At 59.4% G+C, this 56584-nt stretch carries 53 protein-coding genes (2 of these 53 cut by a window edge); 33 read left to right on the top strand and 20 right to left on the bottom strand.

The genetic code is table 11. The features are described from left to right. From AB4N91_RS21210 to AB4N91_RS21195, 4 genes are all read left to right on the top strand, one after another. Positions 1-146, top strand: partial view of a hypothetical protein gene (locus AB4N91_RS21210; protein ID WP_010462911.1) — the 3' end only. Its footprint begins 415 nt before the window's first position; only the last 146 of its 561 coding nucleotides appear in the window; the start codon falls outside the window, past its left edge; the stop codon is at positions 144-146. Between the two features lie 36 nt (positions 147-182). Then, entirely contained in the window at positions 183-1460 is a 1278-nt protein-coding gene (locus AB4N91_RS21205) for a flavohemoglobin expression-modulating QEGLA motif protein (protein ID WP_460111758.1), read from the top strand. A gap of 146 nt (positions 1461-1606) precedes the next feature. Beyond that, on the top strand, positions 1607-2521 hold the full coding sequence (locus AB4N91_RS21200; protein WP_154911823.1) for an alpha/beta hydrolase: 915 nt from the start codon (positions 1607-1609) through the stop codon (positions 2519-2521). Continuing rightward, positions 2518-2847: a hypothetical protein gene (locus tag AB4N91_RS21195; RefSeq protein ID WP_010462905.1), complete on the top strand. Its 330-nt coding sequence runs from the start codon at positions 2518-2520 to the stop codon at positions 2845-2847. The genes AB4N91_RS21200 and AB4N91_RS21195 overlap by 4 nt, the downstream gene beginning before the upstream one ends. 195 nt (positions 2848-3042) lie before the next feature. Here the strand turns inward: AB4N91_RS21195 and AB4N91_RS21190 are convergent, their stop codons facing one another. From AB4N91_RS21190 to AB4N91_RS21180, 3 genes are all read right to left on the bottom strand, one after another. Beyond that, positions 3043-3831: an OmpA family protein gene (locus AB4N91_RS21190; protein ID WP_083374928.1), complete on the bottom strand. Its 789-nt coding sequence runs from the start codon at positions 3829-3831 to the stop codon at positions 3043-3045. Between the two features lie 55 nt (positions 3832-3886). Then, on the bottom strand, positions 3887-4300 hold the full coding sequence (locus tag AB4N91_RS21185) for a DUF4398 domain-containing protein (RefSeq protein ID WP_010462902.1): 414 nt from the start codon (positions 4298-4300) through the stop codon (positions 3887-3889). Positions 4301-4676: 376 nt separating this feature from the next. Beyond that, positions 4677-5021, bottom strand: a complete 345-nt coding sequence (locus AB4N91_RS21180; RefSeq protein ID WP_010462899.1) for a hypothetical protein — start codon at positions 5019-5021, stop codon at positions 4677-4679. Between the two features lie 214 nt (positions 5022-5235). Here AB4N91_RS21180 and ppc point away from each other — a divergent pair, with 214 nt between their 5' ends. From ppc to AB4N91_RS21145, 7 genes are all read left to right on the top strand, one after another. Continuing rightward, complete coding sequence (ppc, locus tag AB4N91_RS21175; RefSeq protein ID WP_077748312.1) at positions 5236-7866, top strand: phosphoenolpyruvate carboxylase; 2631 nt, start codon at positions 5236-5238, stop codon at positions 7864-7866. A gap of 287 nt (positions 7867-8153) precedes the next feature. Continuing rightward, entirely contained in the window at positions 8154-8801 is a 648-nt protein-coding gene (gene adk / locus AB4N91_RS21170) for an adenylate kinase (RefSeq protein ID WP_010462894.1), read from the top strand. 93 nt (positions 8802-8894) lie between these two features. Beyond that, positions 8895-9569 (top strand): tRNA (adenosine(37)-N6)-threonylcarbamoyltransferase complex dimerization subunit type 1 TsaB, encoded by a 675-nt coding sequence (tsaB, locus tag AB4N91_RS21165; RefSeq protein ID WP_154911822.1) that lies wholly within the window; start codon positions 8895-8897, stop codon positions 9567-9569. 278 nt (positions 9570-9847) lie between these two features. Next, a complete protein-coding gene (locus tag AB4N91_RS21160; protein ID WP_010462890.1) occupies positions 9848-10153 on the top strand; it encodes a hypothetical protein in 306 nt (101 codons plus the stop codon). Next, positions 10153-11013 carry a DUF72 domain-containing protein gene (locus tag AB4N91_RS21155; protein ID WP_154911821.1) on the top strand — a complete coding sequence of 287 codons (861 nt, stop codon included), beginning with the start codon at positions 10153-10155 and terminating at the stop codon, positions 11011-11013. The genes AB4N91_RS21160 and AB4N91_RS21155 overlap by 1 nt, the downstream gene beginning before the upstream one ends. Positions 11014-11046: 33 nt before the next feature. After that, a complete protein-coding gene (locus AB4N91_RS21150) occupies positions 11047-11868 on the top strand; it encodes an isocitrate lyase/PEP mutase family protein (protein ID WP_154911820.1) in 822 nt (273 codons plus the stop codon). Between the two features lie 2 nt (positions 11869-11870). Next, complete coding sequence (locus AB4N91_RS21145) at positions 11871-12566, top strand: extensin-like domain-containing protein (RefSeq protein WP_077748314.1); 696 nt, start codon at positions 11871-11873, stop codon at positions 12564-12566. Positions 12567-12582: 16 nt separating this feature from the next. Here AB4N91_RS21145 and AB4N91_RS21140 read toward each other — a convergent pair whose 3' ends face one another. Further along, the gene (locus AB4N91_RS21140) at positions 12583-13203 is read right to left on the bottom strand and encodes an energy transducer TonB (RefSeq protein WP_077748315.1); all 621 of its coding nucleotides are present in this window, start codon (positions 13201-13203) and stop codon (positions 12583-12585) included. Between the two features lie 93 nt (positions 13204-13296). Here AB4N91_RS21140 and AB4N91_RS21135 point away from each other — a divergent pair, with 93 nt between their 5' ends. Beyond that, positions 13297-14079: a class I SAM-dependent methyltransferase gene (locus AB4N91_RS21135; RefSeq protein WP_010462878.1), complete on the top strand. Its 783-nt coding sequence runs from the start codon at positions 13297-13299 to the stop codon at positions 14077-14079. Between the two features lie 108 nt (positions 14080-14187). On the opposite strand, the gene AB4N91_RS21130 is transcribed toward AB4N91_RS21135, so the two are convergent. Continuing rightward, entirely contained in the window at positions 14188-14832 is a 645-nt protein-coding gene (locus AB4N91_RS21130; protein ID WP_083374923.1) for a TetR/AcrR family transcriptional regulator, read from the bottom strand. Between the two features lie 93 nt (positions 14833-14925). Between AB4N91_RS21130 and AB4N91_RS21125 the strand changes: the two genes are divergently transcribed. The 3 genes from AB4N91_RS21125 (at position 14926) to AB4N91_RS21115 (ending at position 20034) form a co-directional block, all read left to right on the top strand. Continuing rightward, positions 14926-16026 carry an efflux RND transporter periplasmic adaptor subunit gene (locus AB4N91_RS21125; RefSeq protein ID WP_010462874.1) on the top strand — a complete coding sequence of 367 codons (1101 nt, stop codon included), beginning with the start codon at positions 14926-14928 and terminating at the stop codon, positions 16024-16026. 6 nt (positions 16027-16032) lie between these two features. Beyond that, a complete protein-coding gene (locus AB4N91_RS21120) occupies positions 16033-19098 on the top strand; it encodes an efflux RND transporter permease subunit (RefSeq protein WP_010462873.1) in 3066 nt (1021 codons plus the stop codon). Positions 19099-19644: 546 nt separating this feature from the next. Then, a complete protein-coding gene (locus AB4N91_RS21115; RefSeq protein ID WP_077748318.1) occupies positions 19645-20034 on the top strand; it encodes a DUF6124 family protein in 390 nt (129 codons plus the stop codon). A gap of 69 nt (positions 20035-20103) precedes the next feature. Here the strand turns inward: AB4N91_RS21115 and AB4N91_RS21110 are convergent, their stop codons facing one another. From AB4N91_RS21110 to plsB, 3 genes are read right to left on the bottom strand one after another with little or no spacing between them, the layout of a single operon-like run. Further along, positions 20104-20793: a DUF4197 domain-containing protein gene (locus AB4N91_RS21110; protein ID WP_010462869.1), complete on the bottom strand. Its 690-nt coding sequence runs from the start codon at positions 20791-20793 to the stop codon at positions 20104-20106. Between the two features lie 28 nt (positions 20794-20821). Next, the gene (locus AB4N91_RS21105; protein ID WP_154911819.1) at positions 20822-21220 is read right to left on the bottom strand and encodes a YbaY family lipoprotein; all 399 of its coding nucleotides are present in this window, start codon (positions 21218-21220) and stop codon (positions 20822-20824) included. 54 nt (positions 21221-21274) lie between these two features. Then, positions 21275-23776: a glycerol-3-phosphate 1-O-acyltransferase PlsB gene (gene plsB, locus AB4N91_RS21100; RefSeq protein WP_154911818.1), complete on the bottom strand. Its 2502-nt coding sequence runs from the start codon at positions 23774-23776 to the stop codon at positions 21275-21277. Positions 23777-23943: 167 nt separating this feature from the next. Between plsB and AB4N91_RS21095 the strand changes: the two genes are divergently transcribed. Further along, positions 23944-24153, top strand: a complete 210-nt coding sequence (locus AB4N91_RS21095) for a cold-shock protein (RefSeq protein ID WP_010462862.1) — start codon at positions 23944-23946, stop codon at positions 24151-24153. Between the two features lie 121 nt (positions 24154-24274). Here the strand turns inward: AB4N91_RS21095 and AB4N91_RS21090 are convergent, their stop codons facing one another. The 4 genes from AB4N91_RS21090 to AB4N91_RS21075 form a co-directional block, all read right to left on the bottom strand. Then, a complete protein-coding gene (locus AB4N91_RS21090; RefSeq protein WP_010462860.1) occupies positions 24275-24652 on the bottom strand; it encodes a hypothetical protein in 378 nt (125 codons plus the stop codon). A gap of 75 nt (positions 24653-24727) precedes the next feature. Further along, positions 24728-25537 (bottom strand): putative RNA methyltransferase, encoded by an 810-nt coding sequence (locus AB4N91_RS21085; RefSeq protein ID WP_010462859.1) that lies wholly within the window; start codon positions 25535-25537, stop codon positions 24728-24730. Further along, positions 25537-26688: a succinyl-diaminopimelate desuccinylase gene (gene dapE, locus AB4N91_RS21080; protein WP_154911817.1), complete on the bottom strand. Its 1152-nt coding sequence runs from the start codon at positions 26686-26688 to the stop codon at positions 25537-25539. The genes AB4N91_RS21085 and dapE overlap by 1 nt, the downstream gene beginning before the upstream one ends. A 196-nt stretch (positions 26689-26884) precedes the next feature. After that, positions 26885-29476, bottom strand: a complete 2592-nt coding sequence (locus tag AB4N91_RS21075) for a glycosyltransferase (protein ID WP_010462855.1) — start codon at positions 29474-29476, stop codon at positions 26885-26887. Positions 29477-29693: 217 nt separating this feature from the next. Between AB4N91_RS21075 and tcdA the strand changes: the two genes are divergently transcribed. Beyond that, positions 29694-30506 carry a tRNA cyclic N6-threonylcarbamoyladenosine(37) synthase TcdA gene (tcdA, locus tag AB4N91_RS21070; protein ID WP_010462854.1) on the top strand — a complete coding sequence of 271 codons (813 nt, stop codon included), beginning with the start codon at positions 29694-29696 and terminating at the stop codon, positions 30504-30506. 88 nt (positions 30507-30594) lie between these two features. Here tcdA and AB4N91_RS21065 read toward each other — a convergent pair whose 3' ends face one another. The 4 genes from AB4N91_RS21065 to AB4N91_RS21050 form a co-directional block, all read right to left on the bottom strand. Then, positions 30595-30999, bottom strand: a complete 405-nt coding sequence (locus tag AB4N91_RS21065) for a SufE family protein (RefSeq protein ID WP_154911816.1) — start codon at positions 30997-30999, stop codon at positions 30595-30597. Beyond that, entirely contained in the window at positions 30996-32201 is a 1206-nt protein-coding gene (locus tag AB4N91_RS21060; protein ID WP_010462849.1) for an aminotransferase class V-fold PLP-dependent enzyme, read from the bottom strand. Before AB4N91_RS21060 ends, AB4N91_RS21065 begins: the two co-directional genes overlap by 4 nt. Before the next feature lie 161 nt (positions 32202-32362). Continuing rightward, positions 32363-33397, bottom strand: coding sequence for a 2,3,4,5-tetrahydropyridine-2,6-dicarboxylate N-succinyltransferase (gene dapD, locus AB4N91_RS21055; protein WP_200667793.1), 1035 nt, complete (start codon positions 33395-33397; stop codon positions 32363-32365). A gap of 33 nt (positions 33398-33430) precedes the next feature. Then, positions 33431-33739 carry an arsenate reductase gene (locus tag AB4N91_RS21050; RefSeq protein ID WP_460112676.1) on the bottom strand — a complete coding sequence of 103 codons (309 nt, stop codon included), beginning with the start codon at positions 33737-33739 and terminating at the stop codon, positions 33431-33433. A 265-nt stretch (positions 33740-34004) separates the two neighbouring features. Between AB4N91_RS21050 and AB4N91_RS21045 the strand changes: the two genes are divergently transcribed. Continuing rightward, positions 34005-35639, top strand: a complete 1635-nt coding sequence (locus tag AB4N91_RS21045) for a Na+/H+ antiporter (protein ID WP_010462844.1) — start codon at positions 34005-34007, stop codon at positions 35637-35639. Positions 35640-35662: 23 nt separating this feature from the next. Here AB4N91_RS21045 and AB4N91_RS21040 read toward each other — a convergent pair whose 3' ends face one another. From AB4N91_RS21040 to map, 4 genes are all read right to left on the bottom strand, one after another. Beyond that, positions 35663-36406 (bottom strand): M12 family metallopeptidase, encoded by a 744-nt coding sequence (locus AB4N91_RS21040; protein WP_154912971.1) that lies wholly within the window; start codon positions 36404-36406, stop codon positions 35663-35665. Between the two features lie 373 nt (positions 36407-36779). Beyond that, a complete protein-coding gene (gene dapC, locus AB4N91_RS21035) occupies positions 36780-37979 on the bottom strand; it encodes a succinyldiaminopimelate transaminase (RefSeq protein ID WP_102595804.1) in 1200 nt (399 codons plus the stop codon). A gap of 122 nt (positions 37980-38101) precedes the next feature. Further along, positions 38102-40804: a [protein-PII] uridylyltransferase gene (locus AB4N91_RS21030; protein WP_010462838.1), complete on the bottom strand. Its 2703-nt coding sequence runs from the start codon at positions 40802-40804 to the stop codon at positions 38102-38104. Between the two features lie 50 nt (positions 40805-40854). Further along, positions 40855-41637 carry a type I methionyl aminopeptidase gene (gene map / locus AB4N91_RS21025; protein WP_010462836.1) on the bottom strand — a complete coding sequence of 261 codons (783 nt, stop codon included), beginning with the start codon at positions 41635-41637 and terminating at the stop codon, positions 40855-40857. 373 nt (positions 41638-42010) lie between these two features. On the opposite strand from map, the gene rpsB reads away from it, so the two are divergent. From rpsB to rnhB, 15 genes are all read left to right on the top strand, one after another. After that, positions 42011-42748 carry a 30S ribosomal protein S2 gene (rpsB, locus tag AB4N91_RS21020; protein WP_007907989.1) on the top strand — a complete coding sequence of 246 codons (738 nt, stop codon included), beginning with the start codon at positions 42011-42013 and terminating at the stop codon, positions 42746-42748. A gap of 190 nt (positions 42749-42938) precedes the next feature. Next, entirely contained in the window at positions 42939-43802 is an 864-nt protein-coding gene (gene tsf, locus AB4N91_RS21015) for a translation elongation factor Ts (RefSeq protein ID WP_010462832.1), read from the top strand. 209 nt (positions 43803-44011) lie between these two features. Then, positions 44012-44755, top strand: a complete 744-nt coding sequence (gene pyrH, locus AB4N91_RS21010) for a UMP kinase (RefSeq protein WP_003172271.1) — start codon at positions 44012-44014, stop codon at positions 44753-44755. Continuing rightward, the gene (frr, locus tag AB4N91_RS21005; RefSeq protein WP_010462824.1) at positions 44752-45309 is read left to right on the top strand and encodes a ribosome recycling factor; all 558 of its coding nucleotides are present in this window, start codon (positions 44752-44754) and stop codon (positions 45307-45309) included. The genes pyrH and frr overlap by 4 nt, the downstream gene beginning before the upstream one ends. Before the next feature lie 13 nt (positions 45310-45322). Then, positions 45323-46078, top strand: a complete 756-nt coding sequence (uppS, locus tag AB4N91_RS21000) for a polyprenyl diphosphate synthase (protein WP_010462822.1) — start codon at positions 45323-45325, stop codon at positions 46076-46078. Continuing rightward, a complete protein-coding gene (locus AB4N91_RS20995) occupies positions 46078-46884 on the top strand; it encodes a phosphatidate cytidylyltransferase (RefSeq protein WP_010462821.1) in 807 nt (268 codons plus the stop codon). The genes uppS and AB4N91_RS20995 overlap by 1 nt, the downstream gene beginning before the upstream one ends. Further along, a complete protein-coding gene (ispC, locus tag AB4N91_RS20990) occupies positions 46881-48071 on the top strand; it encodes a 1-deoxy-D-xylulose-5-phosphate reductoisomerase (protein WP_154912970.1) in 1191 nt (396 codons plus the stop codon). Before AB4N91_RS20995 ends, ispC begins: the two co-directional genes overlap by 4 nt. Before the next feature lie 53 nt (positions 48072-48124). After that, positions 48125-49477, top strand: a complete 1353-nt coding sequence (gene rseP / locus AB4N91_RS20985) for a sigma E protease regulator RseP (RefSeq protein ID WP_010462816.1) — start codon at positions 48125-48127, stop codon at positions 49475-49477. 74 nt (positions 49478-49551) lie between these two features. Then, positions 49552-51927 carry an outer membrane protein assembly factor BamA gene (gene bamA / locus AB4N91_RS20980; protein ID WP_077748329.1) on the top strand — a complete coding sequence of 792 codons (2376 nt, stop codon included), beginning with the start codon at positions 49552-49554 and terminating at the stop codon, positions 51925-51927. 45 nt (positions 51928-51972) lie between these two features. After that, on the top strand, positions 51973-52476 hold the full coding sequence (locus AB4N91_RS20975; protein WP_010462812.1) for an OmpH/Skp family outer membrane protein: 504 nt from the start codon (positions 51973-51975) through the stop codon (positions 52474-52476). A 3-nt stretch (positions 52477-52479) separates the two neighbouring features. Next, positions 52480-53535: a UDP-3-O-(3-hydroxymyristoyl)glucosamine N-acyltransferase gene (lpxD, locus tag AB4N91_RS20970; protein ID WP_077748330.1), complete on the top strand. Its 1056-nt coding sequence runs from the start codon at positions 52480-52482 to the stop codon at positions 53533-53535. A gap of 108 nt (positions 53536-53643) precedes the next feature. Beyond that, positions 53644-54084: a 3-hydroxyacyl-ACP dehydratase FabZ gene (gene fabZ, locus AB4N91_RS20965; RefSeq protein WP_008154051.1), complete on the top strand. Its 441-nt coding sequence runs from the start codon at positions 53644-53646 to the stop codon at positions 54082-54084. Next, a complete protein-coding gene (lpxA, locus tag AB4N91_RS20960) occupies positions 54081-54857 on the top strand; it encodes an acyl-ACP--UDP-N-acetylglucosamine O-acyltransferase (protein WP_010462807.1) in 777 nt (258 codons plus the stop codon). The genes fabZ and lpxA overlap by 4 nt, the downstream gene beginning before the upstream one ends. A 2-nt stretch (positions 54858-54859) precedes the next feature. Further along, the gene (lpxB, locus tag AB4N91_RS20955) at positions 54860-55990 is read left to right on the top strand and encodes a lipid-A-disaccharide synthase (RefSeq protein ID WP_154912969.1); all 1131 of its coding nucleotides are present in this window, start codon (positions 54860-54862) and stop codon (positions 55988-55990) included. Between the two features lie 11 nt (positions 55991-56001). Continuing rightward, positions 56002-56584: the 5' portion of a ribonuclease HII gene (gene rnhB, locus AB4N91_RS20950; RefSeq protein ID WP_010462803.1), read on the top strand. The gene runs 44 nt beyond the window's last position; the window shows 583 of its 627 coding nt (coding positions 1-583); it begins with the start codon at positions 56002-56004; its stop codon lies off the right edge, out of view.

Here is a 56584-nt window from a genome sequence, read left to right as displayed (position 1 = left end):
AAGGTTTCCAGACCGATGATGGCGACGGCGTATTGATCAACAGCAGCATGGATCAGGTCTTTGCCTACCTGGATGACCCGGCCAATTCCGATGTCTTCGTCGAGGCCGTGCGCTATCAGCGCCTGGCCAAAGCCAACGTTAAATAAAGCCAGCACCTAACGGTTTTTCTACAGGAGTTTCGGGTGGACGATTACCAGCAGACGATACGCATTTTGTCCGATCGCATTGTGCTGGCGCAGACGCCGATTCGCGTCCTCGATGCGGTCAAGTGGGACGACAGCATCCGCAAGGGGTTCCTCAAGGCCAAGGGCAAGGAAATGCCCGCTGTAGATCGCGATTATTACCTCAATCGGCCGCTGTCGTTCGATTCCAGCAAAGTGAAGCTGGAGTTCCAGAACATCGAGCGTGACATCACCCGTCAGCTCGGCCAGTTCAACCCGGTCGGCCAAATCATGCGGCGCATGTGCAAGGAATACCGGATGGTGGTGCGCATGCTCGAAGCGCGCGGCACCGAAGATTTCGGCCTGATTTCCCAGGAGTTGTACGGCGCTGCGTCCGACGCGTTCCATGCCGGTGACCCGACCCTGTCCGACCTCGGCCTGATGCTCTCCGATTACCTGAACAACATCGATGGCCGGGGTGACCTGAAGGACGAGCCGAAAATCCTCACCGCCAAGGATGCCGTGCATTTGTTGCAAACCCGGCTGAGCAAAGTGTTTGGCGAGGCCGAAGAGACCATTCGGGTGTTCGAGTCCGACGGCATTGTCGCCGATGCGGCGGCCGGCGCCGACTACATCAAGATTCGCACCGACGCGATGTTCAACGAACGTGACGTGCGCGCCCTGGAAGTTCATGAAGGGCTGGTCCACGTCGGCACCACGCTCAACGGACTGAACCAGCCGATCTGCACCTTCCTGTCCAAAGGCCCGCCGTCGTCGACGGTGACCCAGGAAGGGCTGGCGATCCTGATGGAAATCATCACCTTCGCGTCCTACCCGAGCCGCCTGCGCAAACTGACCAACCGCACCCTGGCCATTCACATGGTAGAGGAGGGCGCGGACTTCTTGCAGGTCTTCGAATTCTTCCGCGAGCAAGGCTTCGAAATGGCCGAAAGCTACGGCAATGCCAGCCGGGTGTTCCGTGGTTCGATACCGACCGGCCTGCCCTTTACCAAAGACTTGTCCTACCTCAAGGGCTTTATCATGGTTTACAACTACATTCAGTTGGCCGTGCGTAAGGGCAAGCTTGAACAGATTCCACTGCTGTTTTGCGGCAAGACCACGCTGGAAGACATGCGTACCTTGCGTCAGTTGGTGGACGAAGGGCTGGTGGTGCCGCCGAAGTATTTGCCGGATCAGTTCCGCGACCTGAACGCACTGTCGGCGTGGATGTGCTTCTCCAACTTCCTCAACCACCTGAGCCTGGACCGGATAGAAGCGGATTACTCCAACATTCTCTAACGATCACGAAATCCCCTGTGGGAGTGAGCCTGCTCGCGATAGCGGCCGAACATTCAACATTGATGTTCTGACACACCGCCTTCGCGAGCAGGCTCACTCCTACAGGGGAATGTGTTTCAACTCCAATTCTTGCGAGGTTTCAACGGATGAGAATCCTCGGCATCCTTTGCCTTCTCCTGACCTTGAGCGGTTGCAGCTCCCTGCTGTTCTACCCTGAGCCGGGCCAACTGTTCACCCCGGAAAAAGCCAAGCTCGACTACCGCGAAGTGACCCTGACCACTGCCGATGGCCTCAGGTTGAACGCCTGGTGGCTGCCGGCGAAAAACGGTGTCGAGGTCAAGGGCACGGTGCTGCATCTGCACGGCAATGGCGGCAATCTGCCGATGCATCTGGGCGGCAGTTGGTGGTTGCCGGAGGAAGGCTATCAAGTGCTGTTGATCGATTATCGCGGTTACGGGTTGTCCGAAGGCGAACCGAGTCTGCCGGCGATATATCAGGACATCGACGCCGCGTTCAAGTGGCTCGACCAGGCACCGGAAGTCAAAGGCAAGCCGTTGATCCTGCTGGGCCAGAGCCTCGGCGGTTCCATGGCGGTTCACTACCTGGTCCAACATCCCGAACGGCAGAAACAACTCAAGGCTTTCGTCCTCGACGGCGTGCCCGCCAGTTATCGCAGCATCGGCCGGTTCGCCCTGAGCAATTCCTGGCTGACCTGGGCGCTCCAGGTGCCGCTCTCGTGGCTGGTGCCGGACGGTGACAGCGCGATTAACTCCATGGCGCAGCTCAACGACGTACCGAAACTGATCTACCACAGCATCGACGATCCGATCGTGCCCCTTTCCAACGGCATCCGTCTGTATCAAGCTGCGCCGCCGCCACGCGTGCTGCAATTGACCCGCGGTGGCCATGTGCAGACATTTGCCGACCCGGTCTGGCGCAAGGTCATGCTGCGGTATCTCGACGACCCGCAGCATTTCAACGGCCTGCGCCGCTTGGGTGAAATCCCCAACTACCCGGCACCCCCGAATTCAGAAGATGAACCATCAGAGAGTCCGCAATGAGTGAAGAACGTAACGCCATCCCGCTGATCATCACCGGTATCTGCAGCATCCTCGGCACGGTGGGTGCCCTGTGGTTCTACGGCTACCTGCACTTCGCCAAACCGGAAGATGCGCTGCTGCTCAGCGACTTCACCATGATCAAGACCGTGCCGGGAGAGGACTACAAAGTCTCCCTGGAGCCTGCCTCGCAAGTGGCCCAGTGCATCGATGGCGTGCTGGTGATGTTTGACACTGAACAGAAAGGCCTGACGGGCGTCTTGGTCAACAACAAGAAAAAAGCCGTGCGCTGCATGGGCGAAGAAACTCCGCAGAAGCTGGAGCAGTAACCCGGTCCTGCATTCACTGAAGATCCTTGTAGGCGTGAGCCTGCTCGCGATAGCGGTTTAGCATTCAACACTTCTGTTGTCTGACACACCGCTATCGCGAGCAGGCTCACTCCTACAAGGGGTGTGTGAACTGCAGACATAAAAAGCCCCGCCTGATCGACTCAGGCGGGGCTTTTGTGTTTCAGCGGGTGAAGCTTAGTTCGAGCTGATCGCCGAACGCGGCATCACGGGCTGGTTGTCGTTGGAAATGGTCACTTCCACACGACGGTTCATCGCACGACCCGAGGTGCTGGTGTTTTCCGCAACCGGGTATTCCTTGCCATAACCCTGCGCAACGACGCGCGCTGGATCAACGCCCATCTTCACCAGCGCCATGCGCACGGAATTGGCACGACGCTCGGACAGCGACTGGTTATGCGAAGCCGTACCGGTGCTGTCGGTGTAGCCTTCGACGATCACTTTGCGATCAGGGTTTTCCTGAAGGAACTGCGCCAGTTTGTTGATGTTCACCAGACCGCTGGATTTCAGGTCAGCTTTGTCGGTGGCGAACAGCACGTCACCGAAAGTCACCAGCGTACCGCGATCGGTCTGCTTGGCGTTGAGGCTGTCCTGCAGCTGCTTGATCTGCTGATCGCGAGCGTCGAGACGCGCCTGGGCACGTTGCGCCGAAGCATTTTTCAGGTTGGCTTCAGCGGTGCGCAGGGCGATGGTTTGCTTCGCCACTTCAACACGCTGGTTGGTCAGATAAGCCAGTTGGTCGACCTCGTTCGGGTCTTTCTTGTCCATATAGGCCTTGTCGGCCTTGTCCAGGTAATCGCTGGCGTCTTTGGTTTCCAGTGCCGCCACTTTGCTGGCTTGCGGGTTGGCTTGCAGGCCGCTGTAGTTGGTGCGGGCCTGTTCCAGGTTCGCGTTAGGCGGTGTGGAGCAGGCAGCCAGTGCAACGCTTGCGGCCAGGAGAGCGGGGATCATCAATTGTGTACGCATAATAATTCGTCCTTTCTATCGATAAGAGCTTCAAGTCTGGTGTCGGGATGCGCGCTTACTGCACGGTGCGCTGGCTTTCCTGACGCAGTTCCTGAACCCCTTTCTGAGAGTCCTTCACAGCTTGTTCGGCTTTCATCGCCTGAGCTTTGCGTTCGGCTACGCGAGCGTCCCACTCAGCCTGCTCGGCCAGCACTTTGGCCTCGGCATACTTTTTGTCGTGCATGGCGATTTCGGCTTGCTTGAGCTTGTCCTGCGCGGACTTCATTTCCACGGCGGCGAACTCGGTGCCGCCGGCGCTGACGGCGCCATTCACAGCCGATTGGGTCACGGCGAATTGCTCGGTCGGCGGATTGCCAGCACAACCGGCCAGTACGAAGCTGCTGCCGATTGCCAGGGCAGCCAGTTTCAGACTGCGCAGGTGGGTGAACGAGGATTTGGCAGTTCGGGTCTTCATGGTCTTCAACTCCATTGGTGTAACTCCTGAAAAACTTAAAATCCATGCTGGGCAAGGAGCCGTAACCGTCAATTTCCGGGGGTGTTTTGAAACGGCCGTCCCAGGCGTGGTTAATGGCTGTGACCCGAGGGGTTTTTCAAAAGTTCAGAGAAGATGGCCTATCGCCCGAAAATACTTTGACCGAACGGACAAGGCTCTAAATCGGGAACTTTGGCGATGTGCAGCGGTATGCCCGACCTTTTCAAGGCTCGGGAACACGCAATTATCGAAGGGATACGCAGGCTAAATGTAGGAGCGAGCCTGCTCGCTAGCGGTGTATCAGCCAACAGAAATGTTGAATGTTCAACCGCATTCGCGAGCAGGCTCGCTCCCACAGGGTTCGGCGGGGGGATCAGTGTTTCTGCTTGTCATCGCTCGATGACAAATCGTGCAAGTGACGACGGGACAACGCGAGAAAACGCGGGGTCGGGCCGATGTCTTCGTACAGCGGATCACCTTCTTCATCGGTGGCCACCACGGTCGATCCCTTCACGTATGGAAAGCTCTTTTCGAGCTCTTCCAGCGCGGCGCCGATCAGTTCGCCAAGCAGTTCTTCGGGTTGGCGTTTGGGATACATCTCGGTAATCGCCGCCAGCCGTGCGGCCGCTTCCATGTCCAGATGAATCCTGTAACCGGTGTCGGTCAGGCGACCCTTGGCGTTTTCTTCCCAATGCTGGGCAAGTTCGCGGATTTTCATAAAAACCTCATTTCGCTCCTGCTCGTGGCAGGCGTGTGAGTGTCCGCCAGTGGCCGGCGGCAAGCCGTTGTACGGCTTACTCTTCAGACTAGCTCGAACCCATAAGGTTTACCGCCCCTTCGTCGTCTGCTTGTAAGAAGCGCTTTAGAGCGGCACTCTCTGTTAACAGAGCATGGCATTCATAGACACCCGGATTTTCGCTGGAGAACTGCTGATGACCGATATTGATGCACGCTTGCGCGAGGACGTTCACCTGTTGGGTGAGCTGTTGGGCAACACCATTCGTGAACAGTACGGGGACGGCTTTCTCGACAAGATCGAGCAGATCCGCAAGGGCGCCAAAGCCGACCGTCGCGGTTCGATGGACGCCGAGCTGAGCGCCAGCCTCAACCAATTGAGCGAAGACGAGTTGTTGCCGGTGGCGCGGGCGTTCAACCAGTTTCTCAACCTGGCCAATATCGCCGAGCAGTATCAGCTGATTCACCGCCGGGAAGAGTCGCAACCGGCGCCGTTTGAAGCACGGGTGTTGCCGGAACTGCTCGCGCGCCTGCGTGCCGAGGGGCATAGCGCCGAATCCCTGGCCCGGCAACTGGGACGGCTGGAAATCGAGCTGGTCCTCACCGCGCACCCGACCGAAGTGGCGCGCCGCACGCTGATCCAGAAATACGACGCCATCGCCGCGCAACTGGCCGCCCAGGATCATCGCGACCTGACGACAGCCGAACGCGAGCAAATCCAGGCGAAGTTGCAGCGCCTGATCGCCGAAGCCTGGCACACCGAAGAAATCCGCCGCACCCGCCCGACGCCAGTCGACGAAGCCAAATGGGGTTTCGCGGTGATCGAGCATTCGTTGTGGCAGGCGATCCCCAACTACATGCGCAAGGCCGATAAAGCCCTGCACGCCGCCACCGGCCTGCATCTGCCGCTGGAAAGCGCGCCGATTCGCTTTGCCTCGTGGATGGGCGGCGACCGTGACGGCAACCCGAACGTGACGGCCGCCGTGACCCGTGAGGTGTTGCTGCTGGCGCGCTGGATGGCTGCGGATTTGTACGTGCGCGACATCGATCACCTCGCCGCTGAACTGTCGATGCAACAGGCCAGCGATGCACTGAAAGCCAAGGCAGGGGACAGCGCCGAACCTTATCGCGCGGTGCTTAAGCAGTTGCGTGAACGTCTGCGGGCGACGCGTAATTGGGCGCATGCCTCTTTGACGGCCACCACCCCGGCACCGGCCGATGTGCTGCAAAACAACCGCGACCTGCTGGATCCGCTGGAGTTGTGTTACCACTCCTTGCACGAGTGCGGCATGGGCGTGATCGCTGACGGTCCATTGCTCGATTGCCTGCGTCGGGCGGTGACCTTCGGGCTGTTCCTGGTGCGGCTCGATGTGCGCCAGGATTCGTCCCGTCACACGGCGGCGATGACTGAAATTACCGACTACCTCGGCCTCGGTCGCTACGAAGACTGGAGCGAGGAAGAGCGCATCGCCTTCCTGGTGCGTGAGCAGAACAATCGGCGGCCGTTGCTGCCAGCGTACTTCAAGCCATCGGCCGACACCGCCGAAGTGCTGGCGACGTGCAGGGAAATTGCTGCCGCCCCGGGGGCCTCGCTCGGCTCTTATGTGATCTCCATGGCCGGTGCCGCTTCCGACGTGCTCGCCGTGCAACTGTTGCTCAAAGAGTCCGGCGTATTGCGGCCGATGCGCGTGGTGCCGTTGTTCGAAACCCTCGCCGACCTCGACAACGCCGGCCCTGTGATTGAAAAGCTGTTGCTGCTGCCGGGCTATCGCTCGCGCCTGCAAGGGCCGCAGGAAGTGATGATCGGCTATTCCGACTCGGCCAAGGACGCAGGCACCACCGCCGCGGCCTGGGCGCAGTATCGGGCGCAGGAGCGTTTGGTCGACATCTGCCGCGAGCAGCAAGTCGAGCTGCTGTTGTTCCACGGTCGCGGCGGCACCGTGGGGCGCGGTGGTGGTCCGGCGCACGCGGCGATTCTGTCGCAGCCGCCCGGTTCAGTGGCGGGACGTTTCCGCACCACCGAGCAGGGGGAAATGATTCGTTTCAAATTCGGCCTGCCGGACATCGCAGAGCAGAACCTCAATCTGTACTTGGCGGCGGTGCTGGAAGCGACACTGTTGCCACCGCCGCCACCGGAACCGGCGTGGCGCCATTTGATGGACGAATTGGCCGCCGACGGCGTCAAGGCTTACCGCGCCGTGGTGCGGGAAAATCCGCAGTTCGTCGAGTACTTCCGCCAATCCACACCGGAGCAGGAGTTGGGTCGCTTGCCGTTGGGCAGCCGCCCGGCCAAGCGCCGCGCCGGCGGGATTGAAAGCCTGCGCGCCATTCCATGGATCTTCGGCTGGACCCAGACGCGCCTGATGTTGCCGGCCTGGCTCGGCTGGGAAGCGGCGCTGAGCAAGGCGCTGGAACGTGGCGAGGGCGAGCTGCTGGGGCAGATGCGCGAACAGTGGCCGTTTTTCCGCACGCGCATCGACATGCTGGAAATGGTCCTGGCTAAAGCGGACGCTGACATCGCCCGATCCTACGATGAGCGTCTGGTCGAGCCTGATTTGCTCCCTTTGGGTGCGCACTTACGCGACCTATTGTCGCAGGCGTGCGCTGTGGTCCTCGGGTTGACCGGTCAGTCTCAGCTACTGGCACATAGCCCAGACACCCTCGAATTCATCCGCTTGCGCAACACCTATCTCGACCCGCTTCATCTATTGCAGGCCGAACTGTTGGCGCGTTCGCGGCAACAGGAAGTGGCGCAGGGCAGCCCGGTAGAACAGGCGCTGCTGGTGTCTGTGGCGGGGATTGCTGCCGGTTTGCGAAATACCGGCTAAGGTTTTCGTCGTGGGGGAAGGCACCCGGCGCGGCTTCGGGTGCCGGTGGACAAGGGGCTGAAAAGGTCTGACAAGCGACAGTTAATGACGGGGTTGCGACTAGGAGTACCCCGTCCCAAGGTCACGCAAGGCGCGGGTTTCTCCGACTTTCGGCGGCTTGTGTGGTCCGGGCCTGCTGTGTATCTTGATCAGCCTTTGGCCGTTTGGGCGGTCACGACCCTGTTTTTGAGATTGGCCCCACGAGGCGAATCCGTTGTTATCTATATAAAAAATTGAGGAGCACATCGATGCGCGTCATTCTGCTGGGAGCTCCCGGGGCCGGTAAAGGTACTCAGGCTAAGTTCATCACCGAAAAGTTCGGCATCCCGCAAATCTCCACCGGCGACATGCTGCGTGCCGCAGTCAAGGCTGGCACCGAGCTGGGCCTGATCGCCAAGAGCGTCATGGACAGCGGTGGCCTTGTGTCCGATGACCTGATCATCAATCTGGTCAAGGAACGCATCAGCCAGGCCGATTGCGCCAACGGTTTCCTGTTTGACGGTTTCCCGCGCACCATTCCCCAGGCTGAAGCCCTGGTGAAAGCCGGCGTCGAGCTGGATCACGTGGTCGAGATCGACGTCAAGGACGAGGACATCGTCCAGCGTATCGCCGGTCGTCGCGTGCATGAGGCTTCAGGTCGCGTGTACCACATCGTCTACAACCCGCCGAAAATTGCCGGTAAGGACGACATCACTGGCGAAGAGCTGGTACAGCGCAAAGACGATACCGAAGAAACCGTGCGTCATCGTCTCTCCGTCTACCACGCTCAGACCGAGCCTTTGGTGAAGTTTTACCAGGAGCTGTCCACCGCTCAAGGCAAACCGAAGTACAGCCACATCGAAGGTGTTGGCTCGGTTGAAGCGATCACCGGCAAGGTGCTTGAAGCGCTGAACTGAAAAGTCTGAATCGCTTCATCTTCTACGGCCCGCTTGCGGGCCGTAGTTGTTTATACTGGCGCACTTTTTCTGACCTCTCTTACGGAAACATCGATGAGCACCTTGCTGGCCCTGGACACCGCGACTGAAGCTTGCTCCGTTGCCTTGCTGCATGACGGCAAGGTCACGAGCCATTACGAGGTGATTCCGCGCCTGCATGCGCAAAAGCTGTTGCCGATGATCCAGCAGTTGCTCGCCGACGCCGGGACCACCCTGCAAGCGGTTGATGCCATTGCCTTCGGTCGTGGGCCGGGCGCATTCACCGGCGTGCGGATCGCCATTGGTGTGGTGCAGGGCCTGGCGTTTGCGCTGGATCGCCCGGTGTTGCCGGTCTCCAACCTGGCGGTACTGGCACAACGGGCTTATCGCGAACACGGCGTCAGCCAGGTCGCAGCCGCCATCGATGCGCGCATGGATGAGGTGTATTGGGGGTGCTACCGCGAAACGGCAGGGGAGATGCGCCTGGTCGGCAAAGAAGCGGTGTTGGCGCCGGAAGTGGCCGCATTGCCGGCTGATGCCAGCGGTGAATGGTTCGGCGCCGGCACGGGGTGGGGGTATGCCGAGCGCATCGCTGTCAATCTGAGTGGGCAGGATGCAGGCATGCTACCGCATGCCGAAGACCTGCTGACGCTGGCGCGGTTTGCCTGGGCGCGTGGAGAGGCAATCGTGGCGGACGAGGCTCAGCCGGTTTATCTGCGCGACAAAGTGGCGACGCCGAAAGCGCGTTAATCCCAATGCTGTTGTGGCGAGGGAGCTTGCTCCCGTTGGGTTGCGAAGCGACCCCAGGATTCCATCAGCAACACCGAGCCGGCAGGTTTTGCGACGGCTGCACAGCCGAACGGGAGCAAGCTCCCTCGCCACAATGAACATTCCAACTGCGGCCAATCGTCGATTTATCCCCCGGCTTTTAAACCTTTTCGTATTTCTGTGTTCTAGTTATCACTCGGTGGTTTGCGAAGTGGGTTATGTGCCACTAAACTGCCATTACTGATACCGGACATGTACTTATGCGTATAGACGGCCTTTCCTCCCAGTCCTACCCCCTCAAGCGCAAGCCTCGCAAAGGCCCTGTGGCGGATGACGACTACGTCGATATCGACGGCGAGCTGGAAATCCCATCCGAAGAGCAAATGGCCGCCCGTGCCGCCAAGGCTTCCGCGCAACGCCTGAGCAATCTCCCGGCCCGTCAGCAAGACATGATCTACCACCGCGCCATGAGCAAAAGCGTCGCCACGGCACTCGCCAGCTACCTGAGCACCGCCGGTTTTGTCGATTGGGATACCGATGTAATGGGCCTCGACCTGTACATCTGATGCGGCTGCCTTATTACCTCGGCTGCCCGTCCTGGAGTGAAAACGCCTGGCGCGATTATCTTTATCCGCCAGATGCCAAGCCCGCTGACTTCCTGAATCTCTATTCCCAAGTATTCAACGCCGTAGAAGGCAATACGACCTTCTACGCGAGCCCGGCTGCCAGCACCGTGCAGCGCTGGGCCGAAATCATGCCCGAGCACTTTCGCTTCACCGCCAAGTTTCCCGGCGACATCAGCCACGGCGGTGACCTGCGCGAGCAACTGACCGCCGCCGACACCTTCCTGCAATTGCTCAGCCCGCTCGGTGAACGGGTTTCGCCCCTGTGGCTGCAACTGTCGAAAAGCTTCACGCCACACCGATTGCCCGAACTGGCCGGCTTCATCGATGCACTTGAGCGACCGCTGGCCGTTGAAGTGCGGCATGACGAGTTCTTTGCCAAAGGCGATAGCGAGCGCCGGCTCAATCGTCTGCTGCTGGATCGGGGCGTAGAACGCATCTGCCTTGATCCGCGAGCCCTGTTCAGCTGCACGTCGACCGATCCTTCGGTCCTCCACGCCCAGTCGAAAAAGCCCAGGGTGCCGCCACGTCCGGCAGCGTTTACCCTGTTTCCGCAGGTGCGTTTCATCGGCCATCCGCAGCTTGAGGCGAACGATCCGTTTCTGGAGCCATGGGTCGAGAAAATCGCTTTGTGGATCGAAGAGGGCCGCACGCCCTACATCTTCCTGCACACTGCCGATAACTTGCTGGCGGCCAAACTGGCGCAACGTTTTCACGCAAAACTGATGCTGCGTTTGCCTGGCTTGCCGCCGTTGCCTGAGCTATACAGAGAACCCGCCGCCGAGCAACTTGGCTTGCTCTGAGGCGGATTTGTTCCCCTTTTCAGGAGCCTGCCAATGGATGCGCAAACCCTTCGAGCCCAGGTGTTCAAAGCACTGCACGAACGCGAGGGCGCTTTTGTCATTCCCAATCCGTGGGACGCCGGCTCGGCGAAGATGCTCGCCAGCCTGGGTTTCGAGGCGCTGGCGACCACCAGTGCCGGTTATGCCTTTTCCAACGCACGCCCTGATGGAGGGTTGACGCTCGACGATACGCTGGCGAACGTGCGAGCGATTGTCGCGGCCACCGATCTGCCGGTGGCAGTGGATCTGGAAAACGGTTTTGCGGACGACCCGGCTGAGTGCGCACAAAGCATTTTGGCGGCCGCGGCGGCCGGTGCGGTCGGGGGCTCGATCGAAGATGCCACCGGTCGTGAAGACGCGCCGATCTACTGTTTCGAACATGCCGTGGCGCGCATTGAAGCCGCCGTCGCAGCGGCTCGCAGCCTGCCTTTCCCTTTTATGCTGACCGCCCGTGCCGAGAATTTTCTGCACGGCAATCCTGACCTGGCCGATACCATTCGCCGTTTGCAGGCGTTCGCCGAAGCGGGCGCGGACGTGTTGTACGCGCCGGGGCTGCGCAGCGCTGAAGACGTGTTGGCGGTGGTCCGCGCCGTGGCGCCGAAACCGGTCAACGTGTTGATGTCCGGGGGGCTCAAATTGACGGTGGAGCAATTGAGCGAGATGGGCGTCAAACGCATCAGCGTCGGCTCGGCCCTGGCCTTGGCGGCCTACGGCGAGTTTTACCGCGCGGCCGAAGAGATCAAGACGTCGGGCACCTTTGGGTTCACGTCACGGTCGATGCCATATGCCAAGGCCAATCAATTGTTCAAAGGCTGACGATGCGGTTTCGGTGGTGGCTGTTGTTGATGCTGTTAATGATCGGTGCGGCGGGCGTGAGCGTCTGGCGCGGCTGGATCTCGCTGCCACCCCAGTGGAACCCTTGGGCGCCGCTGGACGTGAAGGCCGCCCCGAACTTTCTGACACGCTACAAACTGATGCGCCTGCGCGATGATCCGCAATTGTGTGATCAGGCCTTGAGCAGCTCCGGTTTACGCGTTGCGCATCAGGCCGACAGCCCCGGCGCGACGTGCCCATTGATCAACACCTTGCGTGTCCAGGGCGGCGATGTGGCGTTGAGCAGCAGTTTTCTCGCCAGTTGCCGTTTGGCGGTGTCGTTTGCCCTGTTCGAGCACCACGCCCTGCAACCCGCCGCGCAAGCGGTGTATGGGCAGCCTGTCAGCCGGGTCGATCATCTTGGCAGCTTCGCCTGTCGCAACGTCTATGGCCGCGAAAACGGCAGGCGAAGCCAGCACGCCAGCGCCGATGCGCTGGACATCGCCGGTTTCCGCCTGGCGGATGGTCGCTCCATCAGCGTGCTCAAGGATTGGCCCAAGGATAATCAGGACGCCCAGTTTCTGCGCCAGGTCCGCGATGGCGCCTGTGGCGTGTTCAGTGTGGTGTTGAGCCCGGACTACAACGCCGCCCATCGCAATCACTTTCATGTCGATGTCGGGCCGTGGTGGGTGTGTCGCTGAGGGCTTTTGTTGAAGGTCAGGCGGCGATGCGCAGATTTTGCAGGACGATCGGGCGAGCCCAGCCAGTATCGAAATCGAAGTGTTTTTGTTGCTCGACCAATTCTTCGGGGGAGAACGGCGGGAACGGTTTGTCCAGCAGGTCGAGTTCGAATTCGGCGATCGGCAAGTGCAGAGGACGCGGTTGTGGTGCCGGGCCGGCTTCTGGCGCAGGCTGACCGGCGGTGAGCACGATCGGCCGCACCCAGCCACTTTCAAAGTCTTGTTGCTTCTGCTGGGCGACGATTTCTTCAGCCGGGAACGGCGGGAAAGGCTTGTCGGCCAGGTCCATTTCGAACTCGGCAATCGGCAAGAACAGCGGCTCGGGTGGTTTGACTTCGGTTTCTTTCACATCGCATTCGCGTTGGCTGACGATGTGCGCCAGCAGTTCGCTGCCGACGGTCGGCTCCACCGGGCTTTCGAGATCAACCGGAGGAAACGTGCCACACGCCGGCACCACATCCGTCGACTGTTCGGCCAGGGCCTGGGCAAAAAAATCCTGCCACAGGTGACTGACGCCGCTCAGTGCCTGGGAATTTCGCAGGCCATAATCGCCATGACGCGATATGTAGCCTACGGATGTGGATTGAATGCCTGACATTTTTCTCGGTCGACGCTCAGCTCTGGCAAAATGCTCGTTAGTTTTGTTATCGGCCGTTTTTGCCGATCATTAATTTTTTGAGCGTGTTTTCCCATGATTGAGCAACCTGCGGCCTGCCGCATCCATGTCGAGGCCTCCGCCCCGGCGTTTCAGCCACAAGCCGAGCAGTGGGCCGAACGCCTGGGCTTGCCTTTGCACGTGGATGACGGCGAGTTTGCGTTGCAGGTGGGCGAACAAGGTTTGCAGCTGCAACAACTGGGGCCGGACGCACCAGGGCCGGTGCGGGTGGACTTCGTCGAGGGTGGCGCGGCGCATCGACGGTTGTTCGGCGGTGGCACTGGGCAAATGATCGCCAAGGCGGTGGGCATCGCCCAGGGCGTGCGTCCGCGTGTGCTGGATGCCACGGCGGGGCTGGGCAAGGATGCGTTCGTGCTGGCGAGCCTTGGCTGCGAGATGAGCCTGATCGAGCGTCAGCCGCTGATTGGCGCGTTACTTGAGGATGGACTGGCCCGTGGCGCGGAGGATTTCGACGTGGCGCCAATCGTGGCGCGGATGAAGTTGCTCAAGGGCAACTCAATCGAGGTCATGCGCAACTGGGAAGGCGAGCCGCCGCAAGTGATCTACCTCGACCCGATGTTTCCGCACCGTGAGAAAACGGCGTTGGTGAAGAAGGAAATGCGTCTGTTCCGGCCGTTGGTCGGTGATGATCCCGATGCGCCGGCACTGCTCGAGGCCGCATTGGCACTGGCCAGCCATCGGGTGGTGGTCAAGCGTCCGCGCAAGGCGCCGTGTATTGCCGGACCCAAGCCCAGTCATGCGCTGGACGGCAAATCCAGTCGGTATGACATTTATCCGAAGAAAGCGCTCAAGCCGTAAGACCGCGTTGCACCATTCGCGGGCAAGCCTCGCTCCTACAGGGTCTGTGTTAAACCTGTCGGAGCGAGGCTTGCCCGCGAAGGCGCCAGACCAGACAACCAAGCCTTATCAGGCTGTCTCTGGTCGATAAGCCCGCATAAACAACCCCACCACCTCCCGTACATGTTCCTCGGCCGCATCGCCCGTCACCGGCTCTCCGCAGCCATACAGCAAGCGGAAATTGCCCGCGCCCTTGAGCAGGCAGAAGAAATGCTCGGCCGCATTGCGCGGTTTATCGATGCTCAACGCGCCGCTCTGATCAACCTTGGTCAGCAACCGTTCCATGCCATGCAACATGCGTTGCGGCCCGGCCTCGAAGAAGATCAGTGAGAGTTTCGGGTCCTGGCTGCCCAAGGCCATTATCAGCCGATGCAGGTTCACCGATTCATCGCTGTTGATCAGCTGGTGAAAGCCGCGTGCGATGTTCAGCAGCACCGTTTCTACCGAAATGCCATCCGGCAACTCGAAAAACAGCGTGGGCAACTGCTCTTCGCACTTGGCCATCACGGCGGCGGAGAACAGCGTCTCCTTGTCGTTGAAGTGGCTGTAGACCGTCAGCTTCGACACGCCGGCTTCAGCCGCCACGGCATCCATGCTGGTGCTGGCGTAACCATTACTCAGAAACAAAATTTTCGCCGCATCGAGGATGGCCTGGCGCTTGGCCAGATCCTTGGGGCGGCCCGGGCCGTTGGGTGCTGAAAGATTGTTCGACATTCTTCGCTTTAATACTGGACTGGTGAGTTTGCTATTAATAACATACTCGCCAGTATAATTATTCCAAGCACCATTAGCGAAAGGTCCTTCACCATGTTCCGCTATGCCTTGCCCCTCGCGTTGCCAGTGTGTCTGGCGTTTCTATTGTCTGCGTGTGGCCACGAAGAGGCGCCGAAAACAACTGTCCGCCCGGCCATGGTGGTACAGCCAGAGCCTTCGGCCCAGGCAATGGAAAGCTATCCGGGTGAAGTGCGGGCTCGTTATGAGCCGGACCTGGCGTTTCGCATCGGCGGCAAGGTAAGTCGACGACTGGTAGAAGAAGGGCAACGGGTCAAGGCCGATCAGCCTTTGGCCGAACTCGATCCCCAGGACGTGCGCCTGCAACTGGAAGCCACCCGTGCCCAAGTGGCCGCCGCCGAGGCCAATCTGAGCCTGGTGCGCGCCGAACGTGACCGCTACAAGACGCTGATGGACCGTCAGATGGTCAGCCGTTCGCAGTACGACAACGCCGAAAACCTTTACCGATCCGGTGAAGCACGCCTCAAGCAAATCAAAGCCGAATTCAACGTCTCGACCAATCAGGCCAGCTACGCGGTGCTGCGAGCGCCCCAGGATGGCGTGGTGGCCAAGCGTGCGGTGGAAGTCGGGCAAGTGGTGGCGGCCGGGCAAACCGTGTTCACCCTCGCCACCGATGGCGAGCGTGAAGTGTTGATCAGCTTGCCGGAGCAGAGCTTCGGCCGCTTCAAGGTCGGCCAGCCCGTCTCGGTAGAACTCTGGACCCAGCCCGATCAGCGTTTTGCCGGGCGCATCCGTGAGCTGTCGCCGGCTGCCGATCCAAAGTCCCGCACCTTCGCTGCCCGGATTTCATTCACCGGCGGCAAGGTCCCGGCCGAACTCGGCCAGAGCGCCCGGGTGTTCGTCCAGACAACTGACGTGATACCGCTGTCCGTACCGCTATCGGCACTGACGGCGGAAAACGGCGCGACCTATGTCTGGGTCGTCAGTGCCAACAATACCTTGAAGAAAACCCCGGTCCGGGTCGGTGCCTTCGGCGAAAAAACCGTCCCGGTGCTCGAAGGCCTGAATGCCGGCGACTGGGTGGTGGCCGCTGGCGTCCATGTTTTGCTTGAAGGGCAGCAAGTGCGCCCGGTGGATCGCTCCAACCGCGTGGTCAATCTGGCGGACAAGGAGTAATCCCCGATGGGTTTCAATCTTTCCGAATGGGCGCTGCGCAATCGCCAGATCGTACTGTTCCTGATGCTCTTGCTGGCTGTCGTCGGCGCGCTTTCCTACACCAAACTCGGCCAGAGCGAAGACCCGCCGTTCACCTTCAAGGCCATGGTGATCCGCACCAACTGGCCGGGCGCCACGGCGCAGGAAGTCTCGCGCCAGGTCACCGAGCGCATTGAAAAGAAACTGATGGAAACCGGGGAATACGAACGCATCGTGTCGTTCTCCCGTCCGGGCGAATCCCAGGTGACGTTCATTGCCCGTGACTCCCTGCATTCGGTGCAAATACCGGACCTTTGGTATCAGGTTCGCAAAAAGGTCAGTGACATTCGGCATACGTTACCGCCGGGCATCCAAGGGCCGTTTTTCAACGATGAATTCGGCACCACCTTCGGCAATATCTATGCGCTGACCGGCGAGGGATTTGATTACGCGGTGCTCAAGGATTACGCCGACCGCATTCAGATCCAGCTGCAACGGGTGAAGGATGTGGGCAAGGTCGATCTGCTCGGGCTGCAAGACGAGAAGATCTGGATCGAACTCTCCAACGTCAAGCTTGCCACGCTCGGTCTGCCATTGGCCGCCGTGCAGCAAGCCCTTGAAGAGCAGAACGCGGTGTCCACGGCCGGGTTCTTTGAAACCACCAGCGAGCGATTGCAGCTACGGGTCTCGGGGAATTTTCAGACAGTCGATGAGATCAAGAACTTCCCGATTCGCGTCGGTGATCGCACTTTCCGTATTTCCGATGTGGCGGACGTGCGTCGCGGCTTCAACGATCCACCGGCGCCGCGAATGCGCTTCATGGCGGAAAACGCCATCGGTCTGGCCGTCGCGATGAAGGACGGCGGCGACATTCTGGTGTTGGGCAAGGCGCTGGAGATCGAGTTTGACCGCATCCAGAAAAACCTTCCGGCCGGCATGCAGCTGCGCAAGGTCTCCGATCAGCCCGCAGCGGTGAAAACCGGTGTCGGCGAGTTCGTTCAGGTGTTGGTGGAGGCCCTGGCGATTGTGTTGCTGGTGAGTTTTTTCTCCCTAGGTGTGCGCACCGGCATGGTGGTGGCGCTGGCGATTCCGCTGGTGTTGGCGATGACCTTCGCCTGCATGTATTACCTAGGCATCGGCTTGCACAAGATTTCCCTCGGCGCGTTGGTGCTGGCCTTGGGCTTGTTGGTCGACGACGCAATCATCGCCGTGGAAATGATGGCGATCAAAATGGAGCAGGGCTTCGACCGCATCAAGGCCGCCAGTTACGCCTGGACCAGCACCGCGTTCCCGATGCTTACCGGCACCCTGATTACCGCCGCCGGATTCTTGCCCATAGCCACGGCGCAATCGGGCACTGGGGAATACACGCGCTCAATCTTCCAGGTGGTGACCATCGCGTTGCTGGCTTCGTGGATTGTGGCGGTGGTGTTTGTGCCGTACCTGGGGGAAAAACTCCTGCCGGACCTGGCGAAGATTCATGCCGCCAAACATGGCACGGGTCAGCCCGACCCTTATGGCACGCCGTTCTATCAACGGGTCAGGCGCTTGGTGGAGTGGTGCGTGCGCTGGCGTAAAACTGTCATCGTGCTGACCGTGGTGTTGTTCATCGGCTCGATCGTGCTGTTCCGCTTTGTGCCGCAGCAATTCTTCCCGGCCTCGGGTCGGCTCGAATTGATGGTCGATCTGAAACTCGCCGAAGGCGCGTCCCTGAGCAACACCGCCGACGAGGTTAAACGCCTTGAAGCCTTGCTGAAGGATCACGCCGGTATCGACAACTACGTGGCCTACGTCGGCACCGGTTCGCCGCGTTTCTATCTGCCGCTGGATCAGCAACTGCCGGCGGCCAGCTTTGCTCAGTTTGTCGTCCTGGCCAAGACCATCGAGGAGCGTGAAACCCTGCGCACCTGGCTGATCGAAACCCTCAACGAACAATTCCCCGCCTTGCGCTCTCGGGTCACACGCCTTGAAAACGGTCCGCCGGTTGGCTATCCGGTGCAGTTCCGGGTGACCGGTGAGCACATCGAGGAAGTCCGCGCATTGGCCCGCAAAGTGGCGGCCAAGGTTCGCGAGAACCCGCACGTGGCGAACGTCCATCTGGACTGGGAAGAACCGAGCAAAGTCGTCTACCTGAACGTCGATCAGGACCGCGCCCGGGCCTTGGGCGTGAGCACGGCGAACCTGTCGAAGTTCCTGCAAAGCTCCCTGACGGGGTCCAGTGTCAGCCAGTACCGCGAAGACAACGAGTTGATCGAGATCCTGCTGCGCGGCACCCTGCATGAGCGCACCGAACTGTCGTTGTTGCCGAGCCTGGCGGTGCCGACCGACAACGGCCGCAGCGTCGCGCTGTCTCAGGTCGCGACGCTGGAATATGGCTTTGAGGAAGGCATCATCTGGCACCGTAATCGCCTGCCGAACGTGACGATCCGCGCCGACATCTACGGCAAGGAACAGCCGGCGACGCTGGTGCAGCAGATCTTGCCGACCCTCGACCCGATTCGCGCCGAATTGCCGGACGGTTACTTGCTGGACGTCGGCGGCACGGTGGAAGACTCGGCCCGTGGCCAGAACTCGGTGAAGGCCGGCGTGCCGCTGTTCATTGTGGTGGTGCTGACCTTGCTGATGCTGCAACTGCGCAGTTTCTCGCGCACGGTGATGGTGTTCCTGACTGCACCGCTGGGTCTGATTGGCGTGACGCTGTTCCTGATGGTGTTTCGTCAGCCGTTCGGTTTTGTCGCGATGCTCGGGACCATCGCACTGTCCGGGATGATCATGCGTAACTCGGTCATTCTGGTGGACCAGATCGAGCAGGACATTGCCGCCGGGCTCAAACCGTGGCAAGCAATCATCGAAGCCACGGTGCGACGCTTCCGACCAATTGTGCTGACCGCGCTCGCGGCGGTGCTGGCGATGATTCCGCTGTCCCGCAGCGTATTCTTTGGGCCAATGGCGGTAGCGATCATGGGCGGGTTGATCGTGGCGACTGCGCTGACGTTGCTGTTTTTGCCAGCGTTGTATGCGGCGTGGTTCAGGATCAAGAAAGAGTCGGTGTAATCTCGGCGGCCTTCGGGCCGCCCGCTCTCTTGCTGACGTTCACCGCTCTAAATTGTGGGAGCGAGCCTGCTCGCGATGGCGTCGTGTCAGGCAATACATTTCGCAAATGGACGACCGCTTTCGCGAGCAGGCTCGCTCCCACAGTTAATCTTCTGAATACAAATACCGTGTACGACACAAAACCCTGTGGGAGCGGGCTTGCCCGCGATGGCGATCTGGCAGGCGACTATGTTTAAAGATCTGCCAAAACATCAGAACCTTCCCACGAAATTTTCAGGTTGTCTGTCGGAAGCGCGATCTCTAGGCTTTTGGGTGTCGCTGCAAAAAGCAGCGACCGGGTTTCGCAGCCCGGTTAAACTTCAGACGCACAGCGTCCACCATCCGAAAGCGGGCGTTTTTTTATGCCTGTGTTATGGCGGCTGTGCGCGGGAGATCTTCGGGTCTGCCGGGTTCCTGAAGTCCCGGTCTGCGAACCTGCGTACAGCTGCCACCTTATGTTCGTTTCGCAGCGAACGGTGACAGCTCCACTACTTCAGGAGTTACACGATGATTAAAGACAGCCCAAATCCTCCAGACACGGAAGCAGAACTGGAAAAAGAAACCGACCCGGTTTCCCCTTACGCCTTTCTCGATTCCAAAAAACTCCACGACGCGGCAATTCGCGCTCTTGATCACTATTTGGCGCCACCACCCGAAAAAAAGGCTAAAGCTGACCGTCGTCCCAGCTCGGTTTTCGTCATCGCCCCCAACGTTGATTCCGAAACCCTTTTGGCTCACGCCTGCGAAACCCTCGCTTCGGCAAATGTGATGGCCAGTGAGTTAGCCTTCGGTCTGAACGGACCGACATGCAATCTTATGTTGGCGGTTCAACAGATGATTTCGCTGGCGGAGTTATCGGTAAATCGCGTTCTGGATCAGGTTGATCCGCACCAGTAGCGCAAACGGAAAAAGCCCACTGACCTGTAAAGACCAGTGGGCTTTTTTGCGAGTTTCAATTGCCTGGAATTAAAGCGTACCAAAGACTTTCTTCGCCAGACTCGTCGCCGCCGCCGCAGGGTTCTTGCGAATGGCTTCTTCCTGTTTGCCGATCATCTCGAACAAGCCGTTCAGTGCCTGCTCGGTCACGTAGCTTTCGATGTTGGCGTTCTTGGTATCCAGCACGCCCATGGTCGCTGCCTGGCCTGCGAAGGTGTTGTATTGCTTGGCCAGGCCGACCTGGTCGGTGGCTTGTTTCACGATCGGCAGGAACTTGACCCGAATCTGTTCGCGGCTGGTTTTGCTCAGGTACTGGGTGGCCGAGTCGTTGCCGCCGCTGAGAATCCCTTTGGCGTCATCGACGCTCATCTTCTTCACGGCATCCACCAGTATTGGCTGGGCCTGGGTCACGGCGGTTTCGGCCGCTTTGTTCATGCTGGTTTCCAGCTCAGTGACCTGATCGCCCATGCCGAACTGTTTCATTTTGCTGGCGACTTTGCCCAGTTTGCCCGGCAGTTCGATTTTCACGTCCGGGTTGTTGCTGAAGCCGCCTGGCGTGCCGAGTTGTTTGACGGCCAGTTGCGCGCCTTGGGTCAGGGCATCCTTGAGGCCACCGGTGGCGTCTTTTTGCGACAGGTCATTGAGCGACAGCGCCAGTGCGCTGGCGGAGATCATCAAGCCTGCACACAGGCCGGCAAAGCGAAGGGTAGGGCGGAGCATGGCGGCTTCCTTGTTCAAAAAAGAGACATTAGCGAATGGCGTCGACGCGGATTTTCAGTGGCTGCGGATCGCTGCCATCCAGCTGTACGGCGTGGTGTTCGGTGGTGATGAACATCAGTTTGCCGCCGACTTCGATGCGCGCGCTGACGGAGTAGCGATGGCCGGGTTTGACCTGGGCCGGATCGTAACTCAGATGAAACGGCAGCGGCACCTGGCCTTTGACCGGGCCTTTCTGTTCGTCGAGGATAACGGCGGGCGCATCCGCGAGGGACACGTCCTGCAAGCTGACGCTTAAGGTGGCGCTCGGTGGCAGGGCAATGCGTTGCAGGTAGAAGACTTCACCATCGAGGGCGGTTTTAGCGGCGGGTTGCATCGTCTGACAGGCGCCCAATAAAGTGGTCATTGCCAACAAAGAGAGTTTTTTCATCGCCGATCTCCGGTCAATGTGGGCGCGAGCAAGCTCGCTCCCACAGGGATTACATTAAGCCTCGGGCTGAGGGGCGACCTGATCCGCCGCATCTTCGCTGCGATGCAACGCCACCTGCCGAATCGACAAACGAATCTCCGCCGGCAACACCCGTTTGGCCGCGCCTTCCGCCAGTTCGCCCAGCAGTTCGTGATAACTCAGCTTGCCGGCTTCGTCGCGTTTGAGCACGTCAAGATCCAGCATGGTTTGAATGAAGTGGCGGAACAGGCTCTTGTCGAAGAACTCCGGGGCATTCAGTCCGTGCAAAATCGACAGCCGCTGGGCCATGACGGTGCACAGGTCTTCCAGTTCTTCGGCGCTGATGCTGTTCTGGCCGCTGTTGAGCAGCAGGGACACAGTCATGTAGAAGCGTTGCAGTGTCTGGGCGATGCTCTTCGACAACAACGTCAGCAACACAAAGTGTCGCGAGCTTGGCGCCGGGCGCAGGTACACGTCGTTCTCGAAACGCAGCAGACCTTGCTCGACGAACGCTTCGAGCCATTGATCGATCACCGCATCCAGTTCGTCCAGCGACCAGCGAATGAACAGCTCCGATTGCAGGTACGGATACAACGCCCGGGTGTAGCGCAGGATCTGTTCGCGGCTCATGCGCGAGGCGCTCTGGAAGAAACTCGCGAGCAAGGCGGGCAGGGCGAAGATGTGCAGCACGTTATTGCGGTAGTAGGTCATGAGGACGGCGTTCTGCTCGTCCAGATACAAAATCTTGCCCAGGGCATCGCTTTGCTCGGACAACAGGTCCATGTCCTTCACATGCTCGATCAACGCCCGGCCGTCACCGTCCGGCAGCGTGGTGTGCGGCGAATACGGAACCCTGCGCAACAGCGCCAGATACAAATCAAGCACCCGCGCCATGGCGCGATCATCCAGCGCCAGGCGGGTGGTGGACAGCAACGCCAGGGCCACCAGGTTGACCGGGTTGATCGCCGCCGCCTCGTTCAGATGCTGTGCGACTTTTTCGCCGAGACGGTTGGTGGTTTCGTTGAGCCAGGCCGGTTTGAACTGCGGGCCGAGTTCCTGTTTACGCCAGTCGGGCTGTTCGCTGTCGAGGAATTCCGCGAGTTTGATCGGTTCGCCGAAGTTCACCGCCACCTGGCCGAAACGCTGCTTGAGCGCACCGATGACTTTGAAGATGTCGAAGATTGATTCTTTCTTCTTGCTCGCACCACGCAGTTCGCCGAGGTAGGTTCGGCCTTCCAGCACACGCTCGTAGCCGATGTAGACCGGAATGAACACGATGGGCATGCGCGATGAACGCAGGAAGCTGCGCAGGGTAATTGCCAGCATCCCGGTTTTCGGTTGCAGCATGCGCCCGGTGCGCGAGCGGCCGCCCTCGACGAAGTACTCGACCGGGAAACCTTTGGTGAACAGAGTGTGCAGGTATTCGTTGAATACCGAGGTGTACAGCGGGTTGCCCTTGAAGGTGCGGCGCATGAAGAACGCGCCGCCACGGCGCAGCAGGCTGCCGATCACCGGCATGTTGAGGTTGATCCCGGCGGCGATGTGCGGCGGGGTCAGGCCATTGCGGAACAGTAAATAGGACAGCAACAGGTAGTCGATGTGGCTGCGGTGGCACGGCACGTAAATCACTTCGTGGCCCTGGGCAACTTTCTGCACGCCTTCGATGTGGTTGACCTTGATGCCGTCGTAGATCTTGTTCCAGAACCAGCTCAGCACTACTTCCAGGAAGCGGATCGCGGTGTAGGTGTAGTCCGAAGCGATCTCGTTGCCATAGCGCAGCGCCTGGGCCTTGGCTTTCTCCGGAGAGATGTTCTCGCGCTCGGCTTCGTCGAGGATCGCTTGCTTGACCAGCGGTTGATTGAGCAGGCCTTTGACCAGGTTGCGACGGTGGGAAATGTCTGGGCCGATCACCGCGGCTTTCAGGTTGCGGAAGTGCACCCGCAGGATCCGCTGGGCCATGCGCACCGTGCGTTCGTGGCCTTTGTTGTGGTCGATCAGCTCTCGTAAGTGAATCGGTGCCGAGAACTGCACGCGGGTCTTGCGCCCCAGCACGATGACGCTCAGCAACCGACGCAGGCGACCGGTAACGGCCCAACTGTCGGCGAAGAGCAATTTCCACGGGCTCGATTCGCTGTCGGGTGACTGCCCCCAGAACACGCTGACCGGAATGATCTGCGCGTCTTCGGCGGCGTTCTGGCTCAGGGCACTGACCAAGCGGGTCAGGGCGGGCGGCGCACCACGTTTGTCCTGTCGGCCGAGCCAGTCGGGTTCCGGTGTCAGGTAGAAAAATGCGGCGGGTTCCACCAGATTACCCACCGACACAGGCAGCACCGGGCGGGGCAGGCCGGCTTTGCTGCATTCGGTGTCGACCACGGCCAGGTCGGTCAGCGAAGGGTTTTGCAGGACGTAGAACACCGGACGACTGCGGTCGAGGTTGAGGGTGAACGACGACTGGTTGATCGTCTCCGAGCGAACCCAGAGATAGAGCAGTCGGCGCAGGGTGCCAAAAACAAGACGGCGGAACGGGGAACGGGTCATACGGCTTCTGCGTGAGTGAGTAAAACCAAGCAATTGCTCGGGCGGCCGATAGTGTGCCGTATTCGTCGAAAATCGGCAAAAAAGCGGGTAAGTAAAGTTGAGTTGAGAGTTTTGGCGCCTGTCATATACTCGGCGCCTCAACAATAAAAAGAAGGGGGTATCGATTCATGGCTACGCGCGAAACCGGCAATGTGAAGTGGTTCAACGACGCCAAGGGCTACGGCTTCATTCAGCGCGAGGACGGGGTGGACGTGTTCGTGCACTACCGCGCGATCCGCGGTGAAGGGCATCGCTCGCTGGCTGAAGGTCAGCAGGTGGAATACGCCGTGGTGACCGGCGAGAAAGGCTTGCAGGCAGAGGATGTGGTGGGTTTGTAACCCCACTCCTCAGATCACACATAAAACCTGTGGGAGCGAGGCTTGCCCGCGAAGGCGTCATCACTGGCGCTAAAAGCTTCGCGGGCAAGCCTCGCTCCTACAGGTTTTGTGGGAACGTGGATTACGCGGTTTTCCAGATGATTTCTTCTTCACCGTCAGCGCTGATGCGCATCCAGCGATCGGCCGTTTCTTCACCTTCTTCCTCAACCCAGCTGCCCGGTGCGCAACGCACTTCGACATTCAGTGCGGCAAACGCGGCGCGGGCGCAGGCGATGTCGTCTTCCCACGGGGTCTGGTCGCTGTCCAGGAACAGGCTGTTCCATTTGCCCACGGCTTTGGGCAGCCAGGTGACCGACACGTTGCCGGCCTTGCACTTGTAGGTCTGGCCCTTCTTGACCCATTCACTGCACTGGCCCAACGCTTCGCTAAGCCAGTCTGCAACGGCCTTGTAGTCGACGTCAGCGTCTTTCAGGTAAATCTCGATATCGGGTTGGCGCATGGATGTCCTCACTGCGGTCTTGAAAAATCCATTCGCGGATTTAGCCGGCCTCAAGCTGTTGCTCAAGACCAAAAATTATTGAAGTACGAAATAATCGTAGCGCATCGACACGGTGACCTCGAACGGCTCCGCCTGCTCGATGACCGCCGTCCGGCGTTCGGCACTGGCACGCCAGCCGTGTGGCGTCATGGCCAGCAGGTTGGCGCGATCCTGGCCATTTGAAAGTGTCAGTCTGAATTCCAGGGTCTCGCTGTGTTGCAGCGCCATGCCTTCCGGCACCAGGGCCAGATGCTTGTCGTCGGTGTATTCACGGACTTCGTCGTACAGCCGCTCGCGCAATTCCATCAGGTGGCCGCTGGTCGGCCCGACTTTCATCAAACCGCCGCCGGGGCTGAGCAGGCGTTTGGCTTCTTCCCAATCCAGCGGGCTGAAGACGCTGGCGAGAAACTGGCAGCTCCCCGAAGCCAACGGCACCCGGGCCATGCTGGCGATCAACCAGGTCAGCTGCGGGTTGCGTTTGCAGGCGCGTTTGACCGCTTCCCGGGAGATGTCCAGCGCATAGCCATCGGCATTGGGCAGGGCTTCGGCAATTTGCGCGGTGTAGTAACCCTCGCCGCAACCGATGTCCAGCCAGCGCTGGGGCGCGTACTGCGCGGCCAGTTCGGCCAGGCGCTTGGCCACCGGCGCGTAATGGCCGGCGTTCAGGAAGTCGCGACGGGCCTCGACCATGGCGAGATTATCCCCAGGGTCGCGGCTGTTCTTGTGCTGCACCGGCAGCAGATTCAGGTAACCCTGCCGCGCACGGTCGAAACGATGCCCGGCGGGGCAGGCCACGCCGTTGTCCACCGCGTTGAGCGGTTCGCTGCAGATCGGGCAGGCGAGCATCAGGCGAGCAACTTGATCAGGGTCTGGTAGTAGATTTCGGTCAGCACATCGAGGTCGGCGGCCAGTACACGCTCGTTGACCTGGTGAATCGTCGCGTTGACCGGGCCCAGTTCAACCACTTGGGTGCCCATGGTTGCGATGAAGCGCCCGTCGGAGGTGCCACCGCTGGTGGAGGCTTTGGTTTCGCGCCCGGTGATGTCCTTGATGCTCGACGTCACGGCATCCAGCAATGCACCCGGCTCGGTCAGGAACGGCAGGCCGGACAATGCCCAGTCGATGTGCCAGTCCAGGCCGTGTTTGTCGAGGATGTCGGCGACGCGCTTTTGCAGGCCTTCAACGGTGGACTCGGTGGAGAAGCGGAAGTTGAACACCGCCACCAGGTCGCCCGGAATCACGTTGGTCGCGCCGGTGCCGGAATTGACGTTGGAAATCTGGAAACTGGTCGGCGGGAAGAAATCGTTGCCGTGGTCCCAATGCTCGGCGGCCAGTTCGGCCAGGGCCGGGGCAGCGAGGTGGATCGGGTTCTTCGCCAGGTGTGGATACGCCACGTGACCTTGCACACCGCGAACGGTCAGCTTGGCACCGAGTGAACCGCGACGGCCGTTCTTGACCACGTCACCCACCAATGTAGTGCTCGATGGTTCGCCGACGATGCACCAGTCCAGACGTTCCTTGCGCGCGGCGAGGCGTTCAACCACGGCCTTGGTGCCATGGTGCGCCGGGCCTTCTTCGTCGCTGGTGATCAGGAACGCGACCTTGCCCTTGTGATCCGGGTAGTCGGCGACGAAGCGCTCGGCGGCCACGGTCATGGAGGCCAGGCTGCCTTTCATGTCGGCCGCGCCACGACCGCAGAGCATGCCGTGTTCGTCGATCAGCGCGTTGAACGGGTCGATCTGCCAGGCAGACACCGGGCCGGTCGGCACCACGTCGGTGTGTCCGGCGAAGCACAGCACCGGGCCGTCGTGTTTACCGTGGGTCGCCCAGAAGTTATCCACATCTTCGATGCGCATCGGCTCCAGGGTGAAACCGGCATCGCCCAGGCGCTGCATCATCTGCTTCTGGCAATCGGCGTCGACCGGCGTCACGGACGGACGGCGGATCAGGTCGATGGCGAGTTGAAGGGTCGGCGAAAGGTCGGCGTGGGCCGTCATGTAAGACTCCGGAGCTTTATTTGTAGGAGCGAGGCTTGCCCGCGAAGAACGATAGTGAGGTGTATCTGTTACACCGAGTCGCTTCATTCGCGGGCAAGCCTCGCTCCTACAGGAATTGAGGCAAGGCGCGCAAAATGGCGGTTATCTTAAAGCAAAACGGCGGCCATTGGCCGCCGTTTAGTGCATCTGTACTGATTTAGACAGCCGGTGCGGTCGCGGCTTCGGCCACCGGTTTCGGCAGCGAAGACAGGAACGCCATGATCAGCGCCGCCAGGTACGGCAGCGACTGCACCAGCAACATGGTCACCCAGAAGCGCATGTCGTTGCTCGGCATGCCGTTCACCAGGTAAATCCCCAGCGCCGCACCCCACAACAGCAGCATGATGAACACCTCTTCGCGCGCCTCCGAAATCGCCACCCAGAAGCCGTGGTTATCGGCGTTCTTTGGTGTGCGGAAAAACGGAATGCTGCTGGTGAAGAAACCGTACAGCACTGCTTTGGCGATGGTGTGCGACAACGCCAGCCCGGCCAGCGCCGCGCAGAACGCATCCTTGAGGTTGACCCCGACCGCACGACGGTAGAGGAAGATGATCTTGCCCACCTTGAATACGAACAGCGCCAACGGCGGGATGGCGAAAATCAGCAACGGCGGATCGACCCGCTGCGGCACGATAATCATCGCCGCCGACCACAACAGGGCGCCCACGGTGAAGAAGATGTTCATGCCGTCCGCTACCCACGGCAACCAGCCCGCGAGGAAGTGGTAACGCTGGCCACGGGTCAGCTCGCTGCCTTTGCCGCGCAGCAGGCTGGTGGTATGACGCTTGATGATCTGAATCGCACCGTAAGCCCAGCGGAAACGCTGTTTCTTGAAGTCGATAAAGGTATCGGGCATCAGGCCTTTGCCGTAGCTGGTGTGGTAATACGCCGCCGACAGGCCTTTTTCGAACACTCGCAGACCCAACTCGGCGTCTTCACAGATGCACCAGTCGGCCCAGCCCAGTTCCTCGAGCACCGAACGTCGGGTCATGGTCATGGTGCCGTGCTGGATGATCGCGTCACGGTCGTTGCGGGTGACCATGCCGATGTGGAAGAAGCCTTTGTATTCCGCGTAGCAGAGCTTCTTGAACGTGCTTTCGTTCTGATCGCGGTAATCCTGCGGCGACTGCACCACGGCGATTTTCGGGTCGGCGAAGTGCGGCACCATGTGCTTGAGCCAGTTCGGGTCGACGCAGTAGTCCGAGTCGATCACCGCAATCACTTCGGCATCCTTGGCGGTGTGCGGAATCAGGTAATTCAGCGCGCCACCCTTGAAGCCGGCCAGTGGCGCGACGTGGAAGAACTTGAAACGCGGGCCCAGGGTTGCGCAGTAATCGCGCACCGGTTCCCAGACCGCCGGGTCCTTGGTGTTGTTGTCGATGATCAGGACTTCGAAGTCCGGATAGTCGAGGTTGGCCAGGGCGTTGAGGGTCTGTTTGACCATCTCCGGCGGCTCGTTGTAGCAAGGGACGTGAATCGACACTTTCGGTCGGTAGTCCGATTCGCCCACCACCGGCAGGAATTCGCGCCGACGCTTGTGGGTCCAGACCGCTTCGGCCAGTTCATGCGCCTCGGTCAGCAATACGATAAAGACCCCGAGTGCGCCCAAGGCAAGGAGAAATCCTATCGTCAGGCTGAACCAGGTGCTGTATTGCAGGCTGTAGTCGTAACCGATCCACACCAGCACCGATCCGCAGAGGAAGGCGATAAAGGTCAGGAAGGTACGGCCGCGTTGACGCAGGGCCGAGCCGTCGATCATCAGCAGGGTCAGGGACAGCAGCGCCAGGACCACCGAACCGACCGCCAGCACGCGCCATTGCGGAATCGCGACAACCGGGCCTTCGAAGTTGAATTTCTGCTGGCGCGCGGCGTTGAAAACACCCCAGTAAGCGCCCACCGAACCTTCGTCGCTGGCCTTCCAGGGTTGGTCAAACGCTTCGATCACGAAGTAGTTGAAACCCTGGCGGTTGAGCTTGTTGACCAGCGTGCGCAGGTAAATCGCCTGGTCTGCCGGCGACGCATCGGCGCCACCGCGCATACGGCCGTTGCTCGGCCAGCCGACTTCCGACAGCAACAGCGGTTTTTTCGGGAACATCTTTTTCAGATCACGGGCACGGTCGAGTACGAACTGCCCGGATTGCTCCATCGGCACATGTTCCCAATACGGCAAGACGTGGGCAGCGATCAGGTCGACGTGCTTGGCCAGGCTCGGGTTTTCTTCCCAGACGTGCCATTGCTCGGACGTAGTCACCGGCACTTTCACTGCCGCGCGGACGCGATCCAGAATGATGCTGAGTTCCGCAGCGGTAATTTCCTTACGGAAGATCGCCTCGTTGCCTACAACCACGCGAACCACGCTGCGGGAGGTATTGGCGAGTTCGATGGCACGCAGGATCTCACGCTCGTTGCGTTCCTCGTCCGGGCTGATCCAGATACCGAGGGTGACCCGCAGGCCGAATTCTTCCGCCAGTTTGGGAATGTCTCCCAGAGAGCCATCGACCGAGTAAGTACGGATGTTGTCCGTCAGCTTGCTCATGATCTCCAGGTCGCGACGCATTTCATCGTCGGTCGGGTACTGCTCCTTCTGCGGATACTGGCCTTGCTGGAACGGCGAGTACGAGAAGCCGGAGATCTGTTCGGGCCAGTTGGGGGCGGTGACCGGGCGATTGATCAGCGCCCAGAAGCCGGTAAACAAGGCGGCGATGGCGAGCACCACGACCAGGTTGAGTCCAAATTTACGCGATGACATAGCTATTTCAGGTTCCAAAGGCTGTGGAACGAAGGACCGGTCGGCGTGTGCCAAGGGGCGCGCATCCTACACCGGGCATTCCCTGAGCGTATAGCTGACAGGGAAATGCCCTACGTTTGGCAATCCCGTTTCGCATAAGTTCTTACACTTATCGCGGGAACTTAGATCTTGTCGCTGTCTGGCCCTATAATGCGCGCCGGTTTTTAGGGTAATGGTCATGAGTACAGAAGATCCGCGGTTTGCAGGCATCGCCCGTTTGTATGGCATCGAAGGCTTGGAGCGTCTGCGCGCAGCCCATGTGGCCATCGTCGGTGTCGGTGGCGTCGGTTCCTGGGCAGCGGAAGCCATTGCCCGTTGTGGCGTCGGCGAGATTTCGCTGTTTGACCTGGATGACGTTTGCGTCAGCAACGCCAACCGCCAACTGCACGCGCTGGACAGCACTGTCGGCAAACCCAAAGTCGAGGTGATGGCCGAGCGGTTACGCGGGATCAACCCGGACTGCACGGTGCACGCGGTGGCGGATTTTGTGACGCGCGAGACCATGGCCGAGTACATCACGCCAAACATCGACTGCGTGATCGATTGCATCGACAGCGTGAATGCCAAGGCAGCGCTGATCGCCTGGTGCAAGCGCCGCAAGATTCAAATTATTACTACTGGCGGGGCAGGCGGGCAGATCGACCCGACACTGATCCAGGTCTGCGACTTGAACCGCACCTTCAATGACCCGTTGGCATCGAAAGTGCGCTCGACCCTGCGCCGTGACTACGGCTTCTCGCGTACCGTGACGCGTCATTACAGCGTGCCGTGCGTGTTTTCGACCGAGCAACTGCGCTACCCGAAACCGGATGGCAGCATCTGTTTGCAGAAGAGTTTTGTCGGCGATGGCGTGAAGCTCGACTGCGCCGGCGGGTTTGGCGCAGTGATGATGGTGACGGCGACGTTCGGCATGGTCGCGGCGACCAAGGCTGTGGATAAAATTGTGGCGGGTGTACGGCGGCCGGCGGATCGGGTCAAGCCTGAGGTTTAAGGTTGCAGCTGTCGGCCTCATCGCGAGCAGGCTCGCTCCCACAGGTGAACGCGTTCCAATGTGGGAGCGAGCCTGCTCGCGATGGCGATTAATTAGCCAACTCATTCATCCGCTGAAGCACCGCGTTGAGGCCATTACTGCGCGAAGGCGACAGTTGCCGCGAAAGCCCAAGCTGATTGAACCACTCCGGCAAATCCACCTGGCGCAACTCATCCGCCGACAAGCCGTTGACCCGCGCCAGCAGCAACGCCACCAACCCGCGAATCAACCGCGCATCGCTGCTCGCTGCAAACTGCCAGTGACCGTCATTCAACGAACCCACCAGCCACACCTGACTTTCACAGCCATGCACGCGGTTGGCGTCGACTTTATCCACATCACTCAACGCAGGCAGACGGTCGCCCCATTGCATCAGCAGCCGCGCCCGCTGCTCCCAACCGGCGGCAGCCTGAAAGGTGTCGAGTGCCATGACGGCATCAGCCGGTAAGCTCATCGCAACAACTCCAGCGCCTGATCCAGCGCTTCAAAGAACCGTTCGAGGTCTTCTGAGTCGTTGTACAGCGCCAACGACACCCGGATCGCCCCGGCCAGTTCGAAGCTTTTGAGCAACGGCATCGCACAGTGATGACCGGCGCGCACGGCGATGCCCTGTTCGGTCAGCAAATGCGCCAGGTCAGAGTTATGCACACCCTCGACGACAAAACTGGCCAACGCCAATTGCGGTTTGCCCAGCAGTCGAATGCCATTACGCGCTTCAAGCCCCTTTAATAAATAGTCATGCAGCGCCGCTTCATGGGCCGAGACCGCGTCCTGATCAAGCCCCGCGAGATAATCCAGCGTCGCCCCCAGGCCGATCACACCGGCAATCGGCGGAGTACCGGCCTCGAAACCCAGAGGCGCGGGGCGAAAGCGTGCGCTGTGGTAATCCGCATCCAGCACCATTTCACCGCCGAACTGCCAATGGCGCAGTTGTTTCAGCGCCTCATGGCGACCGAACAGCACGCCCAGACCGTCGGGGCCATAGAGTTTGTGGCTGGAAAATACATAGAAGTCGCAACCCAGCGCCTGCACGTCATGCCGACCATGAACCACGCCTTGCGCGCCATCGACCACGGTCAACGCGTCGTGCGCCTTGGCCATCGCCAGCAAGGCGGGTAACGGCTGCCAGACACCGAGCACATTCGACAGCTGACTGACCGCCAGCAAACGGGTTCGTGGGCCGATCAATTGTGTGGCGGCGTCGAGGTCGATCACCCCGTCGGCGTCCAACGGCAGGACCACCAGTTTCAAGTCGCGCCGGTGCGCCAGTTGCTGCCACGGCAGCAGGTTGGCGTGATGCTCCAGGGCGCTGATGACAATCTCATCGCCCGGATTGAATAGATGCTCAAGGCCATAGGCCAGGAGGTTCAGCGCGGAGGTCGCGCCGTGGGTAAAGATGATCTGCCCGCAATCGCCGGCATTCAGCCATTGCGCGACTTTGCTGCGGCTGGCCTCGAATGCCTGGGTGGCATGGGCGCCGGGCAAGTGTTGCGCCCGATGTACGTTGGCCGCGCCGTTGGCGTAGTAATGCGTCAGCGCATCCAGCAAGGCTTGAGGTTTTTGCGTGGTGGCGGCGTTATCCAGATAGGTCTGGTCTTGCCGTTGGAGCGCGGCGATAGCCGGAAAGTCGGCGCGCCAGGGAGAGAGAATCATCATGCTGTCGGGCCCTGGTCAACATGGGCGGGTGAACACCTGACCTGATGGTCTGGTCTACGCCGAACCTGTAGGCGCGAAGCTTGCTCGCGAAGCTTTTGGCGGCCTCAAGGGCCCCTCCGCGAGCAAGCTTCGATCCTACAGGGTAATCCGTGTGACGCCGCTTAGTTGTGAGCGTGCAGCGCTTCGTTCAGTTCGATCGCCGATTTGTGGGTTTTGCATTCCACGGCACCGGTTTCCGAATTGCGACGGAACAGCAAGTCAGGCTGGCCAGCAAGTTCACGGGCCTTCACGACTTTCACCAGCTGGTTTTTTTCGTCCAGCAGTGCGACTTTGGTGCCGGCTGTCACGTACAGGCCCGACTCGACGGTGTTGCGGTCGCCCAACGGAATGCCGATACCGGCGTTCGCGCCGATCAGGCAGCCTTCACCCACCTTGATCACGATGTTGCCGCCGCCCGACAGGGTGCCCATGGTCGAGCAACCGCCACCCAGGTCAGAACCCTTGCCGACGAAGACGCCAGCGGAAACGCGGCCTTCGATCATGCCCGGGCCTTCGGTGCCGGCGTTGAAGTTGACGAAACCTTCGTGCATCACGGTGGTGCCTTCGCCGACGTAGGCGCCCAGACGAATTCGTGCCGCGTCAGCGATACGCACGCCGGCCGGAACCACGTAGTCGGTCATTTTCGGGAACTTGTCTACCGAGAACACTTCCAGCAGCTCGCCGCGCAGACGGGCTTCCAGTTGGTGCTCGGCCAGTTCGGCCAGGTCGATGGCACCCTGGCTGGTCCAGGCTACGTTCGGCAGCAGCGGGAACACGCCCGCCAGGTTCAGGCCGTGCGGCTTGACCAGACGATGGGACAGCAGGTGCAGCTTGAGGTAGGCCTCAGGCGTGGAGGTCAACTGGGCGTCTTCGGCCAGGATTGTCGCGACCAACGGCTTGTGGCTCTCGGCCAGACGGGTCAACAGGGCGGCTTGGGCTGCGTCGACGCCTTTCAGCGCTTCAGCCAGTTGCGAAGCTTGGGCGGTGCTGAATGCGATGGCCTGATTGCCTTCGGTGTAGCCCAGAACCGGCGCGATGGCCGCGACCAGTTCGGCCGACGGGTTAAGCAGTGGCTGTGCGTAAAACACTTCCAGCCATGCGCCTTGACGGTTTTGAGTGCCGACACCAAAGGCCAGGCTGAACAGGGTAGTGGACATGTAAATACCTCTAACAAAATTGAACGGGCAGGCTTACTTGAGCGCCGCCGCGTAGATATCTGGCTTGAAGCCAATCAGGGTTCGGTCACCGAGATCGAGCACCGGGCGCTTGATCATCGAGGGTTGTGCGAGCATCAGTTCGATCGCTTTCGTTTGGTCGAGATCGGCTTTGCGTTCGTCGTCGAGCTTGCGAAAGGTCGTGCCTGCACGGTTCAACACCACTTGCCAGCCGTGCTCGTCGCACCATTGGGTCAGGTGTTCACGGTCGATTCCGGCCGTCTTGTAATCATGGAAGTCATAGCTGACAGCGTGTTCATCGAGCCAGGTGCGCGCCTTTTTCATGGTGTCGCAGGCTTTGATGCCGAAAAGGTGCAACGTTTTGCTTGAAACGGTCAAGGAATTGCCCCCTTTGCAGGTGCTGGAAATAAAAGGTGAAGGATTATGCCATGACCGGACGGTTTCGCGGCGGCCGCGGTCGTTTAGTCATCGTAAGCCCGCTGGGTTTGCGCTGTTTCAGGGTGATGCGACATTGGTGCAACGGTCAGCCCGCAGTCTAAGCGGCTAATATGGCACTTCAATGCTGTCGATTACCTGGGAACCGCGCTTTATGCAAACCGCCTACACCGTCCTGATCCTGCTGATGCTGGTGGGCCTTTCACGCCTGATCGGACGGGTGATCCCGCTGCCGTTGCCCTTGGTGCAAATTGCCGCGGGTGCGTTGCTCGCCTGGCCGACCCTGGGTCTGCATGTGGCGCTGGATCCGGAATTGTTCCTCTTTCTGTTCCTGCCGCCACTGCTGTTCTCCGACGGCTGGCGTATGCCCAAACGTGAACTGTGGCGCCTGCGCGGGCCGATCCTTACCCTGGCGGTGGGGCTGGTGTTGTTTACGGTGGTCGGCGCTGGCTATTTCATACATTGGTTGTTACCGAGTATTCCACTGCCGGTGGCCTTTGCGCTGGCGGCCGTGCTGTCGCCGACGGATGCCGTGGCGGTCTCGGCGATTTCCCAGAACCGCTTGCCGACGCCGCTGATGCACATGCTGCAAGGCGAGGCGTTGATGAACGATGCCACGGGCCTGGTGACGTTCAAGTTTGCGTTGGCCGCAGCGGTGACCGGGGTGTTTTCGCTGGCGAATGCCAGTGTGACCTTTGTGCTGGTGGCGCTCGGCGGCCTGGCCGTCGGTGTGGCTTTGAGCTGGCTGGTGGGACGCCTGCGTTCCTGGATGATCGCTCGCGGCTGGGATGATCCGGCGACGCATGTGGTGTTCATGTTGCTGCTGCCGTTCGCGGCTTATGTGCTGGCTGAGCGTCTTGGCGCTTCCGGCATCTTGTCCGCCGTGGCTGCGGGGATGATGCAGAGCTGGCTCGACCTGCTCCCGCGCCAGACCAGCACTCGATTGCTCAACCGCAGCGTCTGGTCGTTGCTTGAGTTTGCTTTCAACGGCTTGATCTTCCTGCTGCTGGGATTGCAACTGCCGGACATCATCAAGGCGGTGGTCAGCCACGAAACATCGCTATGGCCGACGTTGCTGTATCGCTGTCTGGACGTAGTGGCGATTTTTCTGGTGCTGCTGTTGTTGCGCTTTGTCTGGGTGCAGAGCATCTGGCGCTTGTCTGTTTTGCTGCGACGCCTGCGCGGTAAAGGCGAAGTGACTCAAGTGCCGACCGCGCGCTCCTGCTGGTTGCTGACGGTCGGCGGCGTGCGCGGCGCCGTGACGCTGGCGGGGGTACTGTCGGTGCCGTTGCTGATGGGCGGCGACGCGTTTCCCGAGCGGGACCTGCTGATTTTCATCGCCGCCGGGGTGATTCTGCTGTCCCTGATCGCCGCCTGCATCGCTTTGCCGCTGTTGCTGCGCGGCATCGAAAAAAGCCCTGACGACAAGCGCCGCAATGAAGTGCGTGATGCCTGGCGCAAAACCGCTGAAGCGGCGATTCATGCACTGGAAGTCGAGGAAGCCAAGCCTGCGGATGCGGCCGAGGCCGCGTTGGCCGTCGAACTCAAAGCGCGGATCATGTCCGAATATCGGCATCAACTGGAGGTCTTCAATGACTCGGCCGAGGCCCAGGCATTGGCCTTTCAGATGGACTTGCTGGAGCGGCGTCTGCGGTTGAAGGCGCTGCGAGCGCAGCGCCTGGAGTTGTACAAACTCAGTCGTCATCACCAGATTGGTGATGACGTGTTGCGAGAAGTGTTGGGTGAGCTGGATTTGAGTGAGGCCAACCTGGGTCAAGTGAAGGCGTGAGCGAAGGGTCGACCTGACGGTTTTCAGTGTGGGTAAACCGAGCTGATGAACTTGATATCTTGCTCGGACAGTTGGTTGTTTTGAGGGACTTCGATCTTGTCCCACATGACACTCGCAGGAAAGGCGTAGTGCATGATTGATTTCGGGTCGTAGGGTGTTTGCCGGGTGTGGCTGTAATCAAATTTTTTCAGGACATTCCGGTAAATCTCTTCTTCGGTCCAGCCGTGTTCTTTGAATTCGCGATAGAGAGCGGATAAATTCCAGTCCAGTGGCGCGTCGGGATGCTGATGTTCATGTTCAACCCCTAGTGCATGGCCGAACTCATGCATGGCAGCTACCGTGAAAAAAGAAGACTGGTAGTCGGTGCCCAGCACCATTGTGGGCAGGTGCGGGAGAATGTTTCGTGCGTCTGTCCCAATGACAGAGCTGCCTGCGCCATCTTTGAAGTGAGACAGTAATATTCGTATGTCCCCGTCATACAACTCGTCGTTATCGTCCAGCTCGATGAATTCGAATTTCAGGTTTACGTGGGGCGCCCATTGGTTGATGGCGGCGACGACGGTCTGGAACATGGCTTCGTCATAGCGTGTGATAGCAATACGCAGCGTTTGGCCGTTGGTCCAGAATTTGGCAGGCGCCGCGACGCTTCGTGTCGTGCGGGACTGGGAGTTGCCAATAGCCTCGTGATCGAGTGCTTCGGAGGCGTTAGTAGTAGAGCCGGCATCATTGAGGCCGTAAGTACGGCAGCAGGGTTTTGGGATATTCATATATTATTGCTACTTGTGGGTGTTTAAATATTTTGATGTTTTTAAGGCGCAAAAAACTGCTCGCATGGCAGTTACGTGTGTTCTGCGTTCGATAAGTAGTAATTGATACAAAGACAAGTAGCGAATATTGTGGTGTTTCAGTATGTTTTGGTTTGAAGGTGTTGTGTTGTGTTGTGCGTTGTGAATGCTAAAGGTTTTTTGCGTGGTTATATATTTAGGAGTGGCTATATATACTGGGTGGTTTCTTTTATTTCGAGTATGCAGAAGTGCTGCTGGTAAGAAGTGCATTCAAGTAATTTGAATGTCTGTAACGGGGTGAGTTCGGCTTTATAAACAAGCCCCGCGCCATGGGGTATGGCGCGGGGTGTCAGTGTTATTTATTGCGCGTAATAAAGGCGCGGATGCGTTCTGCGGCTTCTATGCATTCTGCCAGTGGCGCAACCAGCGCCAAGCGTACACGGCCTGCGCCCGGGTTGAAGCCATCAACCGCACGGGACAGATAAGAACCCGGCACCACGGTCACGTGTTCTTCCACAAACAGATCACGGCAGAACGCCTCGTCATCGCCTTCAACATTCGGCCACAGGTAAAAACCACCGTCCGGACGCTGCACATCCATCACCGGGCTGAGGATTGCCAGCACCGCATCGTACTTCTCGCGGTACAGCGCACGGTTGGCGCGCACATGTACTTCGTCATTCCACGCGGCGACGCTGGCCAGTTGGGTTTGAACGGGCATGGCGCAGCCGTGGTAGGTGCGATAGAGCAGGAAGCCCTTGAGGATGTCGGCGTCACCGGCGACAAAACCTGAACGCAGGCCCGGCAGGTTGGAGCGCTTGGACAGGCTGTGGAACACCACGCAGCGTTTGAAGTCCTTGCGGCCCAGTTCCACGCAAGCGCTGAGCAGGCCCGGCGGCGGTGTCTGTTCGTCGAAATACAGTTCGCTGTAGCATTCGTCAGCGGCGATCACGAAGTCGTATTCGTCAGCCAGGGCGATCAGTTTTTTCAGGGTGTCGAGCGGAATCAGCGCGCCGGTCGGGTTGCCTGGCGAGCACAGGAACAGGATCTGGCAGCGTTTCCAGATGTCCGGCGAGACAGCGTCGAAATCCGGGTTGAAGCCGTTTTCGTCCAGGCATGGCAGGTAATGCGGCTTGGCCCCGGCGAGGAACGCCGCGCCTTCGTAGATCTGGTAGAAAGGATTCGGGCTGACCACCAGCGCATCTTCGCCACGGTTGACCACGGTCTGGGTGAAGGCAAACAGTGCTTCTCGGGTGCCATTGACTGGCAACACGTTGCGCGCCGGGTCGAGCCAGCCGGTCGGAACGCTGAAGCGGCGTTCACACCAGGCGGCGATGGCTTCACGCAGGGCCGGGATTCCGAGGGTGGTCGGGTACACGGCCATCTGATCCAGATTGCTTGCCAGGGCTTCAGCGACAAAGCTTGGCGAACGGTGCTTCGGCTCGCCGATGGACAGCGCGATGGCGCGCTTTTCCGGGTTTGGCGTGACGCTGCCGAGCAGGGCGCGGAGCTTCTCGAACGGATAGGGCTGCAACTGGTTCAGAGCGTTGTTCATGAGGGGGCCTCGTTCATTGTGGGAGCGAGCCTGCTCGCGAAGGCGGTGTGTCAGAAACGATGATGTTGACTGACCCTCCGCTATCGCGAGCAGGCTCGCTCCCACAGGGGAAAATTGTGAGTTCAGATACTGATGCGTGACAATTTGATATCGGGTTCGTTACTGACGGTCAGCTGTTCAACGATCGCATCTTGCAAGCGGGTACACAGCAGCGGGTCGGACAATGGCTGGTTGTTCGCGTCGGTGATAAAGAACACGTCTTCCACGCGTTCGCCCAAGGTCGCAATCTTGGCGTTCTGCAGCGACAGGTCGAACTCGAGGAAGATCGTGCCGATCCGCGCCAGCAGACCCGGACGGTCCGGAGCACTGAGTTCCAGCACCGTCACCGGACGTTGAGCGTCGTTGTGGATCGTCACCTGTGGCGCAAACGCGAAATGCTTGAGCTGACGCGGCACGCGGCGCTGGATGATGGTCGGGTAGTCGTCCGGGTTGCGCAGGGCTTCGGTCAGACCCTCGCGGATCTGTTTGACCCGCGCCGGGTTATCACCGATCGAGTCGCCGTCAGTGTCGAGCACGATATAGGTGTCGAGGGTGAACTGGCTGCTGGAGGTGATGACCCGAGCGTCGTGAATGTTCAGGTTGAGCTGGTCCATCGCGGCCACGGTCACGGCGAAGAAGTCATGCTGGTCAGGTGCGTAGATGAAGATCTGCGTACCCCCCTCGAATTCACGCTGGGTGGTTTCCTTGATCAGCACCAGCGGCCCGCCATCGGCCGGTTGCTGGAGGATCGCGTCACTGTGCCAGGCGACGTCGCCGGCGGTGTGACGCAGGAAGTAGTCATCGCCCAATTGCGACCACAGCTGTTCGACATCGTCCGGGTCGGTACCGCCGCGCACCAGGATATCCAGGGCTGCGCTCTGGGTCTGGCGGATCTGCATTTCGCGGTCCACCGGGTTTTCCAGGCCGCGTCGCAAGGCGCGCTTGGTCTCGGTGTAGAGCTGGCGCAAGAGGCTGGCGCGCCATGAGTTCCACAGGGTCGGGTTGGTGGCGTTGATGTCGGCCACGGTCAATACGTACAGGTAGTCGAGACGGGTTTCGTCGCCGACGGCCTGGGCGAAATCGTGGATCACCTGCGGGTCGGACAAGTCCTTGCGCTGGGCGGTGGTCGACATCACCAGGTGATTCTGCACCAGCCAGACGATCAGGCGAGTGTCCCATACCGGCAATTGGTGGCGCTGGCAAAAGGCTTCGGCATCCACCGCGCCGATTTCCGAGTGGTCGCCATGCCGGCCTTTGCCGATGTCGTGGTACAGGCCTGCCAGGTAAATCAGCTCGGGTTTGGGCAGCTTGGCCATGAGCTTGCTGGCCAGCGGGAATTTTTCCGATACCTGGGTGTACTGCAACTTGCGCAGGTGCTTGATCAGATTCAGGGTGTGGGCGTCGACCGTATAGATATGAAAGAGGTCGTGTTGCATCTGCCCGACAATGAAGCCGAACTCCGGCAGGTAACGCCCGAGGATGCCGTAGCGGTTCATCCGGCGCAGGTTGCGGTGGATACCGATCTTGCACTTGAACAGCTCGATGAACAGGCTGGTGTTGCGAATGTCATTGCGGAAATCGTCGTCGATCAGGTGACGATGCTCGCGCAGCAGACGAATGGTGTCGGCGCGCACGCCTTTGATTTCCGGTTGCTGGGCCATCAGCACGAAGATCTCGAGCATGGCGAACGGCGTGCGACGGAACACGTTGTCGTTGCGCGCTTCGATATAGCCATCGTGTAGCTGGAACCGCGAGTTGATCGGCTGCGGCGGCGCTTCGTCTTCCGGGGCGAGGATGACTTCTTCGAAGTGCTGAATGATCAGGTCGCTGAGCTGGGCAATGCTCATGACCACCCGGTAATACTGCTGCATGAAGTTTTCGATGGCTTGCTTGGCGTCATCGCCCTCGAAACCCAGTAGCCCGGCAATCGAGCGCTGGTGGTCGAACAGCAAGCGGTCTTCGGAACGACCGGCGAGCATGTGCAGCGCGTACCGGACCTTCCACAAAAACTCCTGGGACGAGGCGAGCAGGGCGTTTTCGCTTTCGACCAGAAAGCCTTCGCCAGCCAGTGCTCGCAGGTTCAGGGTGCCATATTCGCGACGGGCCACCCACAGAATCGTCTGAATGTCCCGCAGGCCGCCGGGCGAACCTTTGACGTTGGGTTCCAGGTTGTATTCGGTGTCGTTGTATTTGTGGTGACGGGCCTTTTGCTCGGCGCGCTTGGCCAGGAAGAACTCCTTGCTCGGCCACATGTGCGCGGTGCTGGTGACGTCAAGCATGCGCTGGCGCAAACGCTCGGGACCACAGATGGTGCGGCTTTCCATCAGGTTGGTGACCACCGTCAGGTCGGCGCGGGCTTCAATGGCGCATTCGTCCACCGAGCGAACGCTCTGGCCGACTTCCAGGCCGATGTCCCACAACAGCGTCAGAAAACGCTCGATGGAATCGCGGAAAACTTCGTGATCGGCGCTGTCCAGCAGGATCAGCAGGTCGATGTCGGAATAAGGGTGCAACTCACCGCGACCGTAGCCACCGACCGCGACCAGCGCGATGTCGGCGTCTTCGCTCCAGTTGAACTGCTCCCAGGCCTTTTGCAGGATGTTATCGACGAACCAGGCGCGATCCTCGATCAGCCGGCGAATGTCCCGGCCGCTGCGAAAGCGCCCGTCGAGCACCTCGCGGGCCTGGCGGATCGCCTTCTTGAAGGCCGCGATCGGGCTTGCCTTCAGGGCCAGTTCAGCCTGGAACTGGCCGCGGTCGAAGAGTTCGGGATCCACCTGCGGCATCGATTGGCTTTCCTATCTATCTATAAGGCTGGGAGCTGCCTGGGTTCGGATCAGGCCGAAACGCGCGGGATGGTGTCATCGGCGCGCAAGGTGAAGATCTCGTAACCGGTCTCGGTCACCAGCAGGGTGTGCTCCCACTGGGCCGACAACTTGCGGTCCTTGGTGATCGCGGTCCAGCCGTCGCCCAATACCTTGGTGTCAGCCTTGCCCTGGTTAATCATCGGCTCGATGGTGAAGGTCATGCCCGCTTTCAGCTCCATGCCGGTGCCGGCGCGGCCGTAATGCAGGATTTGCGGCTCTTCGTGAAACACCTTGCCGATGCCATGGCCGCAGAACTCGCGAACCACCGAGAAACCGTTCTTTTCAGCGTGTTTCTGGATGATTTCACCGATGTCGCCCAGGCGGCAGCCGGGTTTGACGATCTCGATGGCCTTGTACATGCATTCCTGAGTCACTTGCGACAGGCGCTCGGCCCAGACCGGCACGCTGCCGACGTGGAACATGCGGCTGGTGTCGCCGTGGAAACCGTCCTTGATGACGGTGACGTCGATGTTCAGGGTGTCGCCATCCTTCAGCGGCTTCTCGTTCGGGATGCCGTGGCAGACCACGTGGTTGATCGAGGTGCAGATCGACTTCGGGTAGCCTTTGTAGTTGAGCGGGGCAGGGATGGCTTTCTGCTCGTTGACGATGTAGTCGTGGCAGATGCGGTCCAGCTCTTCGGTGGTGATCCCCGGCTTGACATGTTCGGCAATCATTTCCAGCACATCGGCGGCCAGTTTGCCGGCGACACGCATCTTTGCGATGTCCTCGGGGGTTTTGAGGGTGACGGTCATACAGGCTCTCTCTGCGCTCAATGGCGCTTGCTAAAACGAAATGGGCATTGCGCGTTCGATCTTCGCGGCCCTGAAAAACGCAATTCTAACAGACGATCAGCGCAAATCTGAGCCTCTGTGCATCGCTTCTCTCTATAGATTGGCGCATTCTTGGGCGATTCCAAGTGCGCGGTTGAAGTCACGCATCAGGAATTGAGAATCCGGGTTCCGTTTTTTGCATCCCTGTGATATAAAATGCGCCGCTTTCCGGGGATACCCCGAAAGGCTTAAATCCACACACGTGTCGACACGATGACCTGGGTGCCTTCAGCTGATGCTGCTGGTTGGTCATTGGGATACGTGGAGGCCAAACCCGACTTATTAAGGAACTATCATGTCCCAAGTCAACATGCGCGATATGCTGAAGGCCGGTGTGCACTTCGGTCACCAGACCCGTTACTGGAACCCGAAAATGGGTAAGTACATTTTCGGCGCGCGTAACAAGATTCACATTATCAACCTTGAAAAAACCCTGCCAATGTTCAACGAAGCTCTGACTTTCGTAGAGCGTCTGGCCCAGGGCAAAAACAAGATCCTGTTCGTCGGCACCAAGCGTTCCGCTGGCAAGATCGTTGCTGAAGAAGCAGCACGTTGCGGTTCGCCGTACGTCGATCACCGCTGGTTGGGCGGCATGCTGACCAACTTCAAAACCATCCGTGCTTCCATCAAGCGTCTGCGTGACCTTGAAGTGCAAGCCGAAGACGGTACTTTCGCCAAGCTGACCAAGAAAGAAGCGCTGATGCGCACTCGCGATCTTGAGAAGCTCGATCGTTCCCTGGGTGGTATCAAGGACATGGGCGGTCTGCCAGACGCTCTGTTCGTTATCGACGTTGATCACGAGCGCATCGCGATCACCGAAGCCAACAAGCTGGGCATCCCGGTTATCGGCGTAGTCGATACCAACAGCAGCCCGGAAGGCGTTGACTACATCATCCCAGGCAACGATGACGCAATCCGCGCTATCCAGTTGTACATGGGTTCGATGGCTGACGCAGTCATCCGCGGTCGCAACCACGTTGCTGGCGGCACCGAGCAGTTCGTTGAAGAAGCTCCGGCGGCTGCAGCTGAGTAATTGACGCCCTGGCGTTGACTCAGTAAGCAAAAAGGGGGCTTGGCCCCCTTTTTGCCACCTCGAGAACCGTTTGTGGGCAGCGCAGCTACAGCCTTTGTAACGTGCAGCCGCTAACAAATGGGGTCGGGAAGAATTGATCGCCCGTTTGATCGGGTGGAATGGTTGAAAACCTATCCAAGAGGATTTTGAAATGGCAGAGATTACTGCAGCGTTGGTTAAAGAACTGCGTGAGCGTACCGGCGAAGGCATGATGGATTGCAAAAAGGCCTTGACCAAGGCCGGCGGCGACATCGAAAAAGCCATTGATGACATGCGTGCTTCCGGCGCCATCAAGGCTGCCAAGAAAGCAGGCAACGTAGCTGCTGAAGGCGCTATCGCTCTTAAAGAAGACGGTAAAACCGCCGTTCTGTTGGAAGTTAACTCGCAGACTGACTTCCTGGCCCTGCAAGACGACTTCAAGGCATTTGTTGCTTCCAGCGTTGAAAAAGCGTTCGCTGACAAGCTGACTGATGTCGCTCCGCTGATCGAAGCTCAAGAAGCCGATCGCCTGGTTCTGGTCGGCAAGGTTGGCGAAAACGTCAACATCCGTCGCCTGGCTCGCGTTGAAGGTGATGTTGTTGGTGGTTACCTGCACGGCAACAAGATCGGTGTTGCGGTTGTTCTCAAAGGCGGCACCGTTGAGCTGGCCAAAGACATCGCCATGCACGTAGCGGCCACCAACCCTGAATTCCTGCTGCCATCGGAAGTTTCCGCTGAAGCGGTCGAGCGCGAAAAAGGCGTTTTCCTGACCCTCAACGCTGACAAGATCGCTGGCAAGCCAGAAAACATCGTTGAAAACATGGTCAAAGGCCGTATCAGCAAGTTCCTGGCTGAAGCGAGCCTGGTTGAGCAGGCGTTCGTCAAGAACCCTGAAATCAAGGTCGGCGAACTGGCCAAGAAAGCCGGTGCTGAAATCGTTTCTTTCACCTACTTCAAAGTAGGCGAAGGCATCGAGAAGCCGGTCGACAACTTCGCTGAAGAAGTTGCTGCCCAGCTGGCTGCCGCCAAGCAATAAGACGGTTTTTAACTGTCGCCCTGAAGAGGCTGCCCGCTTACGCGCGCAGCCTCTTTTCAGATGGGGCACCAATTTTTATTGGTTTCCCTTTGGAACTGGCTTACAAAGCCATGTTCCGATGGCGCTGAAGCAGCGCCAAGCTAGAGTGAACGCCAGCTGTAAACAGCTCGCAAAGAATTTTTAAAAATACGCCGCAGGAGAGATTCGCAATGGCTCAGCAGGGCAGTGGTTATCAGGCTCGCTATAAACGCATTCTACTCAAGCTTAGCGGCGAGGCCCTGATGGGCTCGGAAGAGTTCGGGATCGATCCGAAAGTTCTGGATCGCATGGCGCTTGAAGTCGGCCAACTGGTCGGCATCGGTGTTCAGGTCGGTCTGGTGATCGGCGGTGGCAACCTGTTCCGCGGTGCAGCGCTGAGCGCGGCCGGCATGGATCGGGTAACGGGCGACCACATGGGCATGCTGGCCACTGTGATGAACGCCTTGGCCATGCGCGATGCACTGGAACGTGCCAATATCTCGGCCATCGTGATGTCGGCCATTTCCATGGTGGGCGTGACGGATCACTATGATCGTCGCAAAGCCATGCGTCACCTGAACGCCAAGGAAGTGGTGATTTTCGCCGCCGGTACCGGGAATCCGTTCTTCACTACGGATTCGGCAGCCTGCTTGCGAGCAATCGAAATCGACGCCGATGTCGTGCTCAAGGCGACCAAGGTCGATGGCGTCTACACCGCTGACCCATTCAAAGACCCGCATGCCGAGAAGTTCGATCATCTGACTTACGATGAAGTGCTGGATCGCAAGCTGGGCGTGATGGATTTGACGGCCATTTGCCTGTGCCGCGACCACAAGATGCCGTTGCGCGTCTTTAACATGAACAAGCCCGGCGCCCTGCTGAACATCGTGCATGGCGGCGCTGAAGGGACCCTGATCGAGGAAGGCCAACAATGATCAATGAAATCAAGAAAGACGCTCAAGAGCGCATGAAAAAATCCGTGGAATCGCTGCTGCACAACTTCGGCCGTATTCGTACCGGCCAGGCGCACCCAAGCATTCTTGAAGGCGTGATGGTGCCGTATTACGGTTCCGACACCCCGATCAAGCAGGTGGCGAACATCACCGTCAAAGACGCCCGTACCCTGCAAGTCGTGGCCTTTGAGCGCAACATGCTGGGTGCTGTCGACAAGGCCATCGGTAGTGCGGGTCTGAACCTCAACCCGACCAACCTGGGCGAGTTGTTGCTGATCTCCATGCCGGCCCTGACCGAAGAAACCCGCAAGGGCTTCACCAAGCAGGCTCGTGACGTCGCTGAAGATGCCCGTGTTGCCGTGCGCAACATCCGTCGCGATGCCAACAGCTCGCTGAAGGATCTGGTCAAGGAAAAAGAAATCAGCGAAGACGAAGAGCGTCGCGCCACTGGCGAGATCGACGATTTGACCAAGAAGTATGTGGCTGAAATCGACGCGCATCTGGCACAGAAAGAAAAAGACCTGATGGCCGTATAAGGGTCGCGTTTTCATGGAAAAGACTAAGCAGACTGCGCCGTCCGCGGTGCCGCGCCATGTCGCGATCATCATGGATGGTAATAATCGCTGGGCGAAAAAACGCTTTATGCCGGGTGTCGCCGGGCATAAAGCGGGCGTGGATGCAGTTCGCGCAGTGATTGAGGTGTGTGCCGAGGCCGGGGTCGAGGTATTGACCCTGTTCGCCTTCTCCAGTGAGAACTGGCAGCGCCCGGCCGATGAAGTCAGTGCCTTGATGGATCTGTTCTTCAAGGCATTGCGTCGCGAGGCCAAGCGCCTCAATGACAACAACATCAGTCTGCGCATCATCGGTGATCGTTCGCGCTTTCATCCCGAGCTTCAAGTGGCGATGCGTGAAGCCGAGGCGATGACTGCTGGTGCCAACCGCTTTGTCCTGCAGATTGCCGCCAACTACGGCGGCCAGTGGGACATTGCGCAAGCCGCGCAGCGTCTGGCGCGGGAGGTTCAGGCCGGGCACCTGCGTCCGGAGGACATCACTCCGGAGCTGTTGCAGACCTGTCTGGCCACCGGCGATCTGCCGTTGCCAGACTTGTGCATCCGCACCGGTGGCGAGCACCGCATCAGTAACTTCCTGCTCTGGCAACTGGCTTATGCCGAGTTGTACTTCTCCGACCTGTTCTGGCCGGACTTCAAACACGACGCCATGCGTAACGCGCTGGCCGATTTCGCTTCTCGCCAGCGTCGCTTCGGTAAAACGAGCGAGCAGGTCGAGGCTGGAGCCCGGGTTTAATGCTCAAACAACGAATCATCACCGCGCTGATCCTGCTGCCGATCGCTTTGTGCGGGTTTTTCCTGCTCGAAGGCACAGGCTTTGCGCTGTTCATCGGGCTGGTCGTGACCCTCGGCGCGTGGGAATGGGCTCGCCTGGCAGGCTTCAACGCCCAGCCGATTCGCGTGGCCTACGCGGTTGTGGTCGCCTTGATGTTATTTGTCATGCACATCCTGCCGGGGCTCGCGCCCTGGGTATTGGGCGCTTCGGTGCTCTGGTGGGGTGTGGCGACGTATCTGGTGCTGACCTACCCGCGTTCCAGCGAGCACTGGTCCAGCGCCGCCTGCAAGCTGGTGATCGGTTTGCTGATCCTGCTGCCGGCCTGGCAGGGGCTGGTCCAGATCAAGCAGCAACCTTTGGGTAACTGGTTGATCATGGCGGTGATGGTCCTGGTCTGGGGTGCCGATATCGGCGCGTATTTTTCCGGCCGGGCCTTTGGCAAGCGCAAGCTGGCGCCGCAGGTCAGTCCTGGCAAGAGCTGGGAAGGCGTGTACGGCGGCTTGCTGTTGAGTCTGGTGATCACGGCGATCGTTGGTTTTGTGCGCGACTGGAGTTTCGTGCAAATGCTGATGGGTCTGATCGGTGCGGCAGTGATCGTTTTCATCTCGGTCGTGGGCGACCTCACCGAGAGCATGTTCAAGCGTCAATCGGGGATCAAGGACAGCAGTAACTTGCTGCCGGGCCACGGCGGGGTGCTGGATCGCATCGACAGCCTGACGGCCGCGATCCCGGTCTTTGCCGTGTTGTTGTGGATGGCTGCACCGTGAGCCGCCCACAACAGATTACCGTTCTGGGGGCGACCGGCTCCATCGGTCTGAGCACCCTGGACGTGATCGCTCGCCATCCCGAGCGTTATCAGGTGTTCGCCTTGAGCGGTTTTACTCGCCTGAGTGAGCTGCTGGCTTTGTGCGTACGTCATACGCCGCAGTTTGCCGTTGTGCCGGAAGCGGGCGCTGCCCGAGCCTTGCAGGTCGACTTGCGCGCCGCAGGCCTCTCGACCCGCGTGCTGGTTGGGGAGGAGGGGCTGTGTCAGGTGGCTTCCGACCCTGAGGTCGATGCGGTCATGGCGGCCATCGTCGGCGCGGCGGGCTTGCGTCCGACCCTGGCGGCCGTCGAAGCGGGCAAGAAGATTCTGCTGGCCAACAAAGAAGCGCTGGTCATGTCGGGTGCGCTGTTCATGCAGGCCGTGCGCAAAAGCGGTTCAGTGCTGCTGCCGATCGACAGCGAGCACAACGCGATTTTTCAATGCATGCCGCAGGATTTCGCCCGCGGACTTGGCGCGGTGGGCGTGCGTCGGATTCTGCTGACTGCTTCTGGTGGTCCGTTCCGACAGACACCGATGGCCGAACTGGTGCATGTTTCCCCTGAGCAAGCGTGCGCTCATCCGAACTGGTCCATGGGGCGTAAGATTTCGGTTGATTCGGCCAGCATGATGAACAAAGGGCTCGAGTTGATCGAGGCCTGCTGGCTGTTCGACGCCAAGCCATCCCAGGTCGAAGTGGTGATTCATCCTCAGAGCGTGATTCATTCGCTGGTCGACTATATCGATGGCTCGGTACTGGCCCAGTTGGGCAATCCTGACATGCGCACGCCGATCGCCAACGCCCTGGCCTGGCCAGAGCGCATCGATTCTGGTGTGGCGCCACTGGATCTGTTTGCCATCGCGCGACTGGACTTCCAGGCGCCCGATGAAGAGCGTTTCCCTTGCCTGCGCCTTGCGCGTCAGGCTGCCGAAGCCGGCAATAGCGCGCCGGCCATGCTCAATGCGGCGAATGAAGTGGCTGTCGCGGCGTTTCTCGACGAGCGGGTTCGCTACCCGGAAATCGCGAGTATCATCGAGGAAGTGTTAAACCTTGAGCCGGTCGTTGCGGTGGATGATCTCGAGGCGGTGTTTACCGCCGACGCGAAAGCGCGGGTACTCGCCGAACAATGGTTGAGTCGTCACGGGCGGTAAGTGCTGCAATACGTTGACCCATGCGGCATTGGACAGGATTGCGGAGAAAGTAGATGAGCGCGCTCTATATGATTGTCGGCACCCTGGTTGCACTGGGCGTGCTGGTCACCTTCCACGAGTTTGGCCATTTCTGGGTCGCACGTCGCTGTGGGGTCAAAGTGCTGCGTTTCTCCGTAGGCTTCGGCATGCCGCTGCTGCGCTGGCACGACAAGAAAGGCACCGAGTTCGTGGTGGCTGCCATTCCGTTGGGCGGCTACGTGAAGATGCTCGACGAGCGCGAAGGTGATGTGCCAGCCGATCAGCTCGATCAATCCTTCAATCGCAAATCGGTCCGCCAGCGCATTGCCATCGTGGCTGCCGGACCGATCGCCAACTTTTTATTGGCAATGGCTTTTTTCTGGGTATTGGCCATGCTCGGCAGCGAGCAGGTGCGGCCGGTCATCGGTGCGGTCGAGTCCGGCAGTATCGCCGCCAAGGCCGGTCTGGGTGCTGGTCAGGAAATTATTGCCATCGATGGCGAGCCAACTTCTGGCTGGGCCGCAGTGAATCTGCAGCTGATCCGTCGTCTTGGCGAGAGCGGTTCTATTCAATTGCTGGTGCGTGAGCAGGGCTCCACGGCGGATTCACCCCGTGAGCTGATGCTGGATAAATGGCTCAAGGGGGCTGACGAACCGGATCCGATTCGTTCGCTGGGTATTCGCCCTTGGCGTCCGGCGTTGCCGCCCGTCCTGGCTGAACTTGATTCGAAAGGGCCGGCACAGGCAGCGGGCCTGAAGACCGGTGATCGGCTGTTGGCCCTTGATGGCAAGTCACTTGATGACTGGCAGCAGGTGGTCGACACGGTCCGTATGCATCCGGATACCAAAATCATGCTGCGCGTTGAGCGTGATGGTGCTCAAATCGACGTCCCTGTGACCTTGGCCGCTCGCGGCGAAAGCAAGGCGCCCACCGGTTATCTGGGCGCGGGGGTGAAAGCGGTTGATTGGCCACCAGAGATGATTCGCGAGGTCAGTTATGGCCCTGTGGCCGCAATTGGCGAGGGTGCACGACGCACCTGGACCATGAGCGTGCTGACCCTCGATTCGCTAAAGAAAATGTTGTTCGGCGAGCTCTCGGTAAAAAACTTGAGTGGACCGATAACCATTGCTAAAGTGGCGGGCGCTTCTGCCCAGTCGGGTGTCGCTGATTTCCTGAATTTCCTTGCTTATCTGAGTATTAGCCTGGGGGTTCTGAATTTGTTGCCCATTCCTGTACTGGATGGGGGACATTTGTTGTTTTATCTGATCGAGTGGGCGCGTGGTCGTCCCTTGTCGGATCGGGTGCAGGGTTGGGGGATACAGATCGGTATCAGTTTGGTGGTCGGGGTGATGTTGCTTGCTCTGGTCAATGATTTGGGCCGTCTGTAACACTTCGCTGAATTGCGAATCTGCCGCATTTTGCGGCAGTTTGTTTATTGCCAGTTGGAATAAGAAAGGACTTCATGAAACGTCTGCTGCTAACTGCGGTTCTCACCGTATTGATGATCGCCGAAGTTCACGCCGAGTCCTTCACTATCTCTGATATTCGCGTCAATGGCCTCCAGCGGGTCTCCGCGGGTAGCGTCTTTGGTGCTTTGCCGTTAAACGTCGGTGAACAGGCGGATGATCGTCGCCTGGTGGAATCCACTCGTGCGCTGTTCAAAACCGGGTTCTTTCAAGATATCCAGCTGGGCCGCGATGGCAACGTCCTTGTCATCACGGTAGTCGAGCGCCCGTCAGTCGCCAGTATCGAGATCGAAGGTAACAAGGCGATCTCTACTGAAGACCTGATGAAGGGACTCAAACAATCCGGTCTGGCCGAAGGCGAGATCTTCCAGCGTGCCACCCTCGAAGGTGTGCGTAACGAACTGCAGCGCCAATATGTCGCCCAGGGTCGCTACTCCGCCACCGTCGACACCGAAGTGGTGCCGCAGCCGCGTAACCGCGTCGGCCTGAAGGTCAACATCAACGAAGGCACCGTTGCGGCAATCCAGCACATCAACGTGGTGGGTAACACGGTCTTCCCTGACGAAGACCTGATCGACCTGTTTGAATTGAAGACTACCAACTGGCTGTCGTTCTTCAAGAACGATGACAAGTACGCCCGCGAAAAACTGTCCGGTGACCTGGAGCGTCTGCGCTCCTACTACCTGGACCGTGGCTATATCAACATGGATATCGCTTCGACCCAGGTGTCCATTACTCCAGACAAGAAACACGTCTACATCACCGTCAACGTCAACGAAGGCGAGAAGTACACCGTTCGTGACGTCAAGCTGAGCGGCGACCTGAAAGTCCCTGAGGACCAGGTCAAGTCCCTGCTGCTGGTTCAGAAAGGCCAGGTGTTCTCGCGCAAGCTGATGACCACCACGTCCGAGCTGATCACCCGTCGCCTGGGTAACGAGGGTTACACCTTCGCCAACGTCAGCGGCGTGCCTCAGCCGAACGATGAAGACCACACGGTCGACATCACTTTTGCTGTCGATCCGGGCAAGCGTGCTTACGTCAACCGCATCAACTTCCGTGGCAACACCAAGTCCGAAGACGAAGTGTTACGCCGTGAAATGCGTCAGATGGAGGGCGGCTGGGCTTCGACCTACCTGATCGACCAATCCAAGACCCGCCTTGAGCGTCTGGGCTTCTTTAAAGAGGTCAACGTCGAAACCCCGGCTGTACCGGGTGTCGACGACCAGGTTGACGTGAACTACAGCGTTGAAGAACAGGCTTCCGGTTCGATCACCGCCAGCGTCGGTTTCGCTCAGAGCGCCGGTCTGATCCTCGGTGGTTCGATCACCCAGAACAACTTCCTGGGTACCGGTAACAAGGTCAGCATCGGTTTGACCCGCAGTGAATACCAGAGCCGTTATAACTTCGGTTATGTCGACCCGTACTGGACTGCTGATGGCGTGAGCCTGGGCTACAACGCTTTCTATCGCACCACTGACTACAAAGACCTTGATGTCGACGTAGCCAGCTATGCCGTAGACAGCCTGGGTGCTGGCGTCAACGTCGGCTACCCGATCAGCGAGACGTCGCGACTGACCTTTGGCCTGAGCGCGCAACAGGACAAGATCAAGACCGGTCAGTACACCGTTGACGAGATTTTCGACTTCGTGAACAAGGAAGGCGACAACTACCTGAACTTCAAGGCATCGGCCGGTTGGTCCGAGTCCACCTTGAACAAGGGTGTGTTGGCAACCCGCGGTCATTCCCAGAGCCTGACGTTGGAAACGACCACTCCGGGTAGCGACCTGTCGTTCTTCAAACTTGATTACCGTGGCCAGTTGTTCCAGCCATTGTCTGATAACTACACCGTACGTCTGCACACCGAGCTGGGCTATGGCGACGGTTACGGTTCGACCGACGGCTTGCCGTTCTATGAAAACTACTATGCTGGTGGTTTCAACTCGGTTCGTGGCTTCAAGGACAGCACCCTGGGCCCGCGCAGTACGCCTAGCCGTGGCACGAACCCGGGCACATTGGCCGATCCGGACCAGGATCCGCTGCCATTTGGTGGTAACGTCCTGATCCAGGGTGGTGCAGAGCTTCTGTTCCCGCTGCCGTTCGTCAAGGATCAACGCTCCCTGCGTACCTCGGTATTCTGGGATGTGGGTAACGTTTTTGACTCGCAGTGCAAAGACACCACCAATGCAAACGGTTCGGCGTCCAATACAAAGTGCAACGACATCAGCCTGAGCAACATGGCCAGTTCCGTCGGTGTGGGTGTGACCTGGGTCACCGCACTGGGTCCTCTGAGTTTCGCGTTGGCCATGCCGATCAAGAAACCGGATGACGCTGAGACTCAAGTGTTCCAATTCTCTCTCGGCCAGACGTTCTAAGCGTCTGCCCCAAAATAACGACAATGGATTTTGTAGGAGTACATCGTGCGTAAGTTGACTCAATTGGTTCTCCTGGCGACCGTACTGGTAGCAGGTCCGGCTTTTGCCGACATGAAAATCGCCGTTCTGAACTATCAGATGGCCCTGCTGGAATCCGACGCGGCCAAGAAATACGCCGTGGACGCCGAGAAGAAGTTTGGTCCGCAACTGTCCAAGCTCAAGACGCTGGAAAGCAGCGCCAAGGGTATCCAGGACCGTCTGATGGCTGGCGGCGACAAGATGCAGCAAGGCGAGCGTGAACGCCTTGAGCTCGAGTTCAAGCAAAAGGCCCGCGACTTCCAGTTCCAGTCCAAGGAGCTGAACGAAGCCAAAGCCGTTGCCGACCGTGAAATGCTGAAGCAGCTCAAGCCGAAACTGGACAGCGCTGTGGAAGAAGTCATCAAGAAAGGTGCTTTTGACCTGGTCTTCGAGCGTGGCGCAGTGATTGATGTCAAACCTCAGTACGACATCACTCGCCAGGTTATCGAGCGCATGAATCAGCTGAAGTAATCCATGACAGCGACTATAAAGCTCGGCCAGTTGGCCGAGTTCCTCGGCGCCACGCTACGTGGCGACCCGGAGAAAGAAATTACTGGGCTAGCCACTTTGCAAGAGGCTGGCCCAGCTCAGTTGAGCTTTCTCGCAAACCCCCAATACCGAAAATACCTGGCGGACTGCCGGGCTGCAGCGCTGTTGCTGAAGGCCGCTGACGCTGAAGGTTATGCCGGTAATGCGCTGGTGGTGCCTGATCCGTATCTGGCCTATGCGCGTATTTCCCATCTGTTCGATCCCAAGCCCAAGGCGCCGGCCGGTATTCATCCGACAGCGGTAGTGGCCGCGGACGCAGTGGTTGATCCGGCTGCGAGCATCGGTGCCTTTGCGGTGATCGAAAGCGGCGCGCGTATTGCTGCCGGTGTGACCGTGGGGGCGCATTGCTTCATCGGTGCCCGTAGCGAAATCGGCGAAGGCGGCTGGCTGGCCCCGCGGGTCACGCTGTACCACGACGTGCGCATCGGCAAGCGGGTAGTGATTCAGTCCGGTGCCGTGCTCGGTGGCGAAGGCTTCGGCTTTGCCAACGAGAAAGGTGTCTGGCAGAAAATCGCCCAGATCGGAGGTGTATTGGTCGGTGATGATGTGGAGATTGGCGTGAATACCGCTATCGATCGCGGTGCGCTGGCCGATACCGTACTGGGTAACGGTGTGAAGCTCGACAATCAGATTCAGATCGCCCACAACGTACAGGTTGGTGATCACACCGCCATGGCCGCGTGTGTGGGGATCTCCGGCAGCACCAAAATCGGCAAGCATTGCATGCTCGCCGGGGGCGTTGGGCTGGTGGGGCATATCGAAATTTGCGACAACGTTTTTATCACCGGGATGACCATGGTGACCCATTCGATTACCGAAAAGGGTTCCTATTCTTCCGGTACGGCGATGCAACCAGCCGCCGAATGGCGCAAAAGCGCGGCCCGTATCCGTCAGCTCGATGACATCGCGCGACGTCTGCGACAGCTGGAAAAGCGTGTAGGGGACGTGACCCCTGACGGTAATGCTTCATCAGATGGCTGATACCATTTCCATATCAAGTGTGCACAGCCGCTAGACTGCCTCCTTGATTTGCTAGAGGGGTGCGCGTCAGTCGCGCGCTCCCAATCTTTACATAGGCTTCCCCCCGAAATGATGGACATCAACGAGATTCGCGAATACCTGCCTCACCGTTACCCGTTCCTGCTGGTGGACCGGGTCGTGGATCTGGATGTGGAAGGCAAGCGCATTCGCGCCTACAAGAATGTCAGCATCAACGAACCGTTCTTCAATGGTCACTTCCCCGCGCATCCAATCATGCCGGGCGTACTGATCATCGAAGCGATGGCTCAGGCTGCCGGTATCCTTGGTTTCAAAATGCTCGACGTGAAGCCTGCCGACGGCACGCTCTACTACTTCGTCGGCTCCGACAAGCTGCGTTTTCGCCAGCCCGTCACTCCAGGCGATCAATTGATCCTCGAAGCCCGTTTCATCAGCTGCAAGCGTCAGATCTGGAAGTTCGAGTGCCAGGCTTCGGTCGATGGCAAGCCAGTCTGCTCCGCTGAAATCATCTGCGCGGAACGCAAACTATGAGTTTGATTGACCCTCGCGCAATCATCGATCCGACGGCCGTTCTGGCTGAAGGTGTCGAGGTCGGCCCATGGTCGATCGTCGGCGCAGGTGTGGAAATCGGCGAGGGGACAGTGATCGGGCCGCATGTGATTCTCAAGGGCCCGACCCGAATCGGTAAGCACAACCGCATCTACCAGTTTTCCTCGGTAGGTGAGGACACGCCCGATCTGAAATACAAAGGCGAAGAAACCCGCCTGGTCATCGGTGACCACAACATCATCCGTGAAGGCGTGACGATTCACCGTGGCACGGTTCAGGACCGTTCGGAAACGACCCTGGGCGATCACAACCTGATCATGGCCTATGCCCACATCGGCCACGACAGTGTCATCGGTAACCACTGCATCCTCGTCAACAACACTGCGTTGGCTGGCCATGTGCACGTTGAAGACTGGGCTATCCTGTCCGGCTTTACCCTGGTTCACCAGTATTGCCACATCGGCGCCCACAGCTTTTCCGGCATGGGTACCGCCATTGGCAAGGACGTTCCAGCCTACGTCACGGTGTTCGGCAACCCGGCCGAAGCCCGTAGCATGAACTTCGAAGGCATGCGCCGTCGTGGTTTCAGCGAAGACGCGATCCACGCCCTGCGTCGTGCCTATAAGGTGGTTTACCGCCAAGGCCTGACGGTTGAGCAGGCACTCACCGAATTGGCCGAACCTTCGGACCAGTTCCCGGAAGTCGCGGTGTTCCGTGATTCCATCCAGTCTTCGACCCGCGGCATCACACGTTAATCATGGCTAATCTGCGTATTGCGCTGGTGGCGGGTGAGGCTTCCGGTGACATTCTGGGCGCGGGCATCATGCGCGCACTCAAGGCTCAGCATCCGGCAGTGGAGTTCATCGGTGTCGGTGGTCCGCTGATGCAGGCCGAAGGCCTGACTTCGTATTTCCCGATGGAACGTCTTTCGGTCATGGGCCTGGTGGAAGTGCTGGGTCGATTGCGTGAACTGATGGCGCGTCGCAAAAAGCTGATCGCCGACCTGATCGCCGAAAAGCCGGACGCATTTATCGGCATCGATGCCCCGGACTTCAACCTCACTATCGAACTCAAGCTGCGTCAGGCCGGGATCAAGACCGTGCATTACGTCAGCCCGTCGGTGTGGGCGTGGCGGCAGAAGCGGGTGCTGAAGATTCGCGAAGGCTGCGACCTGATGCTGACGCTGTTTCCATTCGAAGCGAAGTTCTACGAAGAAAAGGGCGTGCCGGTGCGGTTTGTCGGGCATTCCCTGGCTGATGCGATCCCGCTTGAAGCCGATCGCGCCGCCGCTCGGGCCGAACTCGGCTTGCCGGACGGACCGCTGGTTGCGTTGATGCCGGGCAGTCGTGGCGGCGAAGTCGGTCGTCTCGGTGCGTTGTTCCTCGATACCGCCCAACGCCTGCGGGCCTTGCGCCCCGGCGTTCGGTTCGTCATGCCTTGCGCCAGCCCGGAACGCCGCGCGCAGCTTGAAGAGTTGCTGGCCGATCGCGATCTGCCGCTGACCCTGCTCGATGGCAAATCCCATCTGGCCCTTGCCGCCTGCGACGCCGTGTTGATTGCCTCCGGCACGGCGACCCTTGAAGCGCTGTTGTACAAGCGGCCGATGGTGGTCGCTTATCGCCTGGCGCCGCTGACGTTCTGGATTCTCAAGCGCATGGTGAAAAGCCCCTACATCTCGTTGCCGAACTTGCTGGCCCAACGCCTTTTGGTGCCCGAGTTGCTGCAAGACGACGCAACGGTCGAAGCCCTGGCCCAGACCTTGTCACCGTTGATCGAGGGTGGCGAAGAACAGACCCGTGGCTTCGACGAAATCCACCGGACCTTGCGTCTGGATGCCTCCAACCAGGCGGCGGATGCCGTGCTGAAACTGATTGGCCCAGTACAATGAGTAAAACAAGCATGCAAATGGGGCTGGATTTCACCTTGGTCGCTGAAGTGGAAGATCTGGTTGCCGGTGTCGACGAAGTCGGTCGCGGCCCGCTCTGCGGCGCCGTGGTCACGGCTGCGGTAATTCTCGATCCGAATCGGCCGATTCTTGGTCTGAACGACTCGAAGAAACTCACCGAAGCCCGCCGCGAAAAGCTCTACGACGAAATTTGCGAAAAAGCCCTGAGCTGGTGCATCGCCCGGGCCGAAGTTGAAGAAATCGATGAGCTGAATATTCTGCATGCCACCATGTTGGCCATGCAGCGCGCGATCGAAGGGCTGCACATCCAGCCGAAACTGGCGATGATCGACGGCAACCGCTGCCCGAAACTGTCCATGCGCGCCGAAGCGGTGGTGCAGGGCGACGGCAAGGTGCCGGCCATCGCTGCGGCGTCGATTCTGGCCAAGGTCAGCCGTGACCGTGAAATGGCCGCTTTCGAACTGATTTACCCGGGTTACGGGATCGGCGGCCACAAAGGCTACCCGACCCCCGTTCATCTGGAAGCTCTGGCCCGATTGGGGCCAACGCCGATTCACCGTCGTTCTTTCGCCCCGG

Source organism: Pseudomonas sp. H3_D04, from assembly GCF_054669175.1.
This window is presented reverse-complemented; position numbering and strand designations above follow the sequence as displayed.

Excerpts from the sequence above, each read along its gene's own strand:
- AB4N91_RS21065 (WP_154911816.1), bottom strand. The coding sequence starts at position 30,999 with ATGAGCTTACCGGCTGATGCCGTCATGGCACTCGACACCTTTCAGGCT.
- tsf (WP_010462832.1), top strand. The coding sequence starts at position 42,939 with ATGGCAGAGATTACTGCAGCGTTGGTTAAAGAACTGCGTGAGCGTACC.
- tsaB (WP_154911822.1), top strand. The coding sequence starts at position 8,895 with ATGAGCACCTTGCTGGCCCTGGACACCGCGACTGAAGCTTGCTCCGTT.
- AB4N91_RS21200 (WP_154911823.1), top strand. The coding sequence starts at position 1,607 with ATGAGAATCCTCGGCATCCTTTGCCTTCTCCTGACCTTGAGCGGTTGC.
- AB4N91_RS21135 (WP_010462878.1), top strand. The coding sequence starts at position 13,297 with ATGATTGAGCAACCTGCGGCCTGCCGCATCCATGTCGAGGCCTCCGCC.
- AB4N91_RS21045 (WP_010462844.1), top strand. The coding sequence starts at position 34,005 with ATGCAAACCGCCTACACCGTCCTGATCCTGCTGATGCTGGTGGGCCTT.
- AB4N91_RS21105 (WP_154911819.1), bottom strand. The coding sequence starts at position 21,220 with ATGAAAAAACTCTCTTTGTTGGCAATGACCACTTTATTGGGCGCCTGT.
- dapD (WP_200667793.1), bottom strand. The coding sequence starts at position 33,397 with ATGTCCACTACCCTGTTCAGCCTGGCCTTTGGTGTCGGCACTCAAAAC.
- AB4N91_RS21130 (WP_083374923.1), bottom strand. The coding sequence starts at position 14,832 with ATGTCGAACAATCTTTCAGCACCCAACGGCCCGGGCCGCCCCAAGGAT.
- map (WP_010462836.1), bottom strand. The coding sequence starts at position 41,637 with ATGACCGTCACCCTCAAAACCCCCGAGGACATCGCAAAGATGCGTGTC.
- rpsB (WP_007907989.1), top strand. The coding sequence starts at position 42,011 with ATGTCCCAAGTCAACATGCGCGATATGCTGAAGGCCGGTGTGCACTTC.
- uppS (WP_010462822.1), top strand. The coding sequence starts at position 45,323 with ATGGAAAAGACTAAGCAGACTGCGCCGTCCGCGGTGCCGCGCCATGTC.
- frr (WP_010462824.1), top strand. The coding sequence starts at position 44,752 with ATGATCAATGAAATCAAGAAAGACGCTCAAGAGCGCATGAAAAAATCC.
- AB4N91_RS21180 (WP_010462899.1), bottom strand. The coding sequence starts at position 5,021 with ATGAAAATCCGCGAACTTGCCCAGCATTGGGAAGAAAACGCCAAGGGT.
- AB4N91_RS21190 (WP_083374928.1), bottom strand. The coding sequence starts at position 3,831 with ATGCGTACACAATTGATGATCCCCGCTCTCCTGGCCGCAAGCGTTGCA.
- AB4N91_RS21195 (WP_010462905.1), top strand. The coding sequence starts at position 2,518 with ATGAGTGAAGAACGTAACGCCATCCCGCTGATCATCACCGGTATCTGC.
- bamA (WP_077748329.1), top strand. The coding sequence starts at position 49,552 with ATGAAACGTCTGCTGCTAACTGCGGTTCTCACCGTATTGATGATCGCC.
- AB4N91_RS21050 (WP_460112676.1), bottom strand. The coding sequence starts at position 33,739 with ATGAAAAAGGCGCGCACCTGGCTCGATGAACACGCTGTCAGCTATGAC.
- AB4N91_RS21060 (WP_010462849.1), bottom strand. The coding sequence starts at position 32,201 with ATGATGATTCTCTCTCCCTGGCGCGCCGACTTTCCGGCTATCGCCGCG.
- dapE (WP_154911817.1), bottom strand. The coding sequence starts at position 26,688 with ATGACGGCCCACGCCGACCTTTCGCCGACCCTTCAACTCGCCATCGAC.
- AB4N91_RS21095 (WP_010462862.1), top strand. The coding sequence starts at position 23,944 with ATGGCTACGCGCGAAACCGGCAATGTGAAGTGGTTCAACGACGCCAAG.
- AB4N91_RS21110 (WP_010462869.1), bottom strand. The coding sequence starts at position 20,793 with ATGCTCCGCCCTACCCTTCGCTTTGCCGGCCTGTGTGCAGGCTTGATG.
- dapC (WP_102595804.1), bottom strand. The coding sequence starts at position 37,979 with ATGAACAACGCTCTGAACCAGTTGCAGCCCTATCCGTTCGAGAAGCTC.
- AB4N91_RS21160 (WP_010462890.1), top strand. The coding sequence starts at position 9,848 with ATGCGTATAGACGGCCTTTCCTCCCAGTCCTACCCCCTCAAGCGCAAG.
- rseP (WP_010462816.1), top strand. The coding sequence starts at position 48,125 with ATGAGCGCGCTCTATATGATTGTCGGCACCCTGGTTGCACTGGGCGTG.
- AB4N91_RS21125 (WP_010462874.1), top strand. The coding sequence starts at position 14,926 with ATGTTCCGCTATGCCTTGCCCCTCGCGTTGCCAGTGTGTCTGGCGTTT.
- AB4N91_RS21075 (WP_010462855.1), bottom strand. The coding sequence starts at position 29,476 with ATGTCATCGCGTAAATTTGGACTCAACCTGGTCGTGGTGCTCGCCATC.
- AB4N91_RS21040 (WP_154912971.1), bottom strand. The coding sequence starts at position 36,406 with ATGAATATCCCAAAACCCTGCTGCCGTACTTACGGCCTCAATGATGCC.
- AB4N91_RS21085 (WP_010462859.1), bottom strand. The coding sequence starts at position 25,537 with ATGCTCGCCTGCCCGATCTGCAGCGAACCGCTCAACGCGGTGGACAAC.
- plsB (WP_154911818.1), bottom strand. The coding sequence starts at position 23,776 with ATGACCCGTTCCCCGTTCCGCCGTCTTGTTTTTGGCACCCTGCGCCGA.
- AB4N91_RS21115 (WP_077748318.1), top strand. The coding sequence starts at position 19,645 with ATGATTAAAGACAGCCCAAATCCTCCAGACACGGAAGCAGAACTGGAA.
- tcdA (WP_010462854.1), top strand. The coding sequence starts at position 29,694 with ATGAGTACAGAAGATCCGCGGTTTGCAGGCATCGCCCGTTTGTATGGC.
- adk (WP_010462894.1), top strand. The coding sequence starts at position 8,154 with ATGCGCGTCATTCTGCTGGGAGCTCCCGGGGCCGGTAAAGGTACTCAG.
- AB4N91_RS21150 (WP_154911820.1), top strand. The coding sequence starts at position 11,047 with ATGGATGCGCAAACCCTTCGAGCCCAGGTGTTCAAAGCACTGCACGAA.
- pyrH (WP_003172271.1), top strand. The coding sequence starts at position 44,012 with ATGGCTCAGCAGGGCAGTGGTTATCAGGCTCGCTATAAACGCATTCTA.
- AB4N91_RS21140 (WP_077748315.1), bottom strand. The coding sequence starts at position 13,203 with ATGTCAGGCATTCAATCCACATCCGTAGGCTACATATCGCGTCATGGC.
- lpxD (WP_077748330.1), top strand. The coding sequence starts at position 52,480 with ATGACAGCGACTATAAAGCTCGGCCAGTTGGCCGAGTTCCTCGGCGCC.
- AB4N91_RS21155 (WP_154911821.1), top strand. The coding sequence starts at position 10,153 with ATGCGGCTGCCTTATTACCTCGGCTGCCCGTCCTGGAGTGAAAACGCC.
- AB4N91_RS21030 (WP_010462838.1), bottom strand. The coding sequence starts at position 40,804 with ATGCCGCAGGTGGATCCCGAACTCTTCGACCGCGGCCAGTTCCAGGCT.
- AB4N91_RS20995 (WP_010462821.1), top strand. The coding sequence starts at position 46,078 with ATGCTCAAACAACGAATCATCACCGCGCTGATCCTGCTGCCGATCGCT.
- AB4N91_RS21185 (WP_010462902.1), bottom strand. The coding sequence starts at position 4,300 with ATGGAGTTGAAGACCATGAAGACCCGAACTGCCAAATCCTCGTTCACC.
- lpxB (WP_154912969.1), top strand. The coding sequence starts at position 54,860 with ATGGCTAATCTGCGTATTGCGCTGGTGGCGGGTGAGGCTTCCGGTGAC.
- ppc (WP_077748312.1), top strand. The coding sequence starts at position 5,236 with ATGACCGATATTGATGCACGCTTGCGCGAGGACGTTCACCTGTTGGGT.
- AB4N91_RS21120 (WP_010462873.1), top strand. The coding sequence starts at position 16,033 with ATGGGTTTCAATCTTTCCGAATGGGCGCTGCGCAATCGCCAGATCGTA.
- AB4N91_RS21145 (WP_077748314.1), top strand. The coding sequence starts at position 11,871 with ATGCGGTTTCGGTGGTGGCTGTTGTTGATGCTGTTAATGATCGGTGCG.
- fabZ (WP_008154051.1), top strand. The coding sequence starts at position 53,644 with ATGATGGACATCAACGAGATTCGCGAATACCTGCCTCACCGTTACCCG.
- AB4N91_RS21090 (WP_010462860.1), bottom strand. The coding sequence starts at position 24,652 with ATGCGCCAACCCGATATCGAGATTTACCTGAAAGACGCTGACGTCGAC.
- lpxA (WP_010462807.1), top strand. The coding sequence starts at position 54,081 with ATGAGTTTGATTGACCCTCGCGCAATCATCGATCCGACGGCCGTTCTG.